Raw genomic sequence first — 57,671 nt, 5'->3', positions numbered from 1 at the left:
CAGGCATTTGGCGATCGTCTGTTGAGGTTATGGTTTTAGGGTTACCTATTACTTTATCTAATTTAGTCCGCGATATTATGTTTGTTGTGATCACCTTTATTTCAATATTAATCACCCCCAAACAAGTCCGTGCCGGTAACGAATTTAATTGGGAACCTATCATTGAAGTTGCTAAGCTGTTTATCGGGATTTTTATTACTATTGTTCCTGTACTTGCTATTTTACGAGCAGGTAGTCATGGGGCATTAGCCCCAATAGTTTCACTGGTGACAAATGAGCAAGGCGAACCAATCAACAGCATGTACTTTTGGTTGTCAGGTTTGCTTTCTGGTTTTTTAGATAATGCCCCCACCTATTTGGTCTTTTTTAATCTCGCTTCTGGCGATGCTATCACTTTAATGACCACGTTAGAAAGAACCCTGCTTGCTATTTCAATGGGCGCTGTTTTTATGGGCGCACTAAGCTACATTGGTAATGCGCCTAATTTTATGGTCAAAAGCATTGCCACACAAAACAAAATTAATATGCCGAGTTTTTTTGGTTATATGAAGTGGTCAATAGGCATTTTGATTCCTGTGTTTATTATCGATAATTTGGTGTTTTTTGTATTGTTTTAGTGCATATTGTTATAAATGTTATTGTTGTTATGAGTTTTACACTTTGTATATAAAACTTGGTATAATGCAACGTTTGTACCATAATTTTGAGAGTGATATATGTTAAATCAATTAAAAGCAATTATTCAGTATCTTCTTCCTAAACAGTCATTAACCGTGATCTTTGGTTGGCTGGCAAAGAAACAGTTAGGTAAAGTTACAACATGGATGATTATGCTTTTTTGTAAAGTGTATAAGGTGGATTTGAGCGAGGCAAAAATTAATGATGTTAGCAAATTTAAAACATTTAACGATTTTTTTGCTCGCGAATTGAATGAAGATGCCCGTCCAATTGATGTTGCTGATAACGCTGTTGTTATGCCCGCAGATGGAATCATTAGTCAGTTTGGTTCTATTCAAGATACACAGTTGCTACAAGCTAAAGGGCATTTTTATTCTTTAGAATCATTACTTGCTTGTAATTCTGAGATGATCAAGTTTTTTAAAAATGGATTATATGCAACCACTTACTTGTCTCCTAAAAATTATCACCGTTTTCATATGCCTTGTGATGGTGTTTTACGTGAGATGATTTATGTGCCTGGTTCGCTATTTTCAGTCAATAAAGCCACAACCGAAAGCATACCTAATATTTTTGCTCGTAATGAGCGAGTAATTTGTTTATTTGAAACTGAATTAGGTCCAATGGCACAAATTTTAGTGGGAGCAACCATTGTTGGTAGTATTGAAGTTCCATGGGAAGGCATCATCACCCCACCGCGTGAAGGTATTATGAAACGTTGGACTTACAGTGACGAAATAAAATTAACCAAAGGGCAAGATATGGGGTGTTTTAAATTAGGTTCGACCGTAATTACCTTGTTTGCGTCAAATGCAATTGAGTTTGATAGTCACCTTAAAGTGGGTAGTGTTGCTCGTGTAGGTCAAAAATTAGCAGATAGGATATAACATTATGTGGATGCGTGGTGTTTTTTGCTTTGTTGCTGTGTTGTTTTCTTCACTGACTTTCGCCGAAGAGTCTACGCCAATCATTAATAATGAGGATGATCTTTCTCAAGTTGTTCATCAGTTAAGTGATAAAAATGATGAGCTACGTCAAAATATGGAGTTCCAAAAGAATCATTTAACTAATATTGTTAATGAGCAAAACAACATCACCGCCCAGATTTCTCATGTGCAAAATACATTAACCACTCTCGCTGAACAAGGCGAGTGGTTGAGTTTTTCAACCTCTTTGGGTGAAACTTTGCGTCAGCAGTTATTGCGCTTACCCGAAAAACCTAAATCGCAAGCTTTAGATGCTGAAATTGCCGAAGCAAAAGCTCAACAACTTAACTATAGTGATACTTTAACTTCTTTAGATGATTATCCAACATTAACCAGTCCACTTAATAGTGTTAAAGAGGCAATACAATATCGTCGTTTGCTTCGTGAACAGACTGAATTGCTTAAAACGCTTATTTCAGGAACTGATACCACTATTTTAGAACTAACCAAACTAAAAATTGCCAATAAACAGTTAACCAATGCCATCGACGAAGTGAACGATGCTGCTCATCGATATTTCTTTTGGGTGGCAAATGTAAATCCTATATCGTTGAGTTATCCTATCGATTTAGCTAAAGATGTTGTTTATGTGGTTTTTTCGATCGATACGCTTTCACAGCTTTATAATGCTAGTGCTGAAGTACTAAGCGCTCCCAAGCCACTATTTTTAATTGTTTTATCGTTAATGTTTGTCTTTGCACACTTTAAGATGCGTGCAAAATATAATACTTTTTTAAATAAATCAGCAGGACGTGTAGGTAAAGTAACACAAGATAGTTATTCTTTAACCTTAAAAGTCATTATATTTTCCTTAATCATGGCATTACCTGTTCCTATTTTGTGGGCAGTGTTTGGCTATGCTTTACAGATTAATTCCGATTATCCTGTCGCGTTTGCTTTAGGTTATGGTGTGAATGCCGCTGCGCCTATTTTATGGGTGTTTATTATCTCAGCACATTTTGCATCATCTAATGGACTTTTTATTAGTCATTTTGGTTGGTCTGAACGTAGTGTACGATCAGCAATGAAATATTACCAACTTTCAATTTGGCTTGTAATTCCGTTGGTCGTGATAGTGATGAGTTTTGACCAATATAATAATCGCCAATTTGCTGCAACCATTGGTCGTACAGCGTTTATTTTTCTTTGCTTTGCTTTAGTGTTTATGACTAATTCGCTCCATCGTGCTGGCGTTCCGCTTTATATCGATAAAAAAGGATCTGGCGATAATTTATTAAGTCATATCTTGTGGTTTATCTTATTAAGTGCACCATGGCTTGCCATTATTGCTGCTTGTTTAGGTTATTTATCAACAGCTCAAGTACTATTAGGGCGACTTGAAGCGTCGGTTATTATTTGGTTTGCACTGTTAGTGGTTTATTTTATGATTCGCCGTTGGATGTGGATCCAAAAACGTCGTATTGAATTTGAACGCACAAAACAACGCCGTTTAGAGCGTATGCAACGCGCCAAATCGCATGAAGACGATTCTAATTCACTTAATGAAAATGTCGATGAACCTGTGATCGATTTAGATGCCATCAGCGCTCAATCTTTACATTTAGTCAGATCAATAATTATGATGATTGCACTCATTAGTATGATTTTGCTGTGGTCTGAGCTACATTCAGCTTTTGCTTTTATGAATAACATCAAATTATGGGGAACCAGTGTTATTGTCAATGGTACTGAAATTGAGCAATATATTACTCTTGGTGCAGTATGTATCGCTATTTTAGTGATGACAATTACCGTTCAGTTGGTTAAAAACTTACCCGCTTTATTAGAATTAGGCATTTTACAACATTTAGATTTAGCCCCAGGAACAGGTTATGCAATTTCAACGGTTTCAAAATACATTATTTTGATGATTGGTTGTATGATTGCATTTTCGTTTATTGGTATAGATTGGTCCAAAATTCAATGGCTAATTGCTGCACTAGGTGTGGGATTAGGGTTTGGCTTGCAAGAAATTTTTGCGAATTTTATTTCTGGTTTAATTATTTTATTTGAAAGACCAGTGCGAATTGGTGATACGGTGACAATTCGTGATTTGACTGGTAACATCACTAAAATCAATACTCGTGCAATTACCATTGCTGATTGGGACCGTAAAGAAATTGTGATGCCCAATAAGGCTTTTATTACTGAACAATTGGTAAATTGGTCGTTATCTGATTCGATCACTCGAATTGTATTAACCATTCCTGCAACTATTGATGCTGATAGTGATCTGGTTATTAAGCTTTTACAACAAGCATCAGATGAATGCGAATATGTACTTAAAGATCCCGAGCCTCAAGTATTTTTAGTGGATATTCAAGAAGGGATTCAGCTATTTGAATTACGTGTTTTTGCTGCTGAAATGGGGCACCGAATGTTGCTACGGAGCGCTATACATAAGCTAATACTTGAAGCTTACCGCAAGCATCATTTGACATTACCATTTCCACCATTGCAGACCAATTTAGAAGCTTTAGGTCGCAAAAGTGGACGTCGTGGCTATACAGTTGGGACTGTTTAACCAAATAGCGTTGCTAGCCATGGAACACCAAAAGCGCCCGGCGCAAGCAATACAAATGCCCAAACGGGCGCCGAAGCAATATTGGCCACATTAAATTTCGTTGCAGGCATGTGCATTGTGCCTGCTATTAATGGCACTATTGCCCGTAATGGCCCAAAAAATCGTCCAATAAATACCCCTAACGTTCCATAACGCTGAAAAAATTGCTCAGCACGATAAATTAATTTGGGATGTTTATTAAGAGGCCATGATGTAATAACTTGTTGGTGATAGTGTTTACCTAACCAATAAGATACTAAGTCGCCTAAAATAGCACCTATCGAAGCGGTAATTAATACTGGTACAAATGATATCGCCCCGCTACCTATCAAAGCGCCTACACCGAATAAAATTGCCGTTGCAGGGACCAAAAGCGAGATAATTGCTAAAGATTCGCCAAATGCCAATAAAAATATAATTGGTAAAGCCCAAACTTGATGATGCTCAATAAATTGCATAATTGCTATTGTGATTTCGTGTAGCGACATAAGTTTATGTGTGTAAATTATCAATTGATTATGGTGTGCTATTTTACCATAATACTAGTCACTTAGGACTTGATACTTTACTTATTGATAGAACATTACAAGACGTTAACATTCTTTTAGTTTTATTAACGCTTAAGATTATGTTGATAGTAGTCCTAATCGAAATACTCCAATTAATAAGAGACAAATCATGACAATTGGTATTGAATCAATCCTAGTACGGAAGTTTAAAAATAGCGAATTTAAAGCCCCCCAACTTGATAAATTAGCTGTCGAAAAGCCTGTTGCTTTAATTTATAACGGGATTTCACATGTTGTGATGATGGCAACCCCCAAAGATTTACATTATTTTGCAGTTGGGTTTTCGTTAACTGAAAATATTATTCAGTCAGTTAATGATATTTACGGTATTGATATTATTGAGACCCCAAAAGGCATAGAAGTACAAATTGAACTTTCGTCACGACGTTTTAGTGAACTAAAAGAAAAGCGCCGTAATTTAACTGGGCGTACGGGCTGTGGTATTTGTGGCAGTGAGCAGATAGATCAAGTTTGCCAAACTATTTCTAGTTTGCCGCTAATGAACCAGATTAGTTTAGCTGATTTTAGCAATAGTCTAAATTATTTATCGCAAGTCCAACATGTTGGTAATCAAACTGGTTGCACTCATGCCGCGGTATGGTTGGATTTACAAGGACAATTTATAGCTGGATTTGAAGATATTGGTCGACATGTAGCTTTAGATAAATTATTGGGCTTTAGAGCAATGCAATTACCTAATGATCCTAAATATCAACATGGTGTAGTGTTAGTATCAAGCCGTGCTAGCTACGAGATGGTGCAAAAAACAGCGAATTGTGGTATAGAATTTTTGTTAGCTGTTTCAGCGGCGACTTCATTAGCTGTTGATTTGGCTAAACAGTGTAATTTAACTTTACTTGGATTCTTTAGAGGAAGGAACGGCGTAGTTTATTCTGGAGAAGATCGTTTAATTTAATAATTATTTTAGTGTTAACTATTTTGATACTTAAATTAACATTGAATTTAATTATTTGATTAATAAAATAAAAAAATTTATTCATCTGATTAATTCTAAGATATCGCAATTCACATCTTTTCTTATTGAGCAAAGATCATCATAATATATGCGCAAAACAGGGATTACTTTGTTTTTTAATTATTTTGTAAACGTATTATTAATAAAACCAGTAATAGTCTATTACCGTTAATTTTATTTACCCTGTTTTACTCTAGTATTTAATTTTTGAAAGGATACCATCATGCATCAAACTTCAGACATTCAACAAGCTGTTAACTATATTCAACAACAAACAGACAAGAAACCAACAATTGGGATTATTTTGGGTTCAGGTTTAGGTCCTTTTGCTGACACTCTTGAAGATGCTGTTCATATCCATTATGACAATATTCCTCATTTTGCTAAATCAGCAGCAGTGGGGCATGCTAATGAATTAGTAATAGGAAAAAGTGGCGATAAAACCGTAGTTGCAATGAAAGGACGTTTTCACTACTACGAAGGATTTACTTTAGATCAAGTTACCTTTCCGGTACGTGTGATGAAAATGCTTGGCGTTGAAAAACTGATTATTACTAATGCCTGTGGTGCAGTAAATACTGGATTCAAACCAGGTGATTTAATGATAATCACCGATCACATTAATTTAACCGCTAACAATCCATTAATAGGACCAAATAATCCAGAATTAGGAGTTCGTTTTTTAGACGTAAGTGAAGTTTACAATAAACAATTACGCTCAATTGTTGTTGATGTAGCAAAAGAACTAAATATCACTTTACAACAAGGTGTCTATGCTTGGTGGACAGGTCCAACATATGAAACCCCCGCCGAAATTAGAATGATCCGCGTTTTAGGTGCTGATGCTGTTGGTATGTCAACCGTACCTGAAGCAATCATAGCTCACCACTCAGGTATTAAAACTATCGGAATTTCATGTCTAACTAATATGGCTTGCGGGATTTTAGACCAACCATTAGGTCACGAAGAAGTGATTGAAACAGCTGAACGTGTTAAATCAACCTTTTTACAACTTATTACAAAAACAATTGAACGTTTTTAAGTAGTGCTTTTTATTGATGACTTTCTATGAAAAGTCCACTTTATTTTAGGAATAAACAATGAACATAGCAAATAGATTAGAATTGATGATGTTTCTCCAATATTTTATTTGGGGAAGTTGGTTAACCACATTTGGGGCTTATCTATTTAATACATTACACTTTTCTGGTGTTGAAGTATCTATGATTTTTAGTACTAAAGGTTTAGCCGCTTTAATTACACCATTTGTTATTGGCATCATTGCTGATAAATTTTTGCAAGCTAAATATCTTTATATGTTTTGTCACGCTGTTTGTGCCATTGCACTTTTTTATGCTGCATCAATTAATAATTCAGCTATTTTGTTTTGGGTAATGTTAGTTAATGCGTTAACATTTATGCCAACCATTGCATTATCAAACTCAATTAGTTATCACTGTTTAGACAAAGATAACTTAGATACTGTCACTCTATTTCCCAAAATACGTGTATTTGGGACTATCGGTTTTATCATTGCGATGTGGACAGTGAGTTTATGCAAATTCGAATTGAGTAATGCTCAACTCTATATTGCTAGTGCAGCCTCTATTGTACTTGTAATTTATAGTACAACATTACCTAATATTACTGTATCAAAAAACCAAAAACAGTCTTGGGTTTCTTATTTAGGATTAGATGCTTTTGTGTTATTCAAAAAACCGGTAATGGCAATATTTTTCCTTTTTGCTATGTTACTTGGGGCAATATTACAAATCACCAATACCTTTGGTGGAGCATTTTTACATGACTTTGATAAAATACCAGAATTTAAAGAAAGTCTAGTTGTTCAGTACCCAGCTATTTTATTGTCATTTTCACAAATGGCTGAAGTCGCATTTATTTTGACTATCCCATTTTTTCTCAAAAAATTTGGTATCAAAAAAGTCATAATGATAAGTATAATTGCTTGGACGCTAAGGTTTGGTTTATTTGCGTTTGGCGATCCTACGCCTTTTGGCTTTGTACTGCTAATGCTTTCGATGATCGTTTACGGCTGTGCATTTGACTTTTTTAATATTTCTGGCTCTATTTTTATTGAAAAAGAAGTTAGTTCAGATATTCGAGCCAGTGCCCAAGGACTATTTATGACAATGGTCAATGGTATTGGTGCTTATTTTGGTTCGATTTTAAGTGGTTTTGTAGTTGACATGTGTACACATGATGGCATTAAAGATTGGCAAACAATTTGGCTAATTTTTGCATCTTATGCACTTATACTTGGTGTTGTTTTTTATTATTCATTTAATTATGAGCATACTAAACACCAATCTGATGTATAACCATTTATCTATTCATCTCAATGAATTTTAAAATATTATTTATCATTTTATTTTAATTTAACTCATTAAAAAGCCATAAGGGGTTGAAAAATACCCCTGAGGGCTTTTATTGTTTTTTCTATCTATAATTTTTAGCAATGTTTTTTTAGTTTGGTGAGATTTAAATATGCAATATAAATTTTTAGGCGGTTTTCTAGTCTTTTTGGGGGCATGTAGTTTTGGTGTGCTCTCTTCTATCGTGAAAACAGCTTATAAAACAGGCTATTCACTGGGTGAAGTTACTGGTGTTCAATGCTTTTTGGGAATGTTAATGCTGTGGAGTATTCACTTTATTGTTAAAACAGTATACAAACCCAAAATAACAACATCGACTGATAAATCATTGGCAACTTCAAGCTCTAAAAAAACTCAATTAACAAAAAAATGGAAAGTTTGCGCCGTTGGCCTTTTTCCTGGTTTGGTAGGTATTTGTTATTACCAATGTGTACAGTTGGTTCCCGCATCAATTGCCATCATTTTATTAATGCAATATTTGTGGATTAGTGTCTTTATTGATTTTGTCATATTCAAAAATAAACCTAGCATGATTCAATTAGCAGTGGTTATTGTGATTATTTTGGGTAGTAGTTTGGCAGCAGGTATTTTTAATCAAGATATTAGCTTAAATTTAACCGGTTGTTTTTTTGGTTTTTTAGCTGCATTAATGTATTCACTCTTTATCAGCACTAGTAGTAATATTGGAAATGAGTTACCTAAACTCGAAAAAAGTGCCTTGATGATAACCGGCGCATGTATTATTACTTTTTTAATATTTCCACCGTTGTTTTTCTTCAAACTTGATTTTAGCGATAAACTTTATCAATTAGGTTTTTTATTAGCATTGCTCGGAACCGTATTACCACCTTTTTTGTTTTCGATAGGAATTCCAAGAATAGGTATTTCATTAAGTGCAATTTTGTCGGCAGCAGAGCTACCTGTTGCGGTGACTTGCTCGTATTTTTATTTGCAAGAATCAGTTCATTTTAATCAATGGTTTGGAGTAAGTATTATTTTATTAGCTATCGCTTTACCTAATTTAAAACATATCCAAAAAACAGATTAACCTTAAATTAAAAAGTAGGACAAAAGTCCTGCTTTTTAATTTAATAGCTTTAATAGTCAAACAAATTAAAAATTATTATGATATATTTGTTTACTTTCCTTATTACATATTTATCTGTAAGACCTTAAAAAAATTTTAATAAAAGAATAAATCTAGCAATATTATTGAACTTTCTAAAGTTAAATATGTCTTATAGAAGTAGTTATTGTGAAACAGTATTAGTAATGTCCCGTAGTTAGTCTTTAAAGCAGGTTTGCGTATAAATAATGTTATTTATATTAAAGCCTAACCGTTTTTCCTGATAGTAGCCGTTCTCGTGATGTTTTATTTTTTAAATTTTTATGTTTTAAAATTTAAATTCATCAATTTAAATATCTAATAGATAAATCATTAACTATTTGATTTTTTGTTTATTTTTATATTTAAGCATTATGTTAACCTAAAACATTTTACATAAAAAATGACATTTATTTTTCATTATTGAAAATTTTGTTACTTTTTTATTCTAATTAAAAAGGAAGTTGCAGAATGAATACATATAAAAAACCGTTATTTACCTTAGTACATAGCAATGATGCAATACCTGAACACAGAACACTGGCTTATTTAGATCCGACATTAAATTATTATACGGATCATGTCGATGAGATTATTGCCTTACGTGTTAAAGAGCTTAAATTGCATCACTCTGAATATAGAGAGTATCACGATATTAACAAAAACAATAAAAAAGGATTTTCTTTTGTTTTCAGTGAAGTTTTTGAATCAGAACACCATAAAAAACAAATTGGTATGCTGAAAGATGATATTGCTATTGCTAAAGAGTCAAACAAAGTAAAAGAATTATTAAATACTCGGATAAAAGAAATTGCTAATGTTTATCCAGAATTGCAATTTAATTTTAATGATATGCACATTTTACCAACTAAAGTAAAAGAACACCTTTTTGCTCCACCTTTAATCTTAACTGAAGATAATGCCATTATGCTTTGGGATGATTAAAAAAACATTATTTAACAATAATTAGTAAAAGCCATAATTTACAGGGATTACTCCCTGTAAATTATTTTTCCTAGATATTTATTCTGTGTGAATAATTAATGATATACCTGCCTAACAGTTAACTATTAAAAGCACTTTCACCATGGCTATTGATGTCAAGTCCTTCTCGTTCATGTTCTTCAGATACCCTTAATCCAACGCAGATATCCGCAATTTTATAAGCAATAAAAGCCACCACAGCTGTCCAAATTACGCAAGTAATGACACTCATCACTTGAATTCCAACTTGGCTTATCATTGTGATACCTTCTGCATAACCAATCCCCCCCAAAGATTCTGAAGCGAAGATACCTGTTAATATACAGCCGACAATACCACATACGCCATGTACGCCAAACACATCACAGGTATCATCAACTTTAAAAATTCTTTTGAGTGTTGATACCCCAAAAACACCAGCAAAACCACAAATAAGGCCAATTAACATAGCACCACCTACGCCAACAAGGCCTGCGGCTGGTGTGACACCAACTAATCCTGCTATCACTCCAGATACTGAACCAAGACATGATGGTTTGCCTCGTAAAAGCCATTCAGCTAATGTCCATGCCAAAACTGCAGCAGCCGTCGCAGCAACTGTGTTAATAAAAGCCAAACCTGCAATTTCGTCAGCATGAGTTGATGAGCCAGCATTAAAACCAAACCAACCAATATAAAGGATTGCCGCACCAAGATAAACATAAGGTAAGTTAAATGGTTTTAGTGGTTCACGGTTATAACCAATACGGTTTTTTATTAAATAAGCACCTACTATTCCAGCAATCGCCGCATTAATATGCACAACAGTACCACCAGCAAAGTCGAGCGCTCCCTCATCACCTAAGATACCCCCGCCCCATACCATATGAGCCATAGGAATATATGAAAACGTAAACCATAACACCATAAAAATTAATACAGCAGAAAACCGAATTCGCTCAGCAAAAGCACCCGGAATTAAACAGCAGGTAATGCAAGCAAATGATCCTTGAAATGCAACCCAAATAAATTCATAAATTGAGCCTGACACATCTGTAATATTGATACCAGTTAATAGAAAATGGTCAAAATTACCATAAAACCAGTTCCCTTCACCAAAAGAAAGTGAATAACCATATGTAATCCACAATACAGCAATAAGTGAAAAGATAACAAGTACTTGAGATAACATTGATAACACGTTTTTAGAACGTAATAATCCGCCATAAAACAAAGCAATTCCTGGAACGGACATGAAAAGGACTAAAGCAGTACAAATCATCATAAATCCGTTATCAGCTTTATCAACGATGGCGCTTTCGTCAGCAAAAACAGAGCTTGAAAATAAAATAATCAAAGAAAAAATAATTTTTTTCAACATAATGATATCCTTAACAGTAAATTACAGCGCTGATTCGTCGGTTTCACCAGTACGGATACGCACGACATGCTCAAGTGAAGTAACAAAAATTTTTCCATCACCAATTTTACCTGTGTATGCGGCTTTGGTTACGATATTAATGACTTCATCAAGCTGTTCATCACTAATCGCCAAATCAATTTTAACTTTAGGCAGAAAATTAACATTATATTCAGCACCACGATATAACTCGGCATGACCTTTTTGTCGACCAAACCCTTTAACTTCAGTAACGGTTAATCCTGTAATGCCTACATTAGATAAGGCCTCTCGAACTTCTTCTAATTTGAAAGGTTTTATAACTACAGTGACTAATTTCATTAATTGCTCCTAATAAATATGAGATACAAAATTAATCATGCAAAGAACGTGCCAAAATAGATAACTTGAATGAAATTGAGTAATTTAAGTGGAATTTATGACAAATAGAAAAGATAGCCGTTATAAAAACTCAGGCTTAGTGACTTAGCTTAAGCCATTAAATGTATAAATAAGCAAAATATACTTTGATATATTTTTATTTTACTATGCACTTATATGGTGCCATGTGTGTATTATTGGTGCCCAATAATTATGAGTAATTAGTACATAATAAGGATTAGAACGTTACCATTAATTTACGATATTCATCATAGGCAAAATGGTCTGTCATGCCACTAATATAATCTTGCAATAAGCGACACCGATAATAAAATTCCATACAAGCAAAATTCGCTTCATTTGAATTTAATTTACTAATTGCTTGCTTATAAGCTGCACAATGTTTTGAAGATAATTTATGATATAAGCGCGTTTCAATGGGATAATGCTTGTGATATTCGTTATCAACTAATTTTAAAAAATCATCAGTAGGCATAGTAAGCAACGGACTATAAATATCAAGCAATCCGCTAATAATTCGATATCCTTGAAGTTCAATATTTTCGACCGATTCATGATTAAATACATGTTCAAAGCCGACTGCTTTAAAAATATTAAGCAATTTATATTCTGTACTATGATCTTCAAGTAAGGCATGGTTAAACGAACCATGATAAATTGCTTCTATATTTTCAATAAAACGTTCAGCGGCATGTGGTACTAGTTTACTAATAGCATTGACACGTAAGTACATAAAAAATTGATCAATGCCAATAGCATTAAATTCATTCTGTTTTAAATTTTCGTAAGGGCGATTGACAACTAGATCAAACAAATCACCTTTTTTAAAAGGTCCCCATGCTTCAGCAAGATAGGTGTAAAGCTGTTTTACAGTTAAAATTTTCTTTTCAACGGCATCTTCAAGATCTGCAATACAATATGAAATATCATCAGCCGCCTCCATAATATAGGTTAACGGATAACGATGAAACTGTTTGATATCAAGTTGTTTAGATAACGCTTTTACAAATGGTTCTTCTGATAAATAATAACCTGGCTTTTTCATTAAATAAGAAAATTCAGGCGGTATCGAATCAGACCAATAAGCTGGTTTAGAATATTTAAGAATTGAGGCAATTTGTGAATAAGTTAAATTAAGACGTAATATGGAATGAACTAAACGAATTGCTTGAGCATTACCTTCAAAATTTGCGAGATCTTGGCGGATTTCGGTTTTGAGTTTTTTAATTTCATCATCATCATTAGTATGCACCTTTAATGCTGGATAGATGGTGTCATTTTCAAGCCCTAATCGTAAATGAAACCATTGATTAATAGCTGCTTCACCAAAATGACCAAACGGAGGATTACCAATATCGTGCATTAAACAGGCCATTTCAACAAGGCTTTCGATCGCCATTACACAATTATCAAGCCCGTATTTTTTTAATTGTCCTGTTTTACCAAGGCGGTTAACAATTTCTTTAACAATGTAACGACCTACTTGCTGCACTTCCATAGAGTGAGTAAGTCGCGTTCTGACTACTGAGTTGCGTTCTAATGGAAAGACTTGTGTTTTTTGTTGTAGACGACGAATAGCAGCTGAATTTATGATACGTCCACGATCACTTTCAAAACAACGTACTATTGAGTACTCGTCAGACAGTACTTCACGTTTTTTGCTAGCATAGCGTTGATAATTGATTTTTTGGTTAAAGTTGATCATGGTCCTATCTCTAATTTTATCACTCTGATTGGCTCAACTCGCTAAATTGTTATAATTTTTGTTTCGCCCATTCAATGCTGTTTTGATAATCATTAGGTAATAGCGGTTTTAGAGCGTCTAATTCTTTTAATAATTTACTAGATTGGTTATGAGTCAAGTTTAAATGCCCTACTTTACGCCCTACTCTTACTTCTTTTTCATACCAATGTAGATGCACCAAATCGATAGATAACCAATTAAGATTTAATTCTGTTCCAATCAGGTTAACCATAACCGATGGTGCAAATACAACGGGCTTAGGAAGTGGTAAACCAAGGATTGCACGAAGATGTAGCTCAAATTGGCTTATTGAAGCACCATTTTGTGTCCAATGACCGCTATTATGTACTCGCGGAGCCAGTTCGTTAATCAGTAATTTATCCCCCACAATAAAGCATTCCATCGCCATTACACCAATATAATTTAATTTATGCATAATGGAAGATAGCATTTTTTCAGCTTTTGCTTGTAATAAAGGTGATTCGTTTGGTAGTGAAACGCTCATTTTTAAAATGCCATCTTGGTGCAAATTGTTGGTAAGTGGGTAAAATACCGTTTCACCTTTTGCATTACGCGCTCCCACTAATGACATTTCTTTTTCAAATGGGATAGCCTGCTCAACAATAGCGTTCTGATAAATATCATCTGGCACAGTAATTAGGTCATTAATGGCTATACGCCATTGCCCTCGTCCATCATAACCACCAGTTCGACGTTTAACAATTAATCGATCGCCAAGTTCAGTAAATAACCTTGACCAATCTTGAGGGTGATCAAGCGAAAACCATTTCGCTGTCGGTAAACCCAGTTCGTCAAGCAACTCTTTTTGGGTTAAACGGTCGGCAATAATTGGAAAGACATCTCGATTAATAAAATGAGGATGTTTAGCTAAAACTTGTGTAAAAGGGGTATCTGACCATCGTTCAATTTCCGCTGTGACCACTGACTGTTGATATGGAATAGTAGCAGGATCAGCATCTAATCCAACAGGATAGACTTTAATGCCTAGTGGTTCTCCCGCTTGTTTAAGCATTCGCCCTAGTTGACCATTACCTAATACACAAACAGATTGAGTTTTCATATTATGCATCCACTCTTGGATCTGGGTGATTTAACACTTCATCAGTTTGAGTTAATCGCCATATTGATAAACGCTGATAAATATCTTTATCGTGTAAAGCAAGAATTTGTGCAGCAAGTAATGCCGCATTAGCCGCACCAGCTTTACCTATAGCTAAGGTACCAACAGGAATACCTTTAGGCATTTGAACAATAGAATAAAGGCTATCAACACCACTTAATGCGGCACTTTGCACCGGAACACCCAACACAGGAACAAGCGTTTTGGCGGCTAACATACCAGGTAAATGAGCAGCACCTCCAGCACCAGCAATAATCACATTAAACCCTTGCTGAGCGGCATTTTCAGCAAAACGAAATAATTTATCAGGAGTACGGTGAGCTGAAACGATTTCGACATGATAAGGAATTGTTAACGCATCAAGGATATCGGCTGCGTGTTGCATAGTAGTCCAATCGCTTTTGGAACCCATTACAATGGCAATTCTAGGTTGAGTATGCATGGCAAATATATGAATAATTAAAATAAGATGTATGCGAAGTATACACTAAAATTTAATTAATGGGGATAGTGATGGTTTTATCAATTAATAATTAATTGGTATGTCCACACTTTTTAGTTCCCCAAAGATAAGGTCATCGATCTCTTTTGCATTCAATAAGTGACCATTGTCACCATTATTCGACATATTCGGTGTCGAAATACAGTAATTGCTCATTTTCTAAGCTCTATTTACAGACGCCTTGTACTATAAGCACGATAATTTTTATTAAAAATTTCACCCACAATTTCACTAAGTGGAATATCTTGCGATTGCTAGGTCAATTGCCGTTGATAATAGAAACGATTTCTGGTTACATTTAAACATAGGCATAATGCACATAAGCTGTATCGATGCTTATTGTTTATAATTAACTCAATTTTCGTCCCACTATCAACGCAGCTTGCTTTATGTTATCGCTCTCCATTAATGTTCGATGTCGAATTTCATTTACCCAAAGTGCAAGAGATTATATTTACTGATGTTAACCAACAACTGCATGACATACTCAATGTCTATCACTAGCAGATGGAAAGTTGCAGAATCAGCAAATATTTAGTGACGCAAAAGACTGACAACTAAAGCCTAGCGATTTACTCACTTTTATAATACCGTTAAACTGCATAAAGCGATTTTAGGGAAAACGCCTTATGTTTTAGCTCAAGAATAGGTAAATACACCCATTTGTTTACAAGAACTTAAATTGATGCCACCGAATAGCAAATAGTATTGGCAGTAATCACAATATTAATTTTTTACTGCTGCCACAATTTTAATTTCGATTAAATATTCCTTTTTCATTAATCCCGCTTGTACAGTGCAACGTACAGGAGCGCTTCCCTTGGCTACCCATTCGTCCCATGCTTTATTCATTGCGACAAAGTCATTTTTGTTAACTAAAAATAATGTTGCATCCAATATATGTGATTTATCGCTGTTAGCTCTAGCTAACATTTTATCAATTTCGGCTAAAGCACTTTTAGTTTGGATATAAGCATCATTTTCAAGATTAGTAGGAACACTTGTGTAATAAATAACGTTATTATGAATTACGGCTTCGGACCAACGTTCTTCTGGATCAATTCGTGTTATTGTCATCATATTTTCCTTATCAGATGGTTAATTAAGACACTTTAATAAAATCAGCACGCAATTTTTTTATTTCATCGCGTAGTACACCAGCTTTTTCAAATTCAAGATTCTGAGCTGCTTCATACATCATTGCTTCAAGTTCTTTCACTTTTGCCTGAACCTCTTTAACTGAGACATACTGATACTGTTTACCATGTTCAAATGCTTGTATTTTAGCCGTTGATTTTTTAGTACTTAAACCAGCCTCTAGTATGTCTTTGATTTCTTTGCGTACCGATTTTGGTGTAATGCCATGTGCAGTATTAAAATCTTCCTGTTTTTGACGACGGCGAGCTGTCTCATCAATCGTTTTTTGCATAGCAGGCGTAATTTTATCGGCATATAATATCGCTTTACCATGCACATTTCGAGCTGCACGACCAACGGTTTGAATAAGTGCACTCTCTGAGCGTAAAAAACCTTCACGATCAGCATCCAATATAGCAACTAACGACACTTCAGGTATATCAAGACCTTCTCGCAATAAGTTAATGCCTACTAGCACATCAACTTTACCTAAACGTAAATCTCGAATAATTTCCATTCGTTCAACCGTATTAATATCTGAATGCAAATATTTGATATTGACATCATGTTCTGACAAATAATCTGTTAAGTTTTCTGCCATACGTTTAGTTAATGTAGTTACTAAAACGCGCTCATTATTCTTAGTGCGAATTTTGATTTCGGATAACAAATCATCAACCTGAGTCGCAACAGGTCGTACTTCAATAATAGGATCTAATAGCCCTGTAGGCCTAACTATTTGATCTATAATTTCGCCACCCGATTTTTCAATTTCATATTTAGCAGGAGTTGCTGACACGTAAATGGTTTGTGGCATAATATTTTCAAATTCAGCAAATTTTAATGGTCGATTATCTAATGCTGATGGTAAACGGAAGCCATATTCAACAAGATTAAGCTTGCGTGAACGGTCACCGTTATACATTGCGCCAAGTTGCGGAATTGTCACATGTGATTCATCAATGAATAATAATCCATCAGCAGGTAAATAATCAAATAATGTGGCTGGCGGATCGCCTGGATTACGCTGTGCCAAAAAACGTGAATAGTTTTCGATTCCTGAGCAGTAACCTAGCTCAGTCATCATTTCAATATCAAATAGTGTTCGTTGAGTTAAGCGTTGTTCTTCTAACAAACGATTATTATCTAATAATACTTTTTGACGTTCTTTAAGTTCCTGCTTAATTTGGGCAATCGCGTTTTCCATTATATTTCTTGGCGTAACATAGTGTGTTTTGGGATAAATAGTTATCCGTGATACTTCATTTATGCCATTACCTGTGAGCGGATCAAACATAACAATTCGATCGACTTCATCATCAAATAACTCTACACGCACGGCAAGTTCATCTGAATCAGCCGGAAAGATATCAATCACATCGCCTCTAACACGAAACGTGCCACGACTAAAGCCTATTTCGTTACGAGTGTATTGCAATTCGGCCAAACGAGTCAAAATTGAACGCTGATCAGTTATGGTACCTTTCGTTAAGTGCAATATCATCGACATATAGGTTTCTGGCGCACCTAAACCATAAATTGCTGATACCGAAGCAACGATTACAACATCACGTCGTTCTAATAGCGATTTAGTGGCAGAAAGACGCATCTGCTCTATATGTTCATTAATTGATGCATCTTTTTCAATAAATGTATCGGTTGAAGGAACATAAGATTCGGGTTGATAGTAATCGTAATAAGATACAAAATACTCAACCGCATTTTCTGGGAAAAAGGCTTTCATTTCACCATATAATTGAGCTGCCAATGTTTTATTGTGAGCTAAAATAATTGTTGGACGATTATGCGCAGCAATGACATTGGCCATGGTAAAGGTTTTACCAGATCCTGTTACGCCCAATAATGTTTGGTGTGCAATCCCGTCTTGAAGATTTTGATTAATTTTTCTTATTGCTTCTGGCTGATCACCAGCAGGTTTGAATTCGGAACATAATTTAAATTTTTTCATCACATCGCAACCAATATTTTACCTATTAATAAAAATTATCCCCAAAAGGACTTGACCTTTTAATATTTTATATTTTTTATTCAAATTGCTTTTTTATTTATAAAAAAAACAATTTACCAATGACTTGATTTATACTAACTCATTGATAAAAAATAAAAAATAACTTAACGGTTAACTTGCAATCAAATCAAGAAAAATCCTGATAGTTACTGAGGTTAGCGTTTTTTTCAATAAACTATTAACAGAGTTATCCACAGGCAACGGGGATAACTTCATAAGTACCTTTTTTATAAACTTTTTTCAATTATCAAGACAAATTTTCAAAAAAAAATCCCTTTTTTTTGGATTGTTATTCCTATTTTTAATATCACTTTTAATAGGTGTAACTAATTACTTAGCTTAACTGTTCAAATTGATATTGATAGCTATCATCAAAGTCTAGAACAAAAGTTAATCGGTGAGTGATACATTTTGGCGCATCTTCTGCATGATGAGACACAAATAACAACTGCGTATGACCTTCACTAATTAAGCGATCTATCCAACATTTTACTAATTCCCGATTAAGATGATCGAGGCCTTGTAAAGGTTCATCTAAAATAAGTAATGTTGGATGTTTAACCAAAGCTCTAGCTATCAATACTAAACGTTGTTGTCCCCAAGAAAGTGATTGAAAAGGTTTATCAGCCTGTGCTTGTAAACCTAACAACTTTAACCATTCATCAGCCAATTTAGTTTGTTTATCGCTGGTGGTTTGATATACACCAATCGAATCAAAATAACCAGACAATAACACGGTTTTAACGCTCGCATTAACGCGATAATCTAAATGTAAACTGCTACTGACATAACCAATATGGCGTTTAATATCCCAAATTGTTTCACCTGATCCACGTTTACGACCAAATAAAATAAGATCATTGCAATATCCTTGCGGATGATCACCGGTTATTAAACTTAATAACGTCGATTTACCTGCACCATTAGGCCCGACAATTTGCCAATTTTGCTTGGCTTTGACTTGCCAAGTTAACCCATTAATAATGGCTTTATCATCGTAATGAACATAACCATTATTTAATATGATACGATCTAATTCATCAGTTAATTGAATTGGTGGTTCATCGGCTTCAGGTAATGGCGTATTGGGTATATTTTCCAAATTGACCAATTGCTTGACTGTTATATCATTCAATATTGTGTCTTTTGTATCAATTTTCAATAGTTGACAATCCGCTAATATACCAATATTTTTGATAAAGCTAGGAATTTCATTAAAACGATTTAAAACAAGAATAACCGTGATATCTTGCTTAGCAAGATCAGCAAGAACTTCGGCTAAATTTTCACGCGATGCAACATCTAAGCCATCAAAGGGCTCATCTAATATCAGCAAATCGGGTTGTTGCATCAAAACTCGACAGATTAAGGTTTTGCGTGTTTCACCTGTTGAAAGATATTTAAATCGTCTAGTTAATAAATGACCGATACCAAATTGGTTTGCTAATTGTTGACAAAGCACTTGATTAAAACTGTTTTCTTGAATGATTTGCTCAGTGGTTAATCCTATATCATTTTCACCTTCACTTAGCATATCAGTATTATTCCGCTTCCACTCATCATCAATTAGTTTCTGTAACTGCTCAAATGAAATATAAGCGGTTGATTTAAATTGATTGTCTACCCTACCTGACAATAGTGTAAGCTCGCCAGATAATGCTTTAATTAACATAGATTTACCGCTACCATTGCGACCAATGCACGCTAAATTGCCACCTTGATAAACTTCTAGTTTTTCAATACTAAAAACCTTATAGTCACTGATTTTATAAACCGCATTTTCTATTTGTAACATGAATACCTCATCTTAATAAAATACTAAACTAAAGTAGCGATAATAATATTTTGCGGATCAATAGAAAGTGTAATTTGCTTACCTTCGGTTAATGCGTATTGTTCAATTTCACGAGTTTCTCTGCTGGCGTAAATCATGATTCCAGAAGGTAATGAAAAGGTAATATCACTCCAATCACCATCAGTTGTTATATTTTCAACTTTCATCAATAAACGATTTTCATGGGTATCATTTAATTCAATCAATGGTGCCTTGATTAATAAAATAACAGTTTTATCTGGGCTTAATTTTAATCGTTGCACACTTGGTTGAGTAATATAGACCTTTAATTGGGTTTGACTATCATCTAGTTGAACCGTTACAAAGCCTGCAACACCATTGCTTTCTATTTGTTTAACGCTACCATATAATTGATTGCGAGCACTAGTTTGCAATGATAATTTAGCTGTTGCTTTTAATATATCGTCTAATGGTACTTTATCATCCCTAAGAATATTAAAAGCATGTTGTTGTAACTGAGTTAATAACTCATAAAGTTGTATAAACCTAATGGCGTAATCACTTAACTTAGTCCCTCCTCCTTTTTTACCGCCAATTTCGGTAATTAAAAAAGGGTTAGGTGCTAGTTTGTTAATTTCATTGGTAGCATCCCATGCCGTTTTATAGCTAATACCCACTTGCTTAGCAGCCTGACTTAATGAGCCTGTTTGATCGATTGCTTTTAACAACGCAATGCGCCTTGGATCAGTAAATAACTGCTGATGTATATTTAACGTTAATAAAATTTCAGGAGAAAACATAATTTAGCACCACAAATGACCACTATCCAATTAGAACAAAGACGATTAATCATTGTAGACGCTTTTTAGCATTCTTCAAAACTTGTTAAAAATCTTATTGATCATTCTATCTCATCAGTTTAATTGTACTTTGTGGATAAATTTTGCTAACATCGATATGTATTATTTTATATAACGATAATTAAGCATTCTGCTAAAAAATAAAAATATACTTTTAAAAACAAATAAATATCATTGACGACTCAAATTAATAACGACTTTTGATTGTGAGGAAAAGAATGAAAAAAATTATTGGAATTATCACCACTATCGTCATAATGGCGATGACATATTCAGCATCGGCAGTTGAAAAAGTGGCAGTTGAAAAAATCACAGTATTTGCCGCCGCATCATTAACAAATGCAATGCAAGATATCGCAACAAGTTATAAAACGGAACATAAAGATGCCGACATTGTGTTTTCATTTGCATCCTCATCAATATTAGCTAAACAAATTGAACAAGGGGCCCCCGTAGATATTTTTATGTCAGCCGATCAAAAATGGATGACTTACTTAATTGAGCATAATATTGTTAAAAACAAACAAGATCTATTGAAAAATGCATTAGTTCTTATTGCACCCAAAAATTCGCAAGTAGGTAACGTTTTAATTAATAGCAATACCAATTGGCAGGCGATTCTACCTAAAGGTGAAAGGATTGCTATTGGTGATCCTGATCATGTGCCTGCTGGGCTCTATGCAAAAGAATCACTCACCAACTTAGGCGTATTCGACAAATTATCACCGCAATTTGCCCCAGCAAGTAATGTGCGTGATGCTTTGATGTTAGTAGAACGTAACGAAGCAGCGCTTGGTATTGTCTACAGTACTGATGCCAAAGTAAGTGATAAAGTAAAAATTGTTGGAACGTTTCCTGCAAATACATTCAAATCGATTGAATACCCAATCACGTTATTAAACTTAAAAGCGAACGATTTTTATCAATATTTAAATTCACCACAAGCAAAAGCTATTTTTGAAAAATATGGTTTTATAATTAAGTAGTTTACGCTGGTGAAATAATACAATATAACTATGTCATTAAAACAATTATGTTATTAAACGAATTTGAATGGCAAACCTTGCTACTTAGTTTAAAAATAGCCTTTGCTGCAATTGGGTTTAGTTTACCCATTGGTATTTTAACAGCTTGGATATTAGCACGCTGTCAATTTTGGGGTAAATCGCTATTTGACAGTATTGTACATCTTCCTCTTGTTTTACCACCAGTAGTTTTAGGCTATTTATTACTAATCACCATGGGGCGACACGGTGTAATTGGTGAGTGGTTAAATCACTACTTAAATATCAGCTTTGGTTTTAATTGGCAAGGTGCTGCTTTAGCTTCGGCTGTGGTCGCCTTTCCACTCACGGTACGCTCAATTCGTTTAGCCATTGAGTCAATTGATATACGTCTTGAAAATGTGGCTAGAACCCTTGGTGCTTGTCGATGGCGAGTATTTATGACAATCACGTTACCCTTAGCCTTTCCGGGGGTTTTAATGGGAATAGTGCTAGGTTTTGCTCGTTGCTTAGGGGAATTTGGTGCCACAATTACGTTTGTATCAAATATTCAAGGTGAAACCCGTACGCTACCGCTTGCCATGTACACAATGTTACAAATTCCCGATGGCGAACAAGGTGCATTACGGCTTTGTATTATTTCTATCATGTTATCGCTAATTGCACTATTTTTATCTGAATTATTAAATCGGTGGCATAAAAATAAACTTGCTGGACAATAAATTATGTTAAAGATACAGGTTAGCAAACAGCTTGCTTCGTTTTCGTTCCAATTCAATCATAATATTGATTGTCAAGGTATTACTGCTATTTTAGGTGTTTCGGGATCGGGTAAATCAACCCTAATCAATCTTATTAATGGATTAATTAAACCAGACCAAGGTTATATCGAACTAAATAACAGACCACTAGTTAATTGTAATAAACACCTTTTTGTTGCGCCAGAAAACCGCCAAATTGGTACCGTTTTTCAAGATGCATTACTCTTTCCCCATTATACAGTGACTAAAAATTTGACTTATGGTGCTAAAAATATCGAATCGTCAAGATTTGACGAAATCGTAAATGTGCTTAATATTCGCCCACTATTAAATCGTTATCCAGCTATGCTATCAGGTGGTGAAAAACATCGCGTAGCAATTGGTCGAGCACTATTAACAGATCCTTTACTGCTATTGATGGACGAACCACTTTCTGCACTTGATATGCCAAGAAAGAAAGAACTATTAACCTATATTAATAAATTAGCTAACGAATTAAATATACCTATTATTTATGTTACGCATAATATTAATGAAGTTAAACAAATTGCTAACAATGTCGTCATTTTAGAGCAAGGAAAGCCTATTGAGTTTGGTAAAACCAGCCAAGTTTTGCAAAGTAATTATTTAAAAGAGTGGTTATAAAGTTCGAAAAGATCGCTATTTTGCGCTTGTTTAACATATGTCACCCCATCATGCCATGCGCCAAGGACTAGGCGAGTTACTGGGCGACCATTTATTTGAAAGTGGTGAGTTGCTGGTTTGTGTGTATGGCCATGAATCATAATATCGGCATTATGCGCCATCAACATATCAACTACCGCTTGTTGATTTACATCCATAATAGATTCAGATTTAATTTGATTATGCTGACTACTTTTTTTCCTTAACTTAGTGGCAATTTTAAGTCGAATAAACAGTGGCAAAAATAAAAATAGTTTTTGTAACCATTTATTATGCATCACTTTTCGGAATTTTTGATATTGAAGATCATCAGTGCACAGTAAATCGCCATGTAAAAAAACAACATTTGTTTCTTGATTAGGTAAACAATTAACCTCTGGTAATAAGGTCATATCACACTGCTGAGCATACTTTTTGCTCAACAAAAAATCACGATTACCATGAACAAAATATTTTTTGATATTACGTTTTGATAAAGATTGTAGCGCTTGTGCAACCTGGTAATGTAAATTTGTTTTTATATCATCACCAACCCAGTAATCAAATAGATCGCCTAAAATGTAAAGCTCACAATTGTCAGGTAGTGCATTTAGAAAAGACAAAAAGCCTGCGGTTATATCACTATAACCAAAAGCAGGCTCATTATCGGCTAGATGAATATCAGCGATAAAATAACGAACAGGATTATTCAACCGTTACACTCGTAATAACAATATCTTCCATAGGGACATCTGAATGCATACCACTGCGTCCTGTTTTAACGGCTTTAATTTTATCAACCACATCAAGACCGTCTACAACTTGTGCAAAAACGCAATAGCCATAACCATTAACATCAGCAGAACGGAAGTTAAGATAATCATTATCTACTACATTGATAAAAAATTGAGCTGTTGCAGAATGTGGATCAGATGTACGAGCCATGGCTAAAGTACCGCGATCATTCTTTAAACCGTTATCAGCTTCATTTTTAATAGGAGATTTGGTTTTTTTCTGCTTCATACCGGGTTCAAAACCGCCGCCTTGAATCATGAAATTATTAATAACACGATGAAAGATAGTATTGTTATAAAAACCGTCTTTGCAATATTCAACAAAATTTTTAACTGTTTCTGGCGCTTTGTCATCAAAAGTTTCGATTTTAATATCACCTAGATTAGTGTGAAATATAATCATAAAAAATTCCTTACTCTCTTCTTTAATTTAACGTAAATAGATAAATTCCAAACAATGAGATTACATTAATTTTAACTACATTAATTTTAGTTACTTGCTAAACTTTTCACAAGCTTCAAGCGTGTTACTCATCAACATAGCAACAGTCATAGGACCAACACCACCAGGAACTGGGGTTATCCAACCAGCTCGATTAACGGCAACATCAAACTCAACATCACCAACAAGTTTACCATCAGGCAAGCGATTAATACCAACATCAATAACAATTGCCCCAGGTTTAATCCATTCCCCTTTAACATAGTTAGGAATACCGACTCCTGCAACAACAATATCGGCATTGCTAACATGTTTTGCTAAATCAACCGTACGGCTATGAGTAATGGTGGTTGTGCAGCCTAATAATAATAACTCTAACGCCATAGGACGACCAACAATGCTAGATGCCCCAACCACTGTGGCATTTAAACCTGATAGATTAATACCTGTTGATTCAAGCATTTTAACTACACCATATGGTGTACATGGTCGCAAAATAGGGTCACGTTGTAATAAGTGCCCAATATTGTAAGGATGAAAACCATCAACGTCTTTACTTGGTTCAATATGTTCAAGAACCTTGGTTTTGTCAATATTATCAGGCAAAGGGAGTTGCACTAAAATACCATGCACATCTGGACGTTGATTGAGTTCATCAATTAATGCTAACAACTCATCGGTAGTAGCCGATGGGAAATCATAAGCAAAAGAAACAAAACCAACATCGTCGCACGCCTTTTGCTTATTTTTGACATAGATTTTTGATGCAGGATCTGAACCTACTTGTATAACAGCAAGTCCAGGAACAGATAAGCCACTTTCAACACGCTTGTTGACTTTGCTGGCAATGTCATTACGAATTTGTTGCGATAACGCCTTACCATCAATTATTTGTGCACTCATAAGCATAAGTTTCCGTTTAGCTATCATAGTAAAGGCGTCATTTTCGCAAAAGTTTTTATTAATGTCTATTTACTTGTGAATGGATTGTTTAAGTTGCGTTAATATTTGCTCATATTGCCCATCAATATCGGTAATAACCGAACAAATATGAGCATCAAACGCCTTTAATTTCGGTTTTTGTGCTTTCCACTCATTTTTGGAAATTTTCTTGATTGCCCCTAAGTTTTTGAAAAAATCCAAATGTAAAATACTGCCACCCACAACATTATAAAAAATGCGTTGACCAATATCTTCTCCATCTTTTTTTAGATTATTAAAATTTTGATAAGAAAACCGCGTATAGCCATTTTCTGTACTAATTGAACCATGTAGCAACTTAACTAAACGTTTATATAATTTGTTTAATTCATTTTTTAGTTCACTATCATCGCTAAGTTGATTTTTTATTGCTTGTTCAAAAGTTATTTTAACTTCTAACAATAAGCTTAACGACTGTTTCTCTAACAGTGGTAATTGTTGACGTAAATCTTGTTGAAAATAGACCAATTTTTTTTGTAATGGCTGATTTGGTAAAATTGATCTGTTATTTAAAACCACATTACCATTTGGCATGATAGTTAAATCATCTTTTTTATTAAAAATATGCACGCTTTCTTTATTGATGGTAATATCATAGCTAGGTTTAACCGCACACTCTTTTTTTGCAGCAAATGCAATGATAGGCAGTAATAAAGTAATCAATAATAATCCTTTTAACATATTCATATCCAGCTATTTAATTAATAATGATTATCAAAACTATAAGATAATAAACATAATAAAATAGAATTTAATATCAAGTCATACAAGGAATTTTTGACATATTGAGCTTAATAAAGATACTTACAATGTTATAAAAAGGAAAATATTTTTATATCTATAAAAATTTGGCCTAATGCATTAGTTGATTTACTACAAAAAATTTTAAAAAAATAAAAAGCTATCATTTTTATTATGTAAGTGGCATTTATAGAAAAATTATCGTCAAAAATAATGTATTATTTTATTTAAAACTAACGCTAGTTCAGATTCCCCCCCAAAATCCTAAAAATTTCAAATAATTCAGGAAAAATTATAAAGATTTAGAGCACTATCTTAGCTATTCAGAATAAATCAACTATTTGTTTTTAACATTATTAAATAATGTAGCTTATTGTTATTAATTCTTGCTTCCAAAATTTCACTACAATTTAAATAAAAACCATAAATATTAGTAAATACTATTGATTCTTGGCATTAAAAATTGAATCTCGATATATAAAAATAAAATCCTTGTAACTCTAAACAAGGATTTTTTGCAAATCATAACTATTTAAAATTACATCCTAATATGTCCCATATCACTTTTTATATTCTACCCTTACCTTAAAGCACTAATGATTTCAGTTTTTTTATGCAATTTAATCATTAATTATTTATCCTTTACATGCAACCAAATGCTGATATTTCATATCGTAAGTATTTACATTTCCTGCCCTAGCATCGCCAACAAACATATAATAATTCTTAGTATGTATATTTGATGACCAGTAAAATGCTTTTCCATCCATTGCATTTGCAAAATCTCCCCATTGAGAATTAGGATAACTTTTAATATCACTATATCCCCATTCAGCAAATACTCCTCCTCCAATTGCTCGAGTAAATGTATTAGGCATTCCCTGCCAACCTGTATTAGGAGCAATACTATTTTGTGGAGAATTGGTAAACATTGATAAAGAAGGAAGATTCTGTACTCCTCCACATCGTTGCTTTGCAGCTTCCCAACCCATATAATTGCTACCCTGAGGAATTAACCAAACTAATGTTGGGTTAAACGTGTAATCATGATAAACCGCTGTATCCCTTTTTAGGATCGCCCGTATAGTAACATTTCCTGTAGGTTTATTCCTTAATAATACAATACCATTATCATCAATTGACACACCACTACCTGGGTTACTAATTATTCGATAAAGATAATCAGTTTGAGCCCCTGTCATTACTAATTGAAATTTAGCTCCTGGAAAACCTGTAGTAGGAAACTTATTTGATGAAATTGTCGGATTAGCTTTAAAACCATAATTTGGTACATAATCATCAGTAAAACCACCTCCATGAATAGGATGTGGCTTTGTATGATTTTCATCATTCCAACTTTCTGATCCTCTATCACTATTATAACCAATCCATTGTTCTTTAGGGCGAGCAATAATTCCATTCGGTTTAGCATAACACAATTCAGACATTGCTGCTATTTGGTAACTTTTGGATAATGTTATTGACTCACCTTCATCTGGAATACCATACGCCGAGTGCGCTTTGACATCAGTTTTAATAATAAGCCTTAAAGGCATAGCATAACCACTGCCACAACCGATAATATTATTAAATGGATCACTGGTTTCGGTTTTATTTATTCTTATACCAGAATTGTCATACCATTCATATGTCGTTTGTTCTATTAAAAAAGGGATATTTCCATCTGCATCATCGCCATCTATATCGCTATAATTATTAATTCTATCCAAGTTTTGTGAAGTGTATGCTACAATCTCGAAATCATTAAACCTTAAATTCCCATTAAATTCTTTAATTTCATCGGCTTTTATATTTCCAGCCGCTTCGCTATAAAAAGTACCACCCACTCTAAAGCCTTGTTTATCTGCACTGTTTAATGCGACGACTTTAGGTGCATTACCGACAATAAAATGGGCCGATGTTGCGGAAAGTATTGCATAAGCTGAATTCACTATTACCAACTGCAATAATAAAAATAATATCAATTTAATTAAGTTCCACTTTAAATGAACAATAAGTACCGTGATTTTATCTGTTAGGTTTGAATTGTAATAGATGTGTCTAAAATGAGAAAATAAAACTAAAGATGAAAAGTTTGACTGAAACATAAAATGAAAACAACAATTGCCCGATGCCAGATTTAAGACCATATTTTTATCACTCCTTATACTCATTTTTATCGATTTATTTATATTATATAATTAGTTAGTTTTATGAAATATGAAAAATTACACTGTACTGTATAAACAAAACTTAATTAAAGGTATTATAAGAAAAAAATATTTTCTTTTGCTTATTTTTTTGTAAATTTTTGTTAAGCATAGCTAATGGTATAATGATGAATTTCAATACACGGAATTATTTTAATGTATTAACGTTATATTATAAAAAAGATAAGTATATTAAAGCCGTCATAAATAGCACCCAAATTTCTTCTAACCCTATAATTAATAGGTACACCCTATTAAATTAACTATATTTAACAACTTTTTTTTAATTAAAAGTAACGTATAGTAATGACATATTAAAAACAACTTATTCGAGGTAACAAATGTATACTGTAATTTTTGGACGTCAAGGTTGTCCTTATTGTGTTCGAGCTAAAGAGTTAGCCGAAAAACTATCTCAAGAGCGTGATGATTTTTCTTATCGTTATGTGGATATAAATGCTGAAGGTATTACTAAAGAAGATCTTTCTAAAAGCGTTGGTAAACCTGTTGAGACAGTACCACAAATCTTTATTGATGAAAAGCCAATCGGTGGCTGTACTGATTTTGAAGCCTATGCAAAAGCGCATTTAGGACTTTTTAAAGAATAAATAACACGCAATTTTTTGCTAAAAGCCACCTTTAAGTGGCTTTTTTATTTTATCTTCCTGGTAACTTTTTCCAAGTCACTTCATTACGTAAATAAGTTGGCTCAACATCTTCAACATTCACAAGTTCATTCTTTTGCCATTTATTCTTAGCAAGAACAACAAGATCTTGGGCATGAGGTAATAAGATGTCGCTTTGTTTTACTCCATTAATCATATCAGGATAAGTTTGCCAACCCGTACCTGCACAATAATCATCTTGACTAATATGCTTCACCGTTTCGATTACTTTTTCAGGTCTAATAACACACTCAGCAATAACCGCTTGCCATTGTTCGTTAACATAATGATATTGACCTAAATAGACCTCATTCATTCTAGCATCAATTGCGGCAATAACACTTGTTGCTTGTGTTGTTCGATAAACACCCTGCGCCAAAGTCATTAATGTTGATACACCTATCATGGGTTTATCAATACCTAATGCTAAGCCTTGAGCCACGCCAATACCAATTCTAACCCCTGTAAAACTACCCGGACCTTGTCCAAAAGCGATTGCATCAACTTGCGTAAGTGAACAGTCTGATTGTTTAAGAAGTCTGTCAACCATCGGTAATATTTGTTTCGTATGATCACGTGCCGATACAATAAAATCGTGAGTGATTTCGTTACGGTAGAGTAAAGCTGCCGAACAAGCTTCTGTTGAGGTATCAATGGCTAAAATAGTACTCATGTTTTTTCCAAAATATTTTATCTATTATCATTTAGCTTTTAGTTGTTAAAAAGCTTATAACTTTCTTTATATCCCGTGTTCTTGGTGACGACGGTAAGCTATTAATAAATGTTGCACCATAGGGTCGCATTACTAAACGATTATCACAAATAATAACTGCACCACGATCATTGTGATGACGAATTAATCGCCCTACACCTTGTTTTAAGGTGATAACAGCTTCCGGCAATTGTACATCATTAAATGCATCCCCTCCCTGCATTTGACAATCTTCCATACGAGCTTTAATTAACGGATCATCAGGCGAGGTAAACGGCAATTTATCTATAATAACACATGAGAGTGTATCACCTCTAACATCAATCCCTTCCCAAAAGCTGCTGGTAGCAATAAGTAACGCATTGCCAGTATGAATAAACTGTTCAAGCAATTTAACTTTACTGGTTTCGCCTTGCACGAGTACGGGTAATTTGGTTAATTCTCGAAACTGTTTAGCCAGTGCATTCATCATTGCGTATGAGGTACACAAAAAGAAACAACGTCCATTATTAGCTTCAATAACGGGCAATAAAATATTGGCTAATTTTTCAGCGTTACCTTGTTCGTTTGGTGATGGAATATAACGTGGAACACACAAAATCGTCTGATTAATATAATCAAATGGGCTTTCTAATATTAGCGAATCAGCATTAGTTAGCCCTAAACGTTTAGTAAAATAATCTAATTGATTATCAACCGATAACGTTGCAGACGTAAAAATCCAACTACCTTTACGTTCAGTAAGTAATTCTGTAAATTTATCAGCCACAGACAGCGGTGTTAAAGCAAAGATAAAGGAGTTATAGCTACTTTCATACCAGTAACTAAAACCTGTTATATTGGTTTGCTGTAATCGCTTTAAAAGCATAGTATATTGCTTAATGCGTTCAAGACAGTTGTCTAACGTTGTCGAACGTCCAACGGCTAATAACAAAACTTCGTGACAAAAATCTAGTGCATCGACAAGATAAGAAATCTCTTTTTTAACCGCTTCTTGGTTAAATAAAAACCGTAAATTACCTTTTGGTGGCTGTTGACTAATAACAATTCGCAAGTCTTGCGTACACTTTTGTAGTTTATCAGCACATTGCTGTAGCTGAGACATATCTTTGACTTCGGTACGATAAGCTAAATTAATTTCTTTTGCTAGATCAAAAAGTTGACGGCTGGTTAGCTGTTCTCCAAAATAGTGACAAGCAAGATCGGGTAATTGATGGGCCTCGTCAAAAATCATAACATCTGCTTTAGGAATTAGTTCACCAAAACCGGTATCTTTTACCACGACATCAGCTAAAAACAAATGATGGTTAACCACAACAATATCTGCATTTAAAGCTCGTTTGCGCGCTTTGACAACATAACAATCACTATAATGTTCACAATCACTTCCTAAACAATTATCATTTGTGCTTGTTAATATTGGCCAAATAGAATTATCTTCTGTGACAGTTGTGCATTTGCTAATATCCCCGTCTTTGGTTTTAATCGACCAATTTTTAACACGCGCTAAATCAGCGCGTAACTGCTTATCAAGGTCACCTGCTGCTGCATATTGATGATACATTCTTTCTAAACAAAGATAATTAGCTCGACCTTTAAGTAGAGCTATTTTGCCTGTGTAATTTAATGCTTTTTTTATTATTGGTAAGTCTTTGCTGAATAACTGTTCCTGTAAATTTTTAGAGCCAGTTGAAAGTATTACTTTTTTATCACTACGCAGTGCGGGTACTAAATAAGCAAAAGTTTTACCCGTCCCTGTTCCTGCTTCAACCACAAGAGAATGCTGTTTTTTTATTGATTCAGAGACTTTACTTGCCATATTGCGTTGTGGCTCTCTTGCCACAAACCCCTCTATAGCCTTAGCAAGTAAACCATCCTCTGCAAAATCATCAATCACTTAAATATACCCAATAAAAAGCTAAGTTCAACACACCAATAAAATTAAGAAAATATATTCTAAGAAAAATAAAACGTTATGAAAATATAATGACTCATTTCCAAAATGAGGTGAATTTATTATTGCTGAATTGAATAATTAACAATGCAAATAATTGCCGTACTATACCAGTAACAAAGAGAAAAAGATATATAGGTATATTTTAAGACGAATACGGTTGTTTTTTATTTTGAACATTACCCATTAAAAATAGATAGTGTTCAACGCTTAAAAAGCTAAATAATCAATAATAAATTTATTTTGCCAGTTTGGTTTTCAAATAAATTAAATAATGCTTAATTCCCGATAAATATTTTTTCTGTTTAAACATTAATCGAGAATAGGCTCGTATTGAAGATGTTTTTTTACAACTATATAAAGGCAGTTCATCATTTTTCCATGGCGATTTTTGCAAATAAAAATCGAATAATCTTGAACGATAAGGCTGATGCCAAGGTTTATTTTTAGTAATATAATGAATTAATACTGTATCGTCTGGAACTTTCGAATCTTCATTACCATTTATTGATAACGCTAGTAGATTATTATATTTTTTTGCTAATATGATTCTTTTTTCACCTATTGCAATATTTAATACGTCTTGATCTGGATATTGATATTTTTCACCACTATTTAATAGCGTTAGCGTTTTAGTTGTAATATCTTCCTGACACCAAAGTGGAATATTAATTAACATAACTCCTGAATTGAAATACGTACCAAACATTACGTGATATTTAGCACATTGGGACTCTTGCATATAGGGGGCATCAGCAACAGCGGCAACGACTGCTGAATCTAAATTAGTATTATAAATAAATGCTAAATTTTGAATACAGAGTGTATCACTATCAATATAAAGCAACCTTTCAGTAACATCTTTTAAAATTATCGGCGCAATTAATCGAACACAAGCTGAAATAGGAAACTGTTCAGTATTTCTGGAATCTATTTTAAACTGATCATTAATGACATATTCGGTGATAGAAACATCACCTGATTTAATATCTGCAAATTTTTTTCTATTCTCTTTTGAAATATTATGTGTAAAAAGATGAAAATGAATCTGCTGGTTTTTGTTATTTTCAATAACAGAGATAACGTCGACACCTGCCGATAGCGCATAATTATTATCAAAACATAATAAAATATGTAATACAGGTGTATTATTTAATGAATTACACAATAATAATTTATTTCGTTTATGAATAAACTTGTCAACATCAATCACACAACTAATCCTTAATGCTTTTTGAACGCTTTATGTTTCAAATACAATAAATAATACTTACAAGCAGAAAAATATTTATGTTGGCTTGCAAGAAGTTTAGCGTATCGCCTTGTTGTTGAAGGGGCATTTTCGTTGGCAAGTAATAATTTATCTTTTGCCCATGGCGAGGAAGCGATATAACTTTGATAAAGAGGTGTTATATAAAGCTGGTACCAAGGTTTATTACCCGTTACATAATGAATAATAACGGTATCTTTACTGATAAGATTGTCTTCTTGTCCACCAACCGTCAATGAAGTTAAATTATTAAAACAACGAGGTAAAAATACGGTTTTTCCTTGCATTAAAATGTTTAATACATCCTGATCAGCAAACTTATATATTTGACCACTATTAATCATTGCAAATGCTTTGTCTGTAAGATTGTTTTGCACCCACATATCCGTATTAATATAAATCATCCCTGCATTAAAATATTCACCTAATGGAATATTACAAGCGGTACATTGTTTTTCTTGTGTTTTATCAACATCAGGAACAACCGCAGAATATTTATTCGTTAAATCAGTGTTAATTAATTCATTAAGATTACTAGTACATAAGACATCACAATCCAGATATAAAACCCTAGAAGTCACTTTATGTAAAATTTGTGGAACAACAAATCGTAAACACGTTGATGCCGAAACATGCAGCACTAAAGTATCAGGATTAATAGAAAAATCATCACTAATTTCATAACAAATTATAGTCACATTTTCTTTACTTAGTTGATTAAACCTTATGATTTTCTCATTCGATACGTTATTAGCAAATAAATGAAAAACTAAGTTTTTATCTGGATTATTTAAAATGACTGAAGACATAGCAATACCCGCTGGCATTGCATAATTATCATCAAAGCAAAAAGCGATATGTGTAGACTGTAAGGATTCTATGGTATTATTAAATAATGTTGTAATTTTACTGATAAAAAGGTTTTCTTTCATCGTATACTTTTTTAAAACCATGATTAAAAATTTGTAATATTGTAACATACGTTAAATTAAACAATGAAGTAATAATCAATTTTATATTGACATATCCTGTTAGTAATGACTAAATAACAGCGTTAAGTTTTAAAGAGCATTAGAAATGGATAAGAGTATTAATATTGCATATTGCACAGATTCAAATTATCTTGAACATGTAGGTGTTTCAATTACCTCTATCATACTTAATAATATGCATAATGATATTCATTTTCATGTTTTTTTATATGATGTAACTATAGAAGAACAAGAAAAATTACAACAAATTAGCTCATCAATTACTCTCTATTCAATTCCTGCCGATGAATTAAATAAGTACTCAGATACAAAAAATAACAAAGTACAACATATTAATCGATCAATGTATATCCGACTGTCCGTTCCAAGACTATTACATGGCATTGTCGATAAATTTATTTATTTAGATGCGGATGTGTTATGTTTTACTGATATATCTCCAATTTTAAATACCAATATAGATTCAGTTATTTGTGCAGTAACACCGGACTCACTAGATGAACAAAATATGTTAAAAAACCAAGAAAGACTTGAGTTAACTTCCGATTGTTATTTCAACTCTGGTTTTTTATATATAAATGTTGATAACTGGATGAAGTTTGATACCGAAAATAAAACGAATAAAATATTATTATCATTAGAACAAAAAGAATTAATTTATCCAGATCAAGACGCATTAAATATAGTTTTACAACATCAAGTATTATTGATCGATCCGAATTGGAATTATTTATTTACTTGGATGGATGATAAACAAAAAGAAACATTCTTTTATAATAAAAATACGTTACCATACATTGTTCATTTTACTGGCGCACGAAAAATGTGGTATCAAGAACACACTGGGCTTGCGCAAAATATTTATTGTTTTTATAAGCATTTTACGCCATGGGCAAATAGTCCACTTGAAAGTTATAAGCATAAAATGCGCATTAATGACTATCGTATTTATGCCAAAAATAATATGAAAGAGAAAAAATTTGCGACAGCCTTAAAGTATTATTTGCTTTATTTAGTCTATAAATTTAAAAATTAAATCTAACTCACTTAGATATATTTACCAATTGCCCCTATTAAATTATCAGGATCAATCTTTTCCATACTATTAACATAAAAAACAATTTGTTTTCCATTTATATCGTTGGGTGACCAAATATGACTATTTACTTGCAAGTTAAGATTCGGGGTGTATTTTTTTATATATTTTTTATCTAAAAATAAATCTTGCTGTAAATATTTATAATTACTTAATTCTCGACTATAAACAGATTTCAAACTATTTGAGTTAGGAGGCGGTGGCTCCATATAAATTGAAATACACTTAGTTGAAAAAGCTGAAGCAATATGTACTATTGATGTATCAACACTAATAACTAAATCTGCTTTTTTTATTAAAGGAATGACATCAGAAATTGTAGGAGACTGAAATTTAACACAATCTGGTATAACTAATTTATCAAATTTTTTACCTTGACCAATTAATATTATTTTATAATCTTGATGGCAGTTTTTTAATAAATCACACAACATTTTAATCTGATGCACAGATAAACAACGATAGTTTGAACTACCATAGGGGTTTATTACGACAAATTTATTTTGGGGTTTAATATTATGAGTAATAAATATGTCCACATTTTTTTCTTTAACAGAATCAATAAAAATTTCGTAATTAAACGAACTATGTTTAATATTAAGGTATGTTAAATAATATTTAAGTTGATTTGTAACATGATCTTCTGGCTGATAATAAGGCAAAGAAATATTGAATGATTTTATATTGCTTTTATTGTAACTAAGTAAATGTGTACTTCTCACAAAACAACAAAAAAACAAATGTTTTATATCTAATCGCCTGTGAAATCGTGCATCAATTGCCAAGTCAAACTCATATTTTCTAACCATTTTTAGTGAGTTAATTAACTTGCCCAAACTTTTATCATTATACAAAAAACAACCCGTTATATGTGGATTGTTATCTAAAATTTCTAAGCTACTTTTTCGAGAAGATATATAAACTTCATATCCTTTATCAGCCAAATATCGGATAAATGGTGTTGTAACTATCATATCCCCAATACAATCATTTCTAATAACAAGTACTTTCTTTATCTTACTAGTATTAAATAGTGTTTTTTTCTTTTTCAAAAAAATAGTAAAAATAAACAAAACTTTTATATATAAAATATATTTAATTTTTTTAGTAATAAAATTACGTTTCCAATTTAACTGCCGCAATTTTTGCTTGAAATCCATCAAAGTTATTCTCATTCTTTTGATCAATTTTTTATAATTTTTCTATTTCTAATTTTAATTGTTCGAGCATGATACTAATATCAAGATTCGCTATGGGATCACCAAGCCCTGTACCTAAATTATCATTAGTAAATATTTGTTTTGCATTAGGATAATTTGGCGCCCAGACAAAATTATTAATAAATACATTATCAATCATCCTATTGTTATAAACACAAAGCATTTTTTTATCATAAATAGAAGCAATATGTACAATTGAAGTATCAACAGAAATCACTAAATTTGAAAACTTCACCAAAGCTACACTTTGAAAAAAAGAACCTAATGGGTTAATAACAATATTTTTTTTAGTTTTAATATGAGAAATTGTACTTGGTTCGCCAATAATAATTGTTATGCAATTATCATATTGAGACAAAAACGATAAAATGATATCAATTTGGGAATTAGAAAAACTTCTCGCCTGATTTGAACCATATGGGTTGAAAATAATGATATTTTTTTTTGAAGTAAGAAAAGGATTTATAAAATCTCTCGCTGAAAATTCGGCTTCTGTTGGAATATTAACAAAGTACTTTATGGGAGCTGATTCAATACTCATTAATTCAAGTATTTTTTGGCTTCGTGTTGAAATATGTGATTTGTATTCTTGATAGAAAATTGATGTATCATATAATTTATATTTTTCTTGATTAAAACCAATCGTATGTAATGGATTAATAGCTTGAATTATTTGAGCACGCCTTACACTATTTGGGCCTTTATCGACAAGATCTATTACAACGTCAATCTTTATATTCTGTAATTGTTCTTCTATCTGTTTTACACCTTTATTCCTATCGTAGGACAAAACACCATCCACCAAAATAAATTTATCAAAAAGAAAGGCAATTCTCTTTTCTACTACTACATATACTTTAAAATTATTTTCTCTGAGATAATGAATTAAATAGGAAGTGACTATTGCATCACCAATTCCTTGATCATTCATCAGAATGGCTACAGAACGATATTGTTCAAGAATAAAAGTCGATCGTTGTTTTTTTTTTCGATTTATTAATGCTAATTTAATAGCCAATTTAAAAGGTTTTATCTTTAAATTTCGTTGCCTATTTAAGTATTTAATACATTCTAGTAATTTATTTGCCATTCCTTTCAATATCCTATAATGCAAAAATCATCTATATTAAATCACAAAGTTTCCTTGGTATAATTTTGCATATAAACCATCCATTGATAACAACGTTTGATGGTTGCCTTGTTCAATAATTTTACCATTATCAATTACCAATATTTTATCTGCATTTTCAATAGTTGATAGTCGATGTGCGATCACTATTGATGTCCTCCCTTTCTGAAGATCGTCCAGGGCTTTTTGAATTGCTTGCTCTGATTCGGTATCTAAAGCTGAAGTGGCCTCATCAAGTATTAAAATTGGCGTATCTCGTAATAAAGCTCTTGCGATTGCAATACGTTGCCGTTGACCACCAGATAATAGCACACCACTTTCTCCCACTATTGTATTAAATCCATTTTCAAGTCCTATAATAAAATCATATGCATACGCTTTTTTAGCAGCTTCTTCAATTTCTTCTTGAGAATATTCGCCTACTTTTCCGTAAGCAATATTATTTGCAACAGTATCATTAAATAAATGCACGTTTTGTGAAACTAATCCAATTTGATTACGTAAACTATATAAAGTTAAATCTTGAATATTATTATTATCGATTAAAATTTTACCTTCACTTATATCGTAAAAACGAGTGAGCAAACTTGCGATAGTTGTTTTTCCTGAACCAGATCGTCCAACTAAAGCAACCGTTTTACATGGCTCTACTAAAAAACTAATATCTTGTAGTGCTGGCTCTTGTCTATTTTCATAGGTAAAAGTCACATGTTTAAATTCAATATTGCCTTTAACCCGCTCAATATTGATTTTTCCATTATCCTTCTCAATTGGTTGTTCAAAAATAGCAAATAACGTTTGACAAGCCGCCATACCTTTTTGAAAATCTGCATTAACACTGGTTAAGCTTTTTATTGGTTGCATTAACGCTACTAGTGAAGAAAAAACGACTGTAAATTGTCCTGGGCTAATGCTTAAATCAGGATTACTTGCCATTAACAAGACAAAAGCGATAGCAAACGAAATAATAAGTTGAACAATTGGTGTTGATAATGCTGAAATAGAAACTAATCTCATACCATCTCGACGAAATTTATTATTTACTTTATCAAAGTTTTTTGACTCTTCATCTTGAGCTCCAAAAAGGATAATTTCCCGATGACCTTTTAACATCTGTTCAACAGACATTGTGACACTGCCCATTGAATTTTGCATATTTTTGGCTAAACGTCTAAATTTCACAGAAATAAAAGTAATTAACCCAATAACAATTGGCGTAATGATAATCAACGATAAAGACAACTGCCAACTATTGCTAAACATAGTATAAAATAAACCACAAATAAACGCTGATTCACGTACTATTGTTATCAAAGCATCTGATGATGATGAGGCAACTTGATCAGTATCATAAGTAATACGAGACAACAACCTTCCTGTAGAGTTTTGATCATAAAAACTGACTGGTGCATTAACAAAATGATTAAAAAGGCGCTGACGAATATTAAGTACAATTTTAGTAGAAATCAAAGATAAAAAGAAAGCATATCCATAATTTGCAATACCACGAAGCAACACTAGCCCAAAGATATAAAAAGGCGCCATCATCAAAAAATGCTGATCATTTTCAACAAATCCTTTATCAAGTAAAGGCTGTAACAACGCAATAAGAGAAGTATCGGCAAACGCACTAAAAATAAGCAAAATTATTGATAAAAACAGAATAAACTTATGTTTAGCAATATAAGGCCATAACTTAGAAAACGTCTTCCATGTGGATATGTCTCGATCAATATCGTTGTTTATTGATTGATTATTATTTTTTTTCATAATATTTTTTGCTTTAAGAATTAAATTGCATTTGATACATCTTGGCATAAATGCCATTTTGAAGTAATAATGAACTGTGAGAACCTTCCTCTATTACCGAACCATCATCAATAACTAGTATACGATCAGCTTTTTCAATTGTTGACAATCTATGTGCAATAATAATTGAGGTTCGATTTTTCTGTAAATGCTCTATAGCCTGCTGAACAAATCGTTCAGATTCATTATCCAATGCCGAGGTGGCTTCATCAAAAATTAAGATAGGGTTATCGCGTAAAAGTACTCTTGCTATAGCGATTCTTTGTCGTTGTCCACCTGATAATAAAACACCATTATCACCAATCTCAGTATCCAACCCATGTTCTAATTTTTCGATAAACTCCATTGCATTAGCTTGTTTAGCGGCATTAATAACATCCTCTTGAGTATATTGATTTTTAGCACCATAAGTTATATTTTCAGCTATCGTGCCATTAAATAAATGAACTTTTTGCGAAACATAGCCTATTTGCTTACGCAATGAAGCAAGTGTATAATCGTTAATATTAATACTATCTAGTAGTATCTCGCCTTTTTGTATATCATAAAATCTAGGGATGAGGCTTGCTATCGTTGATTTACCTGCACCTGAACGTCCTACTAAAGCAACCGTTTCGCCTTCTTTAATTTTAAAACTAATATTAGTTAAAGATGGTGATGTCCTTGTTGGATAAGTATAAGTGACCTGACAAAACTCAATATCACCTTTTGCTCTAATTAACTCAATTTTTCCATTGTCTTCTTCAAGTGGTAAATTTAAAAGCCCGAATAGTGATTCGCAAGCAACAGCGCCTTTTTGTAATTCCAAATGAACACTAGTTAACTCCCTCAAAGGGCGCATTACCGCAACCATAGCAGAAAAAACAACAGTAAATGATCCCGGTGTAATATCTAAAGTTTGACTTGCAACAAGAAATAAAATTAATCCTAAAGCCAATGTAGCAACTAATTGAATGATCGGTGTTGATAAACCTGATACAAGTACAATTTTTAAAATGCTTTTCCTAAAAATCTTATTGATTGAATAAAAATTTTCTTTTTCATATTTTTGAGCATTAAAAATTAAAATTTCTTTATGCCCTTTCAACATTTCATCCGCAGCAGTTGTAATATTACCTATCCCTTTTTGCATAGAAACAAGTGTATTTCGAAATTTTTTTGCAATAAATTGGGCTATAAAAATAACTAACGGTACAACAATAATTAAAACTAAAGCTAATTTCCAATTACCATAAAACATAACGATACATAAACCGATAGCATAAGCAATTTCCCTTACTAAAATAATAAGAGCATCAGATGAAGCTTTTGATAATAATTGAGTATTATAAGTGATTACAGTGACAAGCTCACCAATAGGATTCTTATCAAGAAAACTGGTGGGACTTTTAACTAAGTGATTAAAAATCAACTGTCTAAATTTGGTTACAACCTTACCAGATAACCAAGAAAGACAATAAGTAGAACAATAGTTAGATAATCCTCGTAATGCAATTAACCCTATAATACCAATCGAAAAAAGAATTAATAACTCATAATTTTTATCCATTAACCCGTTATCTAATAGGGGTTTTGTTAACGAGATTAGTGTTGCGTCAGTTGCAGCATTGATCAAAAGTGCAATAATTGCAACAATTAACGCTTTTCTATGTGGATTAATAAACGGCCACAATTGTTTAATGGTATTCAATGAGCTATATTTATTAGACATAATAAAGTAAAAAAATTAATCAGAAGAGTGATTATACTATACATAGTCTATTAATTTGAAATTTTATTACAACTCTTTTCAACTAGAAAAAATTTGTTTTATCTATATAATGAAGTAATATTAAGTAAGTTTCTTAAATGATTCTTACAATATTAAATACTTGGTTAAGTAATCAGTTATTAGATAATAATTAATTTAAAACGATGTGATAGGAAATTGACTATGTATTTCGATGCAAACAGAATCATAAAAAAAATGATAATATTTGGAGCTAGAAATAACAATAACGTTAATCAACTAGACATCGCATATGGCATTGATAAAAACTTTTTTTTAGGTTGTGCCACTTCTATTACTTCCATTTTATTAACTAACCCTAGTTTATGTTTCAGTTTTCATATATTCACAAATTACATTAACAATGATCTTGAAAAAAAACTAGAGCAACTTACCGATAACTATAGGACAACCATAACAATTTATTTAGTTGATGACAATGGATTATCATGCTTACCAACTACTAAAAATTGGACAATTGCGACCTATTTTAGATTTATTGTGGCAGATTATTTTTATGGAAAAATAGATAAAATTCTTTATCTCGATGCCGATATCATATGCAAAGGTTCATTAAAAGAATTATGTACGTTAAATTTTGATAATAATATCGCCTATGTAGTGACAGAAAAAGATCCAATATGGTGGAACAAATGTGCTATTCGACTTGATGAGCATAAATTATCGTCAGGTTACTTCAATGCAGGATTTTTGCTAATTAATCTGAAAAAATGGCAAGAATTTAATGTAAATAACAAAGCATTAGAGTTACTTTCCGATTCAAATCGTTCAGGGAAACTCACGCATTTGGATCAAGATGTATTAAATATTATATTGCTAGAAAAAGTTAAGTATCTTGATAGAAAATATAATCAACAAGTCAGCATTAATTACGAATTAAAATATAAATCAAACATTAACTGTTACTCACCCATTTCAGATGAAACAATACTAATACATTACATTGGACCAACCAAACCATGGCACAAATGGGCTAGAGATTATAAATGCTCACAATACTTTATTGATGCTAAATCAGCATCTCTATGGAAATCAACACCTCTTCTATCGGCCATGACAGCGACACAAATGAGATATTGTGCAAAGCATAAACTGCATCAGAGAAAATTATTATCTGGTTTTATTTGTTATATAATATATTGTATAAAAAAAATAAAACACTAATAACATAATTTTTATAAAAAATTATTAGTAATTGTGTTTAACATTGCATCTGGACTATATTGATGCAAAATATCTAACGTAACAGGTGTAAACTTAGATTTCAAAAAAACTTCAATATTTTTATAATTTTCATCATCAAGAACAAAAATTTGCTCTGGCGAATAAAAATCATATTTTTTTATAGATTTATTAGTCGTAATTAATTTTTTATTAAATAAAATAGCTTCTATCGCTCTTAATGTCACACCTGTTTGACCAATCTGTCCTATTTCTAAAATAATATCACTTTGCTTTACCTTTTCTATATTTTCGAAATAGCTAATCTTTTCCCCTAATTTATAATGACAAGATTGTTCTAGTGAATGAGTTGTTTGTGTTGATTTATAATTGATTAAATTAAAATCTGTTTGATAACCATTTCGGTTTAATATAGGGGCAATTCTATTAATAACTTTGACTCTATTTTCCCAATATTCTCCTATAAAAAAGCAAGTTTTTATAGTATTACAAAAATGGTTAGAATTTACCCTCAATTCTTTCATCTCTGAAAAAGTAAATGGTAAAAATTGATTTAAATATGTAAAATTGTACTTTCGACAATCATCAAAATCAAAGCTATAAATCTTGTCAAAAAATGGGGTTATTTTATCCACATAATCTTCATGTTGACATAACCATTTTTTTTTGTTTTTCATGCTATGATTTAATACTTCAATAGTATCACGCAACACTAAAACTTTATGACATTGAAGATTTTTGACTAAGTCAATGAATCCAGAAATAGCAAAACCGCTACACAATAAAATATCATCAGATTCTAATGACCTTAACTTTATGAATTGGTGGAGTTTGATAAACCATTGTCTAGGTAGTTTCTTTCTATCCAATATAAGATTAATATCTCTAAAATGTTTCATTAATTTATTAAAAAGAACAACATCATATTCAGATTTTAAGACATTAACCATATGCTTTTCATAATCAGCATTCCATTCAGCAAAATAAATAGTCATTGAATAGCCTAAATAGATTTAATCTTAGAAATACAAGAAATTAATTTTTCTTTCCAATTTGAACCTGATAAATGGTATTTTTTAATTTTATCCATACTCATCGCAGAATATAACGGTCTTTTAGCTTTAGAGGGAAAAGATTGAGAATTAATTGGGGAAACAACAGGAATCTGAAATAATAAATTTTGATCTAATGCTATATCAAAAATATTTTTAGCAAATAAAAACCATGATGTAGATTCATCACCACAATAATGATAAATTCCGCCATCAGCATTTATTTCTATAAGCTGAATAATTACTTTTGCAATATCTCCAGCATAAGTTGGATTACCAATCTGATCATCTATAACCGACAGTTCTGATTTCTCGCCTGCTAACTTAAGCATAGTTTTGACAAAATTATTGCCATACTCACTAAACACCCAGGAAGTTCTAATTACAATCGTAGAAGAATAATTATCTAAGACAAACAATTCACCTGCTCGTTTAGTCTCACCATAGACATTAATCGGATTGGTTAAATCACCCTCTAAATAAGGGGAACTTTTTGTACCATCAAAAACATAATCAGTCGAAACATGAACTAGCTTTGCATGATATTTTTGGGCAGCAATTGCTAAATTCTTAGGACCGAGAGCATTAACTCTATAAGCTAATTCATATTCATCTTCGGCCTTATCTACTGCTGTATATGCTGCAGCATTTACAATAACATCAGGTCTATGCTCGGCAATAAAATTATCGACAGCTAATTTATCAGTTATATCTAGTTGTTGACTGCTAGTAATAAGTAATTGCCAATCTGTAGGGTAAATATCTTTAAAACATTTCCCTAACTGGCCATTAGCGCCAGTTAATAAAACTTTCATCAATTAACTATAACTCCTGTAATGTTTTACCTAACTTATCTTTTGTCGATAATAATGGATTTGAAATCGGCCAACTGATATTTACTGTTGGATCGTTCCACAATAGACACCCTTCTGACTTAGGATCATAATAGTTAGTACATTTATATTCAAAGTCGGCAATATCTGACAGTACAGCAAAACCGTGAGCAAGTCCAGGAGGTATCCACAACTGTGTTTTATTATCTTCAGTTAAGGTAACGCCAACCCACTCTCCATAAGTTGGGGAATCTTTACGAATATCGACAGCCACATCAAAAACTTCACCTCTAACAACTCGAACTAGTTTACCTTGAGGATTTTCCTTTTGAAAATGTAATCCTCTTAACACATCTTTTTGTGAACGGGAATGGTTATCTTGAACAAAATTAAGTTCTATACCTAGCATTTCTTGGTATCGTTTTTGTTCAAAAGTTTCAAGAAAAAAGCCCCGTTCATCACCAAACACTTTCGGTCTTATAATTTTTACATCTGCAATATTCGTTGAAATAACTTCCATTTGCCCACCTATTCTATTGTTCTATCAATCTTGCTAAATATTGCCCATATAATGTTTTACCTGAACTAATGGCTTCTTCCTTCACCTGTTCAGCGCTCAGCCAACCATTACGATAAGCAATCTCTTCAAGGCAGGCAACTTTGAGTCCTTGTCTTTTTTCTATCACTTGAACAAACGATGATGCTTCAAGCAAACTGTCATGTGTACCTGTATCAAGCCAAGCAAAACCACGTCCTAGAATTTCAACATTTAACAGTCCTGCATCCAAATACATCTGATTAAGAGTCGTAATTTCCAATTCTCCGCGACGAGATGGTTTGACTTGTTTTGCCATTTCAACTACATTTTCATCATAAAAATAAAGACCAGTTACTGCCCAGTTGGACTTTGGCTTGGCTGGTTTTTCCTCAATGGATAATACTTTAAAATTTTCGTCAAAATCAACTACACCAAATCTTTCAGGATCCAGCACCTGATAACCAAAAATTGTTGCACCTTCTTTTTGAGCTACAACTCTTGCTAATTTTTTGCCAAAGCTTTCACCAAAAAATAAATTATCACCTAACACTAAAGAACAGCGTTGTTTTTGAATAAACTCCTCACCGATTAAAAAAGCTTGGGCTAATCCTTCCGGTTTAGGTTGTTTTGCATAACTGATCTTTATACCAAATCGTGAGCCATTACCTAATAATCGTTGGAACATGGGTAAATCATCAGGAGTGGTAATAATCAAAACATCGCGAATACCGGCAAGCATAAGTACAGACAAAGGATAATAAATCATAGGCTTATCATAAACAGGCAATAACTGTTTCGAAATACCTCGAGTTATGGGATAAAGACGGGTTCCTGACCCACCAGCTAATACAATACCTTTCATAAATTTACCTATATTAAATAATTCCTTGTCGGGATCTTGCATATGAGCCATCTTTAATATGATCACACCATTGTTTGTTTTGTAGATACCATTCTACTGTTTTACGCATTCCAGTTTGGAATGTTTCTTGTGGTTTCCAACCCAAATCTTGATAGATCTTTGATGCATCAATAGCATAACGCTGATCATGACCTGGTCGATCAGTAACATAAGTAATCAAATCTTTATAACACTTAACACCATCAGGCTTATTTGGAATGAGTTCTTCAAGTAATTCACAAATAATATTTACAACATCAATATTTTTTTGTTCATTGTGCCCACCAATATTATAAGTCTCACCTACTTTTGCTTTAGTAGCAACAAGATAAAGTGCTCTTGCATGATCTTCGACATATAACCAGTCTCTAATTTGCTGGCCATTACCATATACGGGCAACGGCTTACCTTCAAGAGCATTAAGTATCATTAATGGGATTAGTTTTTCTGGAAAATGGTATGGACCATAATTATTTGAACAGTTAGTAATAATTGTAGGTAAACCAAAGGTTCTATGCCACGCACGGACTAAATGATCGCTAGAGGCTTTGGAGGCTGAATAAGGACTACTTGGAGAATACGGTGTTTTTTCAGTAAATAAGTCACTTGTTCCATGCAGATCACCATACACTTCATCAGTTGAAATATGATGAAAACGAAATATAGATTGTTTGGTTGCATCTAATGTTTTCCAATAGGCTAAAGATGCTTCTAATAAAGTATAAGTACCTATTATATTGGTTTCTATAAATGTAGAAGGATTATCAATAGAACGGTCAACATGGCTTTCGGCAGCTAAGTGCATAATAACATCAGGGCAAAAGCCAGCCATAACAACATTAAGTTCCTTTCTATCACAAATATCGATTTGTTTGAAATGATATCGTTTATTCTCTGATACGCTATCTAATGATTCCAAATTCCCAGCATAAGTTAATTTATCAATAACCAATACTTCATCATTAGTCTGTTCAATAATATGTCTCACAACAGCAGAACCAATAAAACCAGCTCCTCCTGTAACAATAACTTTCATTAATTAACCCTCTAAAATCTTATGCATGGAATAATAATAACAAAGCCAATAAATAGCAATATTTAGAATTAGTTATTAATCATTATATGTAGGAAAATGCCGAGTTGTTTACACTTCATGATTTAAATAATCCTCTAAAAACTCATAAGATACTTTTCCCGAAATCGCTTTACGGGAGTTAACGATATTATAAAAATTAATAAAGCGTTTGGTTTTTTGTTTTTGTTTTCTTTCTTTTGAATTGCTAAATACTTGTTGATTATGTCACATCTTCATTAATGTTCGTATCACTCTTTCAGCTTTTCCATCGTTTGTGGGCAAGTAGCTATTGTGATCCTATTTGATTTGGAGAAAAATTTCTTGGTTTTGTGACCAGTTTTAGCCCATCAAAACCTTTTTTATTTAATATTACCCATCCTTCAACCGTATTGGCTGGCATCTGGAAGTGTATGACGCTTAAACCACTACCGTCATTGCTATTAAAATAATGTTCAAGCAATATAATTAACACTATATATGTTCACTACAACAACGAGCTAAGTTAATAAAAAAGCAACTAATTTGTCTGTTTTTTTAGATACAAATTAAAAAAAAATTATGAATAATTTTTTAAAAGATAAATTAATACATAACATATTAATTTAAAATGATTTATTCTTTATATTTCAAGACAATATTTGTTACTTGTTATTCTCTTTTATCAAACTAAATTTGATAAAAAATATATTTATAATTTTGTTTATAAAGTAACGCTATTATTGCCCGCTTATTTGCGGGCAATAATAATATTTATAGTTTAGATTAGTTAATTAAAAAGCATCTTATTAAATAATAAAAAATAGCTATTTAACAACACGGAATGGATTTGCTTTTTTAGTAACTGTTTCTTGTTGTAATGGTGTTTTTTGATTTGATTTATATTGAGGTTCATCTTCAAATCCCATTCCTACACCATTTTCACGAGCATAAATTGCTTCGATGGCCGCCATTGGAACTACAATGTGTTGAGGGACACCTGAAAAGCGAGCATTAAACTCAATTTGCTCATTAGTTGCTAAATATTGTCCAACTGACTGTGGCGCAATATTTAATACTATCTGATTGTTTTGGATAAATTCTTGTGGCACTAATACACCATGTACTGATGTATTAACCACAATATAAGGTGTCAATTCATTATCTAAAATCCAATCATAAAAAGCCCTAAATATATAAGGGCGACGTGGAGACATTTGTTCAAGTTCCATTAAGGTTACCTTGTTTAAGGTTATTATAAAAAAATAAATTTAATTGATTATGATCTTATTCTTTTTTCTTCTTCAGTTAATGAATTAACAAAAGCTGGACGTTCAAAAATTCGTGCCATATAAGCTAGGTAATTCTTTTCAGCTACTTTGGGTAATTCAATACCAAGTAATGGTAAGCGCCAAAGCAATGGAGCAAAATAACAATCACATAATGTGAAATCATCACTCATAAAATAGTTTTTTTCTTTAAACATAACCGAAATTGAAACAAGATCATCAATAAGATTCTTCCGTGCTATTTTAGCAGCATCGCTATTAGGATCGGCAATAATTGTTTCGTAAGCGCTATACCATTCTTTTTTAATACGATACATTGTTAATCGTGAATTAGCGCGAACAATTGGATAAACAGGCATTAATGGTGGATGAGGGAAACGTTCATCAAGATACTCTAAAGCAATGTGAGGTTCGTATAACGTAAGATCGCGGTCAATTAATGTTGGAATTGAAGCATAAGGATTAAGATCCAATAATTCCTGTGGTAAATTATCTGCCGTTACAAACTCGATTTCGGCAGTTACCCCTTTTTCTGCTAGAACAAAACGGATCTGATGCCCGTAAATATCTGTTGTATCACAAAATAATGTCATTACAGAACGTTTATTAACAGCAACAACCATATCCACTCCAATTTGTAAAAATTAAAATAAGTCTATTTGCTTGCTATTCTAGCAAATTAGATAACAAATTTGTTAAAAAAATTAATTTTATTATATCCTTTTTCATTAATTTGTAATGAAAACAAAAAGTTTTAGAAAAAAAATAATTTAATATAACAATTGTTAAGTTATTTTATATCATTAAGTTAAATAATTTTATTAGCTTTTATAGATACCTATTTATCTATATGAATTCCTCGCGTTGTTTACAGAATTTGAGAATCTACTGTAATGAATATGCATAAAAAATAAAACTAACGACTTATCACAAACAAGAGATATGGAGCTTATACCATAAAGAAAAAATAACTGTCATTGATGTGTCAAAACGCTTTATAGTCAATCACCCGACCATTTATAACGAGCTAAAGAAAGCTTAATTAAAGTCGAAAAGCCAATTGAAGATAAATTAGGACGTCAAGCTAAACGTTATAACAAAACCTATCCTAGTGAAATGTTGCATGTCGACACCAAAAGTTTACCTTATCCCTTAAACAAGTTGTATGAATTAGTGTAGCCGATCCAAAATATAGCCAAACTAATCCAAGTAATAATCCCCCGAAAATTTTCAAACATCCCCCCTCGTATCTCTAAATAGCGATCGTTATAAGCATAATAAGGTCCAATCGGGCGTGGGTTATTACTGACTGACTCTTTGGTATAATCTTTGGCAACTTCGCTTAACTTCATATCACCACTAAAATAGCCCATTTTCAATTTTTTACGCGTTGCGGTTTTAATTGCACTACTGAACCAAAATAAATATTCACCAATATACATTAAAATGTCCCCTGTACTGCTTGATTAAACTCACTTAGCTCCTCGGTTAAGTCATCAAATTGATCACGTTTAGAATCTTTACTCAAGCAGCCTTGAGCTAATCTTACCAATTAATCATCTGAACTCTCTTTTATTGGCTTTTCAGCTTGTTTTGCTATTTTTGTTTTTCTTTTTCGGCTGGCTTTTTTCTTGGGTCTTTTAAATTGACCATAGTCAATAAGTTCGCCTGTTTCGTCATCAATTACGCCCCACTCTTGGCTGTTATCTAAAATCGCCTTTTGTACATCCGGTGGGTAATCCGATAGGGTGGTTTCTTTTGGTATCGGTTTACCCGGTTTACCCGCTTGCCTGATCACTTTTGGCCAACGAGGTTGCCAGCATAGGCATTCCGAAATAAAGTAACCCACCGTATAAAATGGCAATAAGATTAAAAAGACTGGGATTAACATTAAAATCATGATCACACTAGGATTATTTTTTGCCAGATGGATCATAGGGCGAATATGCCCCTCAACACCGTGAAAAGGCATGGGTAAATGGGTGCTTAGGCGTGGTTTGGGCAGATTTTGGGGACCGTCTTCCATATAACGGCGGATAAATTCCCACTCGTCTTTATAATCTTGAGGATCATAAGTGTTTTTGCCTACGCCTACGGACTGTGCAACTGGAAAGCCAGTTTTATAAGGGTGAAAGGAGAACACATTAACTAAGTTGGTACCGCCCATATCCGAGCCTGTCTCGCCAAAATTAGCGGGCATGATATGTTCCCATTTAAATACCGCAGTACCACCACAATATCTAGGACGTTGTACATACACTTGCCGTGTTACCCGATTAAACCGTACCCGAATATGGCGAAGCGTGAATAACTCTAAGCGACAGACATAACGGAAGTAGCGGATGCATAAGTAAGTGGAAACTAAAAATATAATTAAAAAAAATATTATTGCAAATATACCCGAGGCAATATTGCCACGCTCATGATGATATAATTTGAGTAAAATATTTAATCCCAAATCTCCACTAGAATAAGGAATAAAAAATATAGCCAAACTAATCCAAGTAATAATCCCCCGAAAATTTTCAAACATCCCCCCTCGTATCTCTAAATAGCGATCGTTATAGGCATAATAAGGCCCAATCGGGCGTGGGTTATTACTGACTGACTCTTTGGTATAATCTTTGGCGACTTCGCTTAACTTCATATCACCACTAAAATAGCCCATTTTCAATTTTTTACGCGTTGCGGTTTTAATTGCACTACTGAACCAAAATAAATATTCACCAATATACATTAAAATATCCCCTGAACTGCTTGATAAAACTCACTTAGTTCTTCGGTTAAGTCATCAAAATGATCACGTTTAGAATCTTTACTCAAGCAGTCTTGATCTAATCTTACCAATTAATCATCTGAACTCTCTTTTATTGGCTTTTTAGCTTGTTTTGCTATTTTTGTTTTTCTTTTTCGGCTGGCTTTTTTCTTGGGTCTTTTAAATTGACCATAGTCAATAAGTTCACCCGTTTCGTCATCAATCACGCCCCACTCTTGGCTACTATCTAAAATCGCCTTTTGTACATCGGGTGGGTAATCTGATAGGGTGGTTTCTTTTGGTAGCGGTTTACCCGGTTTACCCGCTTGCCTGATCACTTTTGGCCAACGAGGTTGCCAGCATAGGCATTCCGAAATAAAGTAACCCACCGTATAAAATGGCAATAAGATTAAAAAGACGGGGATTAACATTAAAATCATGATCACACTAGGATTATTTTTTGCCAGATGGATCATGGGGCGAATATGCCCCTCAACACCGTGAAAAGGCATGGGTAAGTGGGTGCTTAGGCGTGGTTTGGGCAGATTTTGGGGACCGTCTTCCATATAACGGCGGATAAATTCCCACTCGTCTTTATAATCTTGAGGATCATAAGTGTTTTTGCCTACGCCCACGGACTGTGCAACTGGAAAGCCAGTTTTATAAGGGTGAAAGGAGAACACATTAACTAAGTTGGTACCACCCATATCCGAGCCAGTCTCGCCAAAATTAGCGGGCATAATATGTTCCCATTTAAATACCGCAGTACCGCCACAATATTTAGGGCGTTGTACATACACTTGCCGTGTTACTCGATTAAATCGTACCCGAATATGGCGAAGCGTGAATAACTCTAAGCGACAGACATAACGGAAGTAACGGATGCATAAATACAATGAAACTAAAAATATAGTTGAATAAAATATTATTGCAAATATACTCAAAGCAAAATTCTGATATTCGTGATGATATAATTCAAATAAAGTGTTTAATCCTAGATCTCCACTAGAATAAGGAATAAAAAATATAGCAAAACTAATCCAAGTAATAATCCCCCGAAAATTTTCAAACATTCCCCCTCTTATCTCTAAATAGCGATCGTTATAGGCATAATAAGGCCCAATCGGGCGTGGGTTATTACTGACTGACTCTTTGGTATAATCTTTGGCGACTTCGCTTAACTTCATATCACCACTAAAATAGCCCATTTCCAATTTTTTACGCGTTGCGGTTTTAATTGCACTACTGAACCAAAATAAATATTCACCAATATACATTAAAATATCCCCTGAACTGCTTGATAAAACTCACTTAGTTCTTCGGTTAAGTCATCAAAATGATCACGTTTAGAATCTTTACTCAAGCAGTCTTGATCTAATCTTACCAATTAATCATCTGAACTCTCTTTTATTGGCTTTTCAGCTTATTTTGCTATTTTTGTTTTTCTTTTTCGGCTGGCTTTTTTCTTGGGTCTTTTAAATTGACCATAGTCAATAAGTTCGCCTGTTTCATCATCAATCACGCCCCACTCTTGGCTGTTATCTAAAATCGCCTTTTGTACATCGGGTGGGTAATCTGATAGGGTGGTTTCTTTTGGTAGCGGTTTACCAGGTTGCCCTGCTTGCCTAATCACTTTTGGCCAACGTGGTTGCCAGCATAAACATTCCGAAATAAAGTAACCTACCGTATAAAATGGCAATAAGATTAAAAAGACAGGAATTAACATTAAAATGATGATCACACTAGGGTTATTTTTTGCCAGATGAATCATAGGGCTCATATGCCCTTCAATACCATGAAAGGGCATCGGTAAATGGGTACTTAGGCGTGGTTTGGGCAGATTTTGGGGACCGTCTTCCATATAACGGCGGATAAATTCCCACTCGTCTTTATAATCTTGAGGATCATAAGTGTTTTTGCCTACGCCTACGGACTGTGCAACTGGAAAGCCAGTTTTATAAGGGTGAAAGGAGAACACATTAACTAAGTTGGTACCGCCCATATCCGAGCCAGTCTCGCCAAAATTAGCCGGCATAATATGTTCCCATTTAAATACTGCAGTACCACCACAATATCTAGGGCGTTGTACATACACTTGCCGTGTTACCCGATTAAACCGTACCCGAATATGACGGAGGGTAAATAACTCTAAGCGACAGATATAACGGAAGTAGCGGATGCATAAATAAGTAGAGACTAAAAAAATGATTGCAAAAAATACCATTGCAAATATTCCAGAACCAATTTTATAATTATCCCATTCATTATTGTATAATTTTAAAGCCACTTTAAGTGCGAAATAACCTCCTGATGCTGTAATAAAAAATATAGCCAAACTAATCCAAGTAATAATCCCCCGAAAATTTTCAAGCATACCCCCTCGTATCTCTAAATAGCGATCGTTGTAGGCATAATAAGGTCCTATCGGGCGTGGATTATGACTGACCGACTCTTTGGTATAATCTTTGGCGACTTCGCTTAATTTCATTGAGTTATCAGAATAATCTTTTTTCAATTTTTTACGGGTTTCAGGTTTAATTGCACTACCTAACCACAATATAAATTCACCAATATACATTAAAATGTCCCCTGGACTGCTTGATAAAACTCACTTAACTCCTCGGTTAAGTCATCAAATTGATCACGTTTGGGATCTTTACTAAAGCAGCAACGATCTAACCATTTTTGTAATGCATTATCGTCAAAAATCATAATAGCGACACACACTACGATAGTAAATAAGGTTGCAACAAACCCTACCGCGCCAATTACTATAGCTACCCCTCGTTGCAATGCTATTCGTCCTAAAAATAACCCCCATTCAGCCATAGCTACCAAAATAGTTCGCTTAATACTTTCATTTACAATTCTTTCTAGCCATGGAACTAAAGAACCTAATGCTGCTAAGAATTGTGATATACTAAGCGCAAAGGTTGCCATTGCTCTAGCATAATATGCGATAGCAATCACGCCATTATTTTTATCTAGAGCGGCATTACCATCCATAATATCAAAGCACACCGACATTCCTCCTGCCATTGCCGATAAGGTTGCACCCCATAAAAATATTCGGCCAAAGGCATTACGCGTTGTAATTGCGGTCATCGATTTTGGATCTCTACCGATACAACATTCAACAACACTAGTCCCTATTTGGAATATTGCAGCCATGGTTGTCATCCCTGATGCGATAAGTTCGGCTCGTTCTCGCCAATTTGTCCATTTACCTTGTGTAAGTTTTCGGATTGTGTCATAAGCACTAAATCCGAAAACGATCATTGCAATTCGGGTATTAACCAGATCGGCATTTTGAAAATGCTCTCCCGCTCTACGGGTTATTTGTCCAGCACCTTTTGCTGGGTCAGCGGTAAAGCTTTTTCCACAAATATTAATGCGTAAACCATACAGCTTTCGCGCCTCTTTATTAATTCTAGACAAAATCATATTACCAAAAAAGTTAAGAACTCGTTGTTCAGCCTGTGTTGAAGTAACCTTTAAAAAATGTCGTACTAAATCGGCAAATGAAATTGATAATAATGCAATAGGCAAGCCACGTTTCGCCAAGTCATCAATTATGGGACCCGTTTGATTAATATGGTTTGTAATTTTATTAAGTAAATCAACAGCAGTATCAACCGTTGATAGGTGCTCAGTATTTGTAATAGGACCATCAGTAATGATGATTTTTTCTTGTAAATCCAGATACTCATTAATCGTATCAATTATGCTAGTAATATTAAAACTATAGGCACGCCAACATAAATTTTCACGGGTAATTTTGGAGGCACTCCACCATTTATCAAATAGTTTTCTTACAGAAGGCGAACCGCTTGCACCACAGAGACATGCACTGACTTGCAGAGTAAACTGAATGCCATCGAGTTTTTCGTTAGAGTCATAAAAATCTAGCGCTAGTAGCAAATGTTCAGACTTTAACCACTTTATATAATCTTGACTATGATTTTCTGCCTTTTGTTCGGCTAATTGACTTTTTTCATCAAAATTTTTTTTAAAGGTATCGAGCTTTTCTTGCGATAATCGGTTCCAATATTTTTTTTCAAATTCATCTTCCGAGGCTTCTTGGGTATAGATATTATCAATGTTTTTTTCATACCGTTCTTGATCTTTATCAATATTTCTATTTAGAATTTCTTTCATTTCATCAGATAGTTCTGGATCTGAGCCATATATTCTTAAGTGGTCATAATATCGATTTTGCTCGTTTATCATTTGTTTAATGCGCATTTGACGGAATGAGTCTTTAAGCCCATGGAGCTGTCTAAAAATCAGTAAACGGTGTTCGTTAGAAATGCCTTCACTATCTTCAGTTTCCATCCAAGGTTTCATATTTTGTTGTAATGCTTGATTACGGCGGTTATTTAAGCTTTGAGTGATGCCGATAGCATCGTTGACGACAATGGCTGCACCTTGGCATTTCTTCAGCTTTTTGTATATCGATAAATAACGATAAAAATTCTTACCTATGGATGCATCATTAAAATTTGTACGCTTGGAGTAAACAAATTCTACATTCTGTTTTTTTTGATATGCTTGATATCGCTCACCTGATTGATTACCCCAAAAAGGCGTGTTATTTAAAAATTTCTCTTGGGTTGCTAGCTTTTCTGCTGTCGAAAACTCTAAAATATTGGGTGAAAATTCATCTGGTAATATTGATTTAACTCCGTTGCGAATTTCATCGGGCGTTATGCCGTCAAGTAAATAGAGATCTTGATCTTCATACTGCGCTAATAGCTTTGCACTGATTTTATTGGGTGCAAATATAAAATAAAGCTTGATGATATTTTCACTCTCTTTAAAACTAATATACGATGCATCGGCCCCATCAATTGCAATATTACAGGTATAGGTAGGGGGAGTATTGCTTACATTTTCAATATCTTTATGTTCAATCAAACACCCCTCAGGGCTAGAAGTAAATACACGCCATTTTTTGCCCGTGTTACGATGTTCTAAAACGTATAAATAACCTTGCCTAAGCGTTTGTAAACAATACTTAGAATGTGTTAATGGTATATCTTTAACTTTTTTTTGCACAAAATTTGGTAATGGTGGTATATCGTTGCGCGATAGATAACCAGCTGTAGACAAACGAGTTGGTAGCACAAATAAATTACCCTCTTTGTCTTGACAACTAGGACAGCGTTTACCGAGGTTTTGTTCATTTGTCTTCAATAGCCCTAGCAAATTATCAAGCGATGCCATGTTTTATTCCTTCTTGCCATTCATTAAAATATTTTTTAATTTTGTTGATATCCTTATTATTAATAAGGTTAGCACATAGATCTTTATCTATTGATTGAAAAAATAATGGTGGTTGAGCCATGATATAGCTAACCATATAATCAAGCATGTGTTTATCAGGTTGCGTGTAACTTGCCATATACACCCATTCTAACAGCTGATTTAATATTTTTTTCTGCTCTGTGGTTAATGTGTTATTTTGCTGATTTGTCGTAATGTATTCGTAATAATTATATGTCTGTGCAATATTTAGTTGTTGCCATTGGCGAGAGCTTATTTGATAGTTAATATCAGATAAGATTATTTCTGGTTTATGATGTAGTTCAATATAGTTATCATGCCAATAATACCAATACTCAATTACACCGAATAAGCCATCTAATTGCTGCTGTTCAAAAATTCTAACTAAATGATTTAAAACTTTGGGATCATAAAAACGAAAAAAATAATAGCTTCCATCATAGCGCATAAACATGGCATTACTAATTTGTTTTTGAATATAATTAATTGGATATAGTGAAAATAAGATCGCAATTTCTGCAGATTTTTTATCATTTAAGTTTTGAATAATATCTTCTAAAATCGATGTTGGCTTCGATTGCGTACTTTCGGCTATTATTGATTGTTTGGATATTGTGCAAAGCTGTAAGCATTCATAATCTGTCGATACGGTATCTTGCCTATCGCGAACTGGGACAATTGACTCAAAATCAAAACAATTTTTTAAAAAGAATTCATCATTGATTTTGGGATCAACAAGTAAATGTAATCTACCAAACTGCATTAGATGCTGAATAATTGTTTGAATAATTTGGTTATCAGGTATTAAATTTTGCATTATTTTCTTTCCACAAAAATAGCATGTTCATTGGTTGAGTTTTCTTGAACTCCAGAACAAATAGGGGGTAATTTTGATTTGATGTCCATATTTGCCGTCCCCATTTTCTGCAACACATTACACTTAAGATAGATATTATCCTGTGTACCCAGTTCGATACCTTCGCTGCTGATTTTGATATAAGAGCCACCGCAGATAAGCGTGATGTTGTCTGTTGCAGTAAGGGTGACTTTCCCATCGACACTATCCACTTTGATATCTTGTTTGGCCGCCATATTGAGATTGGCGTTTTGGGCTTGCACCTCGATATCGCCTTGGTTGGCAAACAGTTTCATCCCTGATTTTTGGGCAAATAACCCCAGCGCCTCGCCCGATGATAGGGTGACGTTTTTTAAGGCGTTGATATCGGTTTGGTGTTCACTGGTTAAGCTGAGGCTGTTAGCGGTAGACAGTTGGATGTTTTCAGGACTGGTTAAGGCCATCCCTTCTTGGG

50 protein-coding genes and 1 pseudogene (1 of these 51 running past the window's edge) are annotated in these 57,671 nt (G+C 33.3%); 14 read left to right on the top strand and 37 right to left on the bottom strand.

Features of this window, described 5'->3' with window-relative positions:
* The 3 genes and pseudogenes from GQ594_RS09510 to mscM all read left to right on the top strand — a co-directional run.
* A protein-coding gene (locus GQ594_RS09510) for a sodium:proton antiporter (protein WP_160400019.1) crosses the window boundary here: on the top strand, window positions 1-617 show its end. Its footprint begins 796 nt before the window's first position; the window shows 617 of its 1,413 coding nt (coding positions 797-1,413); its start codon lies off the left edge, out of view; the stop codon is at window positions 615-617.
* 99 nt (window positions 618-716) lie between these two features.
* Window positions 717-1,562 (top strand): annotated as a pseudogene (asd, locus tag GQ594_RS09505) (archaetidylserine decarboxylase); the annotation flags it as partial.
* 7 nt (window positions 1,563-1,569) lie between these two features.
* Window positions 1,570-4,188 (top strand): miniconductance mechanosensitive channel MscM, encoded by a 2,619-nt coding sequence (gene mscM, locus GQ594_RS09500; protein WP_160412492.1) that lies wholly within the window; start codon window positions 1,570-1,572, stop codon window positions 4,186-4,188.
* On the opposite strand, the gene GQ594_RS09495 is transcribed toward mscM, so the two are convergent.
* The gene (locus GQ594_RS09495; protein WP_160400022.1) at window positions 4,185-4,715 is read right to left on the bottom strand and encodes a DedA family protein; all 531 of its coding nucleotides are present in this window, start codon (window positions 4,713-4,715) and stop codon (window positions 4,185-4,187) included. The two genes, mscM and GQ594_RS09495, sit on opposite strands and share 4 nt — an antisense overlap.
* Window positions 4,716-4,905: 190 nt before the next feature.
* Here GQ594_RS09495 and fdhD point away from each other — a divergent pair, with 190 nt between their 5' ends.
* The 5 genes from fdhD (at window position 4,906) to GQ594_RS09470 (ending at window position 10,215) form a co-directional block, all read left to right on the top strand.
* On the top strand, window positions 4,906-5,712 hold the full coding sequence (fdhD, locus tag GQ594_RS09490) for a formate dehydrogenase accessory sulfurtransferase FdhD (protein WP_160400023.1): 807 nt from the start codon (window positions 4,906-4,908) through the stop codon (window positions 5,710-5,712).
* Between the two features lie 283 nt (window positions 5,713-5,995).
* Window positions 5,996-6,814: a purine-nucleoside phosphorylase gene (locus GQ594_RS09485; protein WP_160400024.1), complete on the top strand. Its 819-nt coding sequence runs from the start codon at window positions 5,996-5,998 to the stop codon at window positions 6,812-6,814.
* Between the two features lie 58 nt (window positions 6,815-6,872).
* Complete coding sequence (locus GQ594_RS09480; RefSeq protein WP_160412494.1) at window positions 6,873-8,111, top strand: nucleoside permease; 1,239 nt, start codon at window positions 6,873-6,875, stop codon at window positions 8,109-8,111.
* Between the two features lie 166 nt (window positions 8,112-8,277).
* Window positions 8,278-9,213, top strand: a complete 936-nt coding sequence (locus GQ594_RS09475; RefSeq protein ID WP_160412496.1) for an EamA family transporter — start codon at window positions 8,278-8,280, stop codon at window positions 9,211-9,213.
* Between the two features lie 528 nt (window positions 9,214-9,741).
* Window positions 9,742-10,215, top strand: a complete 474-nt coding sequence (locus GQ594_RS09470; protein WP_160400027.1) for a hypothetical protein — start codon at window positions 9,742-9,744, stop codon at window positions 10,213-10,215.
* Window positions 10,216-10,333: 118 nt separating this feature from the next.
* On the opposite strand, the gene amtB is transcribed toward GQ594_RS09470, so the two are convergent.
* The 9 genes from amtB to GQ594_RS09425 all read right to left on the bottom strand — a co-directional run bounded on the left by amtB (window position 10,334) and on the right by GQ594_RS09425 (window position 21,182).
* A complete protein-coding gene (gene amtB / locus GQ594_RS09465; protein WP_160412498.1) occupies window positions 10,334-11,614 on the bottom strand; it encodes an ammonium transporter AmtB in 1,281 nt (426 codons plus the stop codon).
* Between the two features lie 21 nt (window positions 11,615-11,635).
* Window positions 11,636-11,974, bottom strand: coding sequence for a P-II family nitrogen regulator (gene glnK / locus GQ594_RS09460; RefSeq protein ID WP_160400029.1), 339 nt, complete (start codon window positions 11,972-11,974; stop codon window positions 11,636-11,638).
* A gap of 277 nt (window positions 11,975-12,251) precedes the next feature.
* Complete coding sequence (gene dgt / locus GQ594_RS09455) at window positions 12,252-13,739, bottom strand: dGTPase (protein WP_160412500.1); 1,488 nt, start codon at window positions 13,737-13,739, stop codon at window positions 12,252-12,254.
* Window positions 13,740-13,788: 49 nt separating this feature from the next.
* A complete protein-coding gene (purK, locus tag GQ594_RS09450; protein ID WP_160412502.1) occupies window positions 13,789-14,859 on the bottom strand; it encodes a 5-(carboxyamino)imidazole ribonucleotide synthase in 1,071 nt (356 codons plus the stop codon).
* Between the two features lies 1 nt (window position 14,860).
* The gene (purE, locus tag GQ594_RS09445; protein WP_160400032.1) at window positions 14,861-15,361 is read right to left on the bottom strand and encodes a 5-(carboxyamino)imidazole ribonucleotide mutase; all 501 of its coding nucleotides are present in this window, start codon (window positions 15,359-15,361) and stop codon (window positions 14,861-14,863) included.
* Window positions 15,362-16,147: 786 nt separating this feature from the next.
* On the bottom strand, window positions 16,148-16,498 hold the full coding sequence (locus GQ594_RS09440; protein WP_160412559.1) for a RidA family protein: 351 nt from the start codon (window positions 16,496-16,498) through the stop codon (window positions 16,148-16,150).
* Window positions 16,499-16,523: 25 nt separating this feature from the next.
* The gene (gene uvrB, locus GQ594_RS09435; protein WP_160412503.1) at window positions 16,524-18,530 is read right to left on the bottom strand and encodes an excinuclease ABC subunit UvrB; all 2,007 of its coding nucleotides are present in this window, start codon (window positions 18,528-18,530) and stop codon (window positions 16,524-16,526) included.
* 391 nt (window positions 18,531-18,921) lie between these two features.
* Window positions 18,922-20,382 (bottom strand): molybdate ABC transporter ATP-binding protein ModF, encoded by a 1,461-nt coding sequence (gene modF / locus GQ594_RS09430; RefSeq protein WP_160412505.1) that lies wholly within the window; start codon window positions 20,380-20,382, stop codon window positions 18,922-18,924.
* A 23-nt stretch (window positions 20,383-20,405) separates the two neighbouring features.
* The gene (locus GQ594_RS09425; protein ID WP_160412507.1) at window positions 20,406-21,182 is read right to left on the bottom strand and encodes a TOBE domain-containing protein; all 777 of its coding nucleotides are present in this window, start codon (window positions 21,180-21,182) and stop codon (window positions 20,406-20,408) included.
* Window positions 21,183-21,460: 278 nt separating this feature from the next.
* Here GQ594_RS09425 and modA point away from each other — a divergent pair, with 278 nt between their 5' ends.
* From modA to modC, 3 genes are read left to right on the top strand one after another with little or no spacing between them, the layout of a single operon-like run.
* On the top strand, window positions 21,461-22,228 hold the full coding sequence (modA, locus tag GQ594_RS09420; RefSeq protein WP_160412510.1) for a molybdate ABC transporter substrate-binding protein: 768 nt from the start codon (window positions 21,461-21,463) through the stop codon (window positions 22,226-22,228).
* A 47-nt stretch (window positions 22,229-22,275) separates the two neighbouring features.
* The gene (gene modB, locus GQ594_RS09415) at window positions 22,276-22,968 is read left to right on the top strand and encodes a molybdate ABC transporter permease subunit (protein ID WP_160400037.1); all 693 of its coding nucleotides are present in this window, start codon (window positions 22,276-22,278) and stop codon (window positions 22,966-22,968) included.
* 3 nt (window positions 22,969-22,971) lie between these two features.
* Window positions 22,972-23,652 carry a molybdenum ABC transporter ATP-binding protein gene (modC, locus tag GQ594_RS09410; protein WP_160412511.1) on the top strand — a complete coding sequence of 227 codons (681 nt, stop codon included), beginning with the start codon at window positions 22,972-22,974 and terminating at the stop codon, window positions 23,650-23,652.
* Here modC and GQ594_RS09405 read toward each other — a convergent pair.
* From GQ594_RS09405 to GQ594_RS09385, 5 genes are all read right to left on the bottom strand, one after another.
* Window positions 23,631-24,383, bottom strand: coding sequence for a UDP-2,3-diacylglucosamine diphosphatase (locus GQ594_RS09405; protein WP_160400039.1), 753 nt, complete (start codon window positions 24,381-24,383; stop codon window positions 23,631-23,633). The two genes, modC and GQ594_RS09405, sit on opposite strands and share 22 nt — an antisense overlap.
* The gene (ppiB, locus tag GQ594_RS09400; RefSeq protein ID WP_160400040.1) at window positions 24,376-24,867 is read right to left on the bottom strand and encodes a peptidylprolyl isomerase B; all 492 of its coding nucleotides are present in this window, start codon (window positions 24,865-24,867) and stop codon (window positions 24,376-24,378) included. The genes GQ594_RS09405 and ppiB overlap by 8 nt, the downstream gene beginning before the upstream one ends.
* Before the next feature lie 90 nt (window positions 24,868-24,957).
* A complete protein-coding gene (folD, locus tag GQ594_RS09395; protein ID WP_160400041.1) occupies window positions 24,958-25,809 on the bottom strand; it encodes a bifunctional methylenetetrahydrofolate dehydrogenase/methenyltetrahydrofolate cyclohydrolase FolD in 852 nt (283 codons plus the stop codon).
* Between the two features lie 69 nt (window positions 25,810-25,878).
* Window positions 25,879-26,568 (bottom strand): DUF2884 family protein, encoded by a 690-nt coding sequence (locus GQ594_RS09390; RefSeq protein WP_160412513.1) that lies wholly within the window; start codon window positions 26,566-26,568, stop codon window positions 25,879-25,881.
* Between the two features lie 695 nt (window positions 26,569-27,263).
* Window positions 27,264-28,778 (bottom strand): hypothetical protein, encoded by a 1,515-nt coding sequence (locus tag GQ594_RS09385; RefSeq protein WP_160412515.1) that lies wholly within the window; start codon window positions 28,776-28,778, stop codon window positions 27,264-27,266.
* Window positions 28,779-29,179: 401 nt separating this feature from the next.
* Between GQ594_RS09385 and GQ594_RS09380 the strand changes: the two genes are divergently transcribed.
* On the top strand, window positions 29,180-29,446 hold the full coding sequence (locus GQ594_RS09380) for a GrxA family glutaredoxin (RefSeq protein ID WP_091119919.1): 267 nt from the start codon (window positions 29,180-29,182) through the stop codon (window positions 29,444-29,446).
* A gap of 49 nt (window positions 29,447-29,495) precedes the next feature.
* Here the strand turns inward: GQ594_RS09380 and tsaB are convergent, their stop codons facing one another.
* The 4 genes from tsaB to GQ594_RS09360 form a co-directional block, all read right to left on the bottom strand.
* Entirely contained in the window at window positions 29,496-30,176 is a 681-nt protein-coding gene (gene tsaB, locus GQ594_RS09375; RefSeq protein WP_160412517.1) for a tRNA (adenosine(37)-N6)-threonylcarbamoyltransferase complex dimerization subunit type 1 TsaB, read from the bottom strand.
* 31 nt (window positions 30,177-30,207) lie between these two features.
* Window positions 30,208-32,112, bottom strand: coding sequence for a helicase C-terminal domain-containing protein (locus GQ594_RS12360; RefSeq protein WP_160412519.1), 1,905 nt, complete (start codon window positions 32,110-32,112; stop codon window positions 30,208-30,210).
* A 295-nt stretch (window positions 32,113-32,407) separates the two neighbouring features.
* Window positions 32,408-33,382, bottom strand: a complete 975-nt coding sequence (locus tag GQ594_RS09365; protein ID WP_160412520.1) for a glycosyltransferase — start codon at window positions 33,380-33,382, stop codon at window positions 32,408-32,410.
* Between the two features lie 11 nt (window positions 33,383-33,393).
* Window positions 33,394-34,371: a glycosyltransferase family 8 protein gene (locus GQ594_RS09360; protein WP_160412522.1), complete on the bottom strand. Its 978-nt coding sequence runs from the start codon at window positions 34,369-34,371 to the stop codon at window positions 33,394-33,396.
* Between the two features lie 145 nt (window positions 34,372-34,516).
* Here GQ594_RS09360 and GQ594_RS09355 point away from each other — a divergent pair, with 145 nt between their 5' ends.
* The gene (locus tag GQ594_RS09355) at window positions 34,517-35,467 is read left to right on the top strand and encodes a glycosyltransferase family 8 protein (RefSeq protein WP_160412524.1); all 951 of its coding nucleotides are present in this window, start codon (window positions 34,517-34,519) and stop codon (window positions 35,465-35,467) included.
* A gap of 11 nt (window positions 35,468-35,478) precedes the next feature.
* Here the strand turns inward: GQ594_RS09355 and GQ594_RS09350 are convergent, their stop codons facing one another.
* Genes GQ594_RS09350 through msbA (GQ594_RS09335) form a run of 4 tightly spaced genes read right to left on the bottom strand, consistent with a single transcriptional unit; the run spans window position 35,479 to window position 41,396 of the window.
* The gene (locus tag GQ594_RS09350; protein WP_160412526.1) at window positions 35,479-36,687 is read right to left on the bottom strand and encodes a glycosyltransferase family 9 protein; all 1,209 of its coding nucleotides are present in this window, start codon (window positions 36,685-36,687) and stop codon (window positions 35,479-35,481) included.
* Between the two features lie 31 nt (window positions 36,688-36,718).
* A complete protein-coding gene (locus GQ594_RS09345) occupies window positions 36,719-37,837 on the bottom strand; it encodes a glycosyltransferase family 9 protein (RefSeq protein ID WP_160412528.1) in 1,119 nt (372 codons plus the stop codon).
* Between the two features lie 36 nt (window positions 37,838-37,873).
* Window positions 37,874-39,646 (bottom strand): lipid A ABC transporter ATP-binding protein/permease MsbA, encoded by a 1,773-nt coding sequence (gene msbA, locus GQ594_RS09340; RefSeq protein WP_202112557.1) that lies wholly within the window; start codon window positions 39,644-39,646, stop codon window positions 37,874-37,876.
* 13 nt (window positions 39,647-39,659) lie between these two features.
* A complete protein-coding gene (msbA, locus tag GQ594_RS09335; protein WP_160412530.1) occupies window positions 39,660-41,396 on the bottom strand; it encodes a lipid A export permease/ATP-binding protein MsbA in 1,737 nt (578 codons plus the stop codon).
* 222 nt (window positions 41,397-41,618) lie between these two features.
* Here msbA (GQ594_RS09335) and GQ594_RS09330 point away from each other — a divergent pair, with 222 nt between their 5' ends.
* A complete protein-coding gene (locus tag GQ594_RS09330) occupies window positions 41,619-42,638 on the top strand; it encodes a glycosyltransferase (RefSeq protein WP_160412533.1) in 1,020 nt (339 codons plus the stop codon).
* Window positions 42,639-42,649: 11 nt separating this feature from the next.
* Here the strand turns inward: GQ594_RS09330 and GQ594_RS09325 are convergent, their stop codons facing one another.
* From GQ594_RS09325 to GQ594_RS09260, 14 genes are all read right to left on the bottom strand, one after another.
* Entirely contained in the window at window positions 42,650-43,651 is a 1,002-nt protein-coding gene (locus tag GQ594_RS09325; RefSeq protein WP_160412535.1) for a hypothetical protein, read from the bottom strand.
* Between the two features lie 8 nt (window positions 43,652-43,659).
* Window positions 43,660-44,523 carry a dTDP-4-dehydrorhamnose reductase gene (rfbD, locus tag GQ594_RS09320; RefSeq protein WP_160412537.1) on the bottom strand — a complete coding sequence of 288 codons (864 nt, stop codon included), beginning with the start codon at window positions 44,521-44,523 and terminating at the stop codon, window positions 43,660-43,662.
* Between the two features lie 7 nt (window positions 44,524-44,530).
* Window positions 44,531-45,061 carry a dTDP-4-dehydrorhamnose 3,5-epimerase gene (gene rfbC / locus GQ594_RS09315; protein ID WP_160412539.1) on the bottom strand — a complete coding sequence of 177 codons (531 nt, stop codon included), beginning with the start codon at window positions 45,059-45,061 and terminating at the stop codon, window positions 44,531-44,533.
* A gap of 13 nt (window positions 45,062-45,074) precedes the next feature.
* Window positions 45,075-45,941, bottom strand: coding sequence for a glucose-1-phosphate thymidylyltransferase RfbA (rfbA, locus tag GQ594_RS09310; RefSeq protein ID WP_160412561.1), 867 nt, complete (start codon window positions 45,939-45,941; stop codon window positions 45,075-45,077).
* Window positions 45,942-45,954: 13 nt separating this feature from the next.
* Window positions 45,955-47,016: a dTDP-glucose 4,6-dehydratase gene (gene rfbB / locus GQ594_RS09305; protein ID WP_160412541.1), complete on the bottom strand. Its 1,062-nt coding sequence runs from the start codon at window positions 47,014-47,016 to the stop codon at window positions 45,955-45,957.
* Window positions 47,017-47,858: 842 nt separating this feature from the next.
* Complete coding sequence (locus GQ594_RS09300; protein WP_160412543.1) at window positions 47,859-48,263, bottom strand: ClpXP protease specificity-enhancing factor; 405 nt, start codon at window positions 48,261-48,263, stop codon at window positions 47,859-47,861.
* Between the two features lie 47 nt (window positions 48,264-48,310).
* Window positions 48,311-48,943 carry a glutathione S-transferase N-terminal domain-containing protein gene (locus GQ594_RS09295; RefSeq protein WP_160412545.1) on the bottom strand — a complete coding sequence of 211 codons (633 nt, stop codon included), beginning with the start codon at window positions 48,941-48,943 and terminating at the stop codon, window positions 48,311-48,313.
* 522 nt (window positions 48,944-49,465) lie between these two features.
* Complete coding sequence (locus tag GQ594_RS09290) at window positions 49,466-49,762, bottom strand: hypothetical protein (RefSeq protein WP_160412547.1); 297 nt, start codon at window positions 49,760-49,762, stop codon at window positions 49,466-49,468.
* 110 nt (window positions 49,763-49,872) lie between these two features.
* Complete coding sequence (locus GQ594_RS09285; RefSeq protein ID WP_160412548.1) at window positions 49,873-51,057, bottom strand: DUF6708 domain-containing protein; 1,185 nt, start codon at window positions 51,055-51,057, stop codon at window positions 49,873-49,875.
* 110 nt (window positions 51,058-51,167) lie between these two features.
* Window positions 51,168-52,352 (bottom strand): DUF6708 domain-containing protein, encoded by a 1,185-nt coding sequence (locus tag GQ594_RS09280; RefSeq protein WP_160412550.1) that lies wholly within the window; start codon window positions 52,350-52,352, stop codon window positions 51,168-51,170.
* Between the two features lie 146 nt (window positions 52,353-52,498).
* Window positions 52,499-53,653, bottom strand: a complete 1,155-nt coding sequence (locus GQ594_RS09275) for a DUF6708 domain-containing protein (protein ID WP_160412552.1) — start codon at window positions 53,651-53,653, stop codon at window positions 52,499-52,501.
* A complete protein-coding gene (locus GQ594_RS09270) occupies window positions 53,653-56,301 on the bottom strand; it encodes a T6SS effector BTH_I2691 family protein (protein WP_160412554.1) in 2,649 nt (882 codons plus the stop codon). Before GQ594_RS09270 ends, GQ594_RS09275 begins: the two co-directional genes overlap by 1 nt.
* Window positions 56,288-57,178 carry a DUF4123 domain-containing protein gene (locus GQ594_RS09265; protein WP_160412555.1) on the bottom strand — a complete coding sequence of 297 codons (891 nt, stop codon included), beginning with the start codon at window positions 57,176-57,178 and terminating at the stop codon, window positions 56,288-56,290. Before GQ594_RS09265 ends, GQ594_RS09270 begins: the two co-directional genes overlap by 14 nt.
* On the bottom strand, window positions 57,178-57,671 hold a 494-nt coding region (locus GQ594_RS09260), incomplete at its 5' end, for a DUF2345 domain-containing protein (protein ID WP_160416518.1). The genes GQ594_RS09260 and GQ594_RS09265, both read right to left, overlap by 1 nt.

It is taken from the genome of Gilliamella sp. Pra-s52 (assembly GCF_009795805.1).
Taxonomy (GTDB): Bacteria; Pseudomonadota; Gammaproteobacteria; order Enterobacterales; family Orbaceae; genus Gilliamella.
The sequence above is the reverse complement of the archived record's forward strand: the minus strand, read 5'-3'. Positions and strand labels throughout refer to the sequence as shown.

Bases quoted from the DNA above. Each gene is read 5' to 3' on its own strand.
- mscM (WP_160412492.1), top strand. From the start codon at position 1,570: ATGTGGATGCGTGGTGTTTTTTGCTTTGTTGCTGTGTTGTTTTCTTCA.
- GQ594_RS09495 (WP_160400022.1), bottom strand. From the start codon at position 4,715: ATGTCGCTACACGAAATCACAATAGCAATTATGCAATTTATTGAGCAT.
- fdhD (WP_160400023.1), top strand. From the start codon at position 4,906: ATGACAATTGGTATTGAATCAATCCTAGTACGGAAGTTTAAAAATAGC.
- GQ594_RS09485 (WP_160400024.1), top strand. From the start codon at position 5,996: ATGCATCAAACTTCAGACATTCAACAAGCTGTTAACTATATTCAACAA.
- GQ594_RS09480 (WP_160412494.1), top strand. From the start codon at position 6,873: ATGAACATAGCAAATAGATTAGAATTGATGATGTTTCTCCAATATTTT.
- GQ594_RS09475 (WP_160412496.1), top strand. From the start codon at position 8,278: ATGCAATATAAATTTTTAGGCGGTTTTCTAGTCTTTTTGGGGGCATGT.
- GQ594_RS09470 (WP_160400027.1), top strand. From the start codon at position 9,742: ATGAATACATATAAAAAACCGTTATTTACCTTAGTACATAGCAATGAT.
- amtB (WP_160412498.1), bottom strand. From the start codon at position 11,614: ATGTTGAAAAAAATTATTTTTTCTTTGATTATTTTATTTTCAAGCTCT.
- glnK (WP_160400029.1), bottom strand. From the start codon at position 11,974: ATGAAATTAGTCACTGTAGTTATAAAACCTTTCAAATTAGAAGAAGTT.
- dgt (WP_160412500.1), bottom strand. From the start codon at position 13,739: ATGATCAACTTTAACCAAAAAATCAATTATCAACGCTATGCTAGCAAA.
- purK (WP_160412502.1), bottom strand. From the start codon at position 14,859: ATGAAAACTCAATCTGTTTGTGTATTAGGTAATGGTCAACTAGGGCGA.
- purE (WP_160400032.1), bottom strand. From the start codon at position 15,361: ATGCATACTCAACCTAGAATTGCCATTGTAATGGGTTCCAAAAGCGAT.
- GQ594_RS09440 (WP_160412559.1), bottom strand. From the start codon at position 16,498: ATGACAATAACACGAATTGATCCAGAAGAACGTTGGTCCGAAGCCGTA.
- modF (WP_160412505.1), bottom strand. From the start codon at position 20,382: ATGTTACAAATAGAAAATGCGGTTTATAAAATCAGTGACTATAAGGTT.
- GQ594_RS09425 (WP_160412507.1), bottom strand. From the start codon at position 21,182: ATGTTTTCTCCTGAAATTTTATTAACGTTAAATATACATCAGCAGTTA.
- modA (WP_160412510.1), top strand. From the start codon at position 21,461: ATGAAAAAAATTATTGGAATTATCACCACTATCGTCATAATGGCGATG.
- modB (WP_160400037.1), top strand. From the start codon at position 22,276: ATGTTATTAAACGAATTTGAATGGCAAACCTTGCTACTTAGTTTAAAA.
- modC (WP_160412511.1), top strand. From the start codon at position 22,972: ATGTTAAAGATACAGGTTAGCAAACAGCTTGCTTCGTTTTCGTTCCAA.
- ppiB (WP_160400040.1), bottom strand. From the start codon at position 24,867: ATGATTATATTTCACACTAATCTAGGTGATATTAAAATCGAAACTTTT.
- folD (WP_160400041.1), bottom strand. From the start codon at position 25,809: ATGAGTGCACAAATAATTGATGGTAAGGCGTTATCGCAACAAATTCGT.
- GQ594_RS09390 (WP_160412513.1), bottom strand. From the start codon at position 26,568: ATGTTAAAAGGATTATTATTGATTACTTTATTACTGCCTATCATTGCA.
- GQ594_RS09385 (WP_160412515.1), bottom strand. From the start codon at position 28,778: ATGGTCTTAAATCTGGCATCGGGCAATTGTTGTTTTCATTTTATGTTT.
- GQ594_RS09380 (WP_091119919.1), top strand. From the start codon at position 29,180: ATGTATACTGTAATTTTTGGACGTCAAGGTTGTCCTTATTGTGTTCGA.
- tsaB (WP_160412517.1), bottom strand. From the start codon at position 30,176: ATGAGTACTATTTTAGCCATTGATACCTCAACAGAAGCTTGTTCGGCA.
- GQ594_RS09360 (WP_160412522.1), bottom strand. From the start codon at position 34,371: ATGAAAGAAAACCTTTTTATCAGTAAAATTACAACATTATTTAATAAT.
- GQ594_RS09355 (WP_160412524.1), top strand. From the start codon at position 34,517: ATGGATAAGAGTATTAATATTGCATATTGCACAGATTCAAATTATCTT.
- GQ594_RS09350 (WP_160412526.1), bottom strand. From the start codon at position 36,687: ATGGATTTCAAGCAAAAATTGCGGCAGTTAAATTGGAAACGTAATTTT.
- GQ594_RS09345 (WP_160412528.1), bottom strand. From the start codon at position 37,837: ATGGCAAATAAATTACTAGAATGTATTAAATACTTAAATAGGCAACGA.
- msbA (WP_202112557.1), bottom strand. From the start codon at position 39,646: ATGAAAAAAAATAATAATCAATCAATAAACAACGATATTGATCGAGAC.
- msbA (WP_160412530.1), bottom strand. From the start codon at position 41,396: ATGTCTAATAAATATAGCTCATTGAATACCATTAAACAATTGTGGCCG.
- GQ594_RS09330 (WP_160412533.1), top strand. From the start codon at position 41,619: ATGTATTTCGATGCAAACAGAATCATAAAAAAAATGATAATATTTGGA.
- GQ594_RS09325 (WP_160412535.1), bottom strand. From the start codon at position 43,651: ATGACTATTTATTTTGCTGAATGGAATGCTGATTATGAAAAGCATATG.
- rfbD (WP_160412537.1), bottom strand. From the start codon at position 44,523: ATGAAAGTTTTATTAACTGGCGCTAATGGCCAGTTAGGGAAATGTTTT.
- rfbC (WP_160412539.1), bottom strand. From the start codon at position 45,061: ATGGAAGTTATTTCAACGAATATTGCAGATGTAAAAATTATAAGACCG.
- rfbA (WP_160412561.1), bottom strand. From the start codon at position 45,941: ATGAAAGGTATTGTATTAGCTGGTGGGTCAGGAACCCGTCTTTATCCC.
- rfbB (WP_160412541.1), bottom strand. From the start codon at position 47,016: ATGAAAGTTATTGTTACAGGAGGAGCTGGTTTTATTGGTTCTGCTGTT.
- GQ594_RS09300 (WP_160412543.1), bottom strand. From the start codon at position 48,263: ATGGAACTTGAACAAATGTCTCCACGTCGCCCTTATATATTTAGGGCT.
- GQ594_RS09295 (WP_160412545.1), bottom strand. From the start codon at position 48,943: ATGGTTGTTGCTGTTAATAAACGTTCTGTAATGACATTATTTTGTGAT.
- GQ594_RS09290 (WP_160412547.1), bottom strand. From the start codon at position 49,762: ATGTATATTGGTGAATATTTATTTTGGTTCAGTAGTGCAATTAAAACC.
- GQ594_RS09285 (WP_160412548.1), bottom strand. From the start codon at position 51,057: ATGTATATTGGTGAATATTTATTTTGGTTCAGTAGTGCAATTAAAACC.
- GQ594_RS09280 (WP_160412550.1), bottom strand. From the start codon at position 52,352: ATGTATATTGGTGAATATTTATTTTGGTTCAGTAGTGCAATTAAAACC.
- GQ594_RS09275 (WP_160412552.1), bottom strand. From the start codon at position 53,653: ATGTATATTGGTGAATTTATATTGTGGTTAGGTAGTGCAATTAAACCT.
- GQ594_RS09270 (WP_160412554.1), bottom strand. From the start codon at position 56,301: ATGGCATCGCTTGATAATTTGCTAGGGCTATTGAAGACAAATGAACAA.
- GQ594_RS09265 (WP_160412555.1), bottom strand. From the start codon at position 57,178: ATGCAAAATTTAATACCTGATAACCAAATTATTCAAACAATTATTCAG.